Genomic DNA, 56180 nt, shown 5'->3' with positions numbered 1-56180 from the left:
GGATTCAGCGGTTAGCTCTACCATGATGTATATCGAATGGAAGGGAATTCCACACTTTTGAAAACGGATAATTATTGTCATGAAAAAAACGTACAAAATCGTTGCAATTATTATAGGGCTGTTCTTATCATCATTTTTGTTGGCCGGCGCCGGTGTGAGTAATGACTATTTGTATTCCGCGCCAGAAAATCTTTCAAAATTCATTGTGTCAATCTGGTTCTCTATTTCGATAATTTTGACTGTTTACAAGTTGTTGTACTACCTGTTCGAGCAACAGCGTTAAGCTATAAATTCTATGAATACACCATAGATATGAAGTGTCTATGGTGTATATCATGTTAAAGTGACTGCTTTACCCGCCGACGCAATACTACCTTCCCTGTGCGCGATGATAACTCTAATGATGTTAAGTTCCCCACTAGCTAAATTCACCATAGTTTCACTCTCCTGACGATCTGAAGGGGTAATGAAAACGTAAAGAAAGGGAAAACCCGCCAAATCGCCAGAACTCAGCCTGGCCGTCAGAGTCTGAGGAGGACCACTACTCAGGTTACAGGTTCGAGGTCGCAATGGCAGCAGATATCCAGCAGCAGATTATTTCGCTTATCGCCAAATTCAACGCCCCGGGGTTTCTTAAGAAGGGCGTGATCATCACCGCTGAAACGGCGATCAATCAGGCGCTCAACCTGTCTTTCAGCGACTCCAACGCCCTGATGCGGCGCTATTTTGACGCCTTCGAGATCGACAGCAGCAATTACAACCACCAACTGTATTTCCCTCAGCCGGCGGACAGCAGCCGCTGGTTTTCTCCTTCGTTCGGCGATGAACGCAGCCGGCCGCTGTACGTTTCCATGCTGGTGCGTTCGGCGCGCGCCAAACGCTGGCTGTATGACATTCATTTTCTGATTGAACAACTCAGGTAAGTAACGGGGCACGGCGTTTGCCGGGGGCGGGCAACCGTCACAAATCAACCAAAATCAGGATCGTCTTATAAAAATATCAGTAAGGTAACGTTCACTTAAGCTAAAGGAAACGGCTGATGAACATAGCGATTACAGCAAGCGTGGGTTTGAAAGGACTGAATAAACCTGACGATGTCAGGGCGGTGCGTCGACAACTGAACGCGCATTTTGCTCGAGTGCGAGGGTTGTCGCAAATCGCGATAGGCATGATTGCCGATGAGGAGCTTTATCGGGCGATACGCGTCTTTCAATTTTCCATGGAAATCAAGTCACCTGACAGTGTGATTTCACCAAACGGAAGAACATTGAGAACGCTGAATATTGCACCTCAGGTTTACAGGTTGGAAGGCCGAAGGATCCTCGGTACTCAAGAGGGGACATTAGGCAATGTACAAAAAAGAAATTTGATTAATATCAATGCCGTTGGCTATAACGGGAATACTCAGTGGGCTTATAATGTTGCCAAAAATGAGTTCCCTGTTAATTCGAATAAATGTAATAAGTTTGTCTACGATGTGATCAAGGAATCTGGCCTTGATGCATATGTTACAATTGCCGGAGTCAGACGACCTCCGCTGGCTGCAGAATGGGCGAACAAAAACACTCATATCTCTAACTGGCGCGTATTGTCAGATGATGAACAACCGGCCAAAGGCGACGTTGCAGCCTATCCGCTCTCCGGGGGGGCAAGTTATTCAGGCCACACCGGGTTCGTTGTCGTTATCAACGGTACGTTGACCAACATAAGTGCTCACAGTGATGCGATTTATCCCATCCTGGGGCAGTTCGAAAATGAAGTTACTACGCGTTATAGAAGATATATCGGAGCATAATGATGCTAAGGAAATACGTTCTCGGACTGTGCCTCGCTTTATTTCCTCTGTTCGCCAGCGCCAGCCGCACGATGGTTATCGAAGCACAGCCAGGGGAAATCGAGGGGGTGGCGTACCGGGTTGATGGCCGGTCTCTGAACTTTGATCAACTGGGTGAGGCGCTAAATCTATGGATGCAGGCCAAGCCTGGCGATAAGAATGAAATTCGCATCGCGGTGTTGGCGAGTGGCAAGATACCGCTGTCGACGTTGTATAACCTCAATGGATTGGTGAAACAGATCGGTTTCAATGGCCCCCGTTTCTTCTATACGGCGGATGAAGGTTCAAACAAACTGTCCGAGATTCAGATTAACCATCGGCCGCTGGTCATGAAGGGAGAATTGGAAAAACAGCTTGCCGTTGAACAACCCTAATTGAATTGGACCGTCGGCCAGGCGGTCCGAATTCTCGTTATCCCTCTAACGATACTGCTGCAGCACTTCGGCGAATTTCGCCAGCCATTGCGGGTGTGCGGGCCAGGCCGGCGCGGTCACCAGGTTGCCGTCGACGTGCGCCTGATCGATGCCGATGTCGGCATAGTGCCCGCCGCTCAGCCGCACCTCCGGCGCACAGGCCGGGTAGGCGCTGCAGGTCCGGCCTTTCAACACCCCGGCGGCGGCCAGCAGCTGCGGGCCGTGACAAACGGCGGCAATGGGTTTGCGCGCGGCGTCGAATGCCTGCACCAGCTTGATCACTTCCGCATTCAACCGCAGATATTCGGGCGCTCGGCCGCCGGGGATCAGCAGGGCGTCATAATCCGCTTCCTTCACCGAGAAGAAATCGGCGTTGAGAGTAAAGCGGTGGCCGGGCTTCTCGCTGTAGGTCTGGGCGCCGTCAAAATCATGGATCGCTGTCATGATAAAGTCGCCCTTGGCCTTGTCGGGGCAGACCGCGTCAACCTGGTGGCCAATCATCTGCAGCGCCTGAAACGGCACCATGGTTTCGTAATCTTCGGCGTAATCGCCGACCAGCATCAGGATCTTCTTCTTGCTCATCATGCCGCTCCCGCGTGAATAAAGATGCCTAAGGTATAGCCCAGCGACGGGGGGAATGCGAACCGCAAATCGCGTTCTATACTCGTGATACTGCGGCATTTTCACCCGCCGCCCATTTTAGGGAGGATCCCCCGATGCTTAATTTGGCGACCTTGCTTGAAGAGAGCGCGCGTTCCTGGCCAGACCGCTCCGCGCTGGTGCAGGACGACATTCCGCTCAGCTACCGGGCGTTGAATGAGCTGGCCAACCGGGTGGCGAATTTGTTGACCGCGCGCGGCGTTCGGCCCGGTGAAAGGGTGGCGCTGGCCTGCCCGAATCGGCCGGAGTTTCCGGCCATCTATTACGGCATTCTCAAAGTCGGCGCCACCGTGGTGCCGCTGAACACCCTGCTGAAAAGCGCCGAGTTTGCATATTACCTGGCGGATTCCGCTGCGGTGGCCTTCTTTTGCCATGAGGGCAACGAAGGGTTGCCGCTGGCGGCCGAAGCGCGGCGCGCTTTTGACGACGCAGAAAATTGTCGCGATTTTCTGATTATCGGCGATCGGTTGCCGCTGGAGGGAGAGCGGTTCAGCCGGGCGGTCGCCGAGCAGCCCACCTCGTTTTGCTCGGCGGTCACGGCGGAGACCGACACCGCAGTGGTGCTTTACACCAGCGGCACCACCGGGCGCGCCAAGGGCGCGGAGCTGAGCCATTCCAATCTGACGCTCAATGCGTTGGGTTCGGTGCGGCTGTTCGAGGGATCGGAAACGGATCCCGATCGCCATTTGGTGACGCTGCCGCTGTTCCATACCTTCGGCTCCACCGTGCAGATGAACGCCGGCTTCGCCTGCGCCGCCACGCTGGTGTTGATGGAGCGCTTTGACGCCGCCCAGGCCATAGCGCTGATGCAAAAACACCGCGTCACCTTCTTCGCCGGCGTGCCGACCATGTATTGGGCGCTGCTGAACGCGCTGGACGACAAGGTGGATCTGGCGCGCTTGCGCAGCACGCTGCGCATGGCGGTATCCGGCGGCGCCAGCCTGCCGGTGAAGATCCTGGAAGATTTCTCCCGCCGCTTCGGCATCAACATCCTCGAAGGGTACGGGTTGTCGGAAACCAGCCCGGTGGCCACCTTCAACCATCCTCGCCGCCAGAACAAAGCCGGCTCGATAGGTCAGCCGATTTGGGGCGTGGAGGTGCGCCTGCTGGACGTGACCGGCCGGCCGATCGACGGCGTAGACCAGGTGGGCGAGTTGGCGGTGCGCGGCTACAACATCATGAAGGGCTATCTGAACCGGCCGGAGGCAACGGCGGAAGCGCTGGATAACCAGGGGTGGTTCAGAACCGGCGATCTGGGGCGCCGCGACGCCGACGGCTTCTATTTTATCGTCGACCGCGCCAAGGACATGATCATTCGCGGCGGTTTTAACGTCTACCCGCGTGAAATTGAAGAGGTGTTGATGCGGCATCCGGCGGTGTCGCTGGTGGCGGTGATCGGCGTCGAGCATCCGGCGCTGGGCGAAGAGATCAAGGCGGTGGTGGTGCTGAAGGCGGCGGACGACGTCATTGCGGAAGATGAGCTGATCGCCTGGTGCAAGGAGCGGCTGGCGGCCTATAAATACCCGCGCATTCTGGAGTTTGTCGAACGCTTGCCGATGACCAGCACCGGGAAGGTGTTGAAACGCTGCCTGCGCTAGCGGGAAAGGGCGGAGAAATCCCGGCCTGCAAAGGCAAGCCGGGAAGCCGGGCATCAGCCCGGGTAGATGCCGCGTTCTTTACGCGCGGTCAGGATGCGCTCACAGGCCACGATGTAAGCGGCGGTGCGCAGGCTGCACTCTTTCTCTTTGGCCTTGTTCCAGACGTGGACCATCGCGTCGGTCATGATCTTGTCCATACGCTCGTTGATCTCGGACTCGCTCCAGAAGTAGCTGGCCATATCCTGCACCCACTCGAAGTAACTGACCGTTACGCCGCCGGCGTTGCAGATGACGTCCGGTACTACGGTGATGTTGCGTGAACGCAACATGTCATCGGCATCCGGGTAGGTTGGGCCGTTAGCGCCTTCCAGCACCAGCTTGGCGCTGAGGATCTCGGCGCGCTGACGGGTGATCTGACCTTCCAGCGCCGCCGGGATCAGGATATCCATGTCAACCGACCAGAAAGCTTCGCTTTCGATCTCGCTGGCGCCAGGGAAACCGGCGATCTGCTTGTTCTTGGTCTGCCATTCGGTCAGCGCGTTGAGGTCGATGCCGTTAACGTTGAACAGGGTGGCGGAGTGGTCCTGGATCGCCACCACGCGCGCGCCGACGCCGACGAACAGGCGGGCCGCTTCGCTGCCCACGTTACCGAAGCCCTGAACCGCAACCTTGGCGCCTTCAATCTGCACGCCCAACCGCTTGGCCACTTCGCTGCCGGTGACGAATACGCCGCGGCCGGTGGCTTTTTCACGGCCGAGAGAACCGCCGAGGTGGATAGGTTTGCCGGTCACCACGCCGGTGATGGTGGTGCCCTGGTTCATGGAGTAGGTATCCATCATCCAGGCCATCACTTTGGCGTTGGTGCCGACGTCCGGCGCAGGAATGTCTTTCTGCGGCCCGATGATAAAGCCGATTTCGCTGGTGTAGCGGCGGGTCAGTCGCTCCAGTTCGCCTTCAGACAGTTTGAAAGGATCGACGCGGATGCCGCCTTTGGCGCCGCCGTACGGCAGGTTGACCGCCGCACACTTGATGGTCATCCAGGCGGACAGCGCCATGACTTCATCGAGGTCGACGTCCGGGTGGAAGCGGATGCCGCCTTTGCCCGGGCCGCGGGACAGGTTGTGCTGAACGCGGAAGCCTTCAAAATGGCGGATGCTGCCGTCATCCATCTGCAGCGGGATATCAACAATCAAAGCGCGCTTAGGATGACGCAGGGTGTCGATCCAGCGCGACAGGTCGCCGAGGTACGGGGCGACGCGGTCGATTTGTTGCAGATATGTGGCCCAGGCCGTTGTGCTGCTTTCTGAAGCGTAGGATAGCTTTTCCATAACCAACCTTTTTTATATAGAGGTATTTATTTTGTTTAACCGTGGATTACCGAGTGCATAACACTTTGCGACGCTAAATTTACCATTAATCATGCCGCTTGATAGCCCCCAGCTCATCGGGCCAGAAGGCCGTGCGGGGCGGGCTGCAGGGCGGAAAATGAATAGTTAATTACTTTTTATCGACAGCGTCGGATGACATGCATATTTTATGCATAAAATATGCATAAAACCCGTTTTAATCTATTTTTCAGAAGCTTGAATGTGATCAAAAAGTTTCATTTTATTTAAGCGTCATGTTGACAATGCCGTTTCGCGCCGCCAGAGTTAAATTCATGTTAAAACGGCACCGGCGTCGTTTTTTTATCGCACAAGGGAAATTGCAACTTACTGATAGTTAGGTACTTACCCGCCACGCTCATGCTTTGCATGCCAAACGTGGGCGACATCGCAGTTTGAACAGCCGTTTTGTGGTTCGCAAAAATTATCACCTCTCTGTAACAACAGGGTGGGCATCGTTTGGTCTGAATTTCTTTTTTGCCGGTAGAACGCCCGAGGGCGTTTCACTCCTGCTGCCACCCACGCCCCGCAAGGGGCGGTGGCTTAATCGCCTTAACGACGGACAGGTAACACCATGACAAAAAATCACCAGCATCGGCCGAACTCAGGTTCAGCCGAGGGGCACGACTGCGCCCAAACATTGCAGCGCGGCCTGAGCTCACGCCATATCCAGCTGATTTCCATCGGCGGCGCCATCGGCACCGGGCTGTTTATGGGCTCCGGCAAAACCATCGCGCTGTCCGGCACCTCGATTGTGCTCACTTACCTGATCGTCGGCTTCTTCATGTTTATGGTGATGCGGGCGATGGGGGAGCTGCTGCTGACCCGGCTCGACTATCGCTCATTCGCCGACTTCGTTTCCGAATATCTGGGCCCGAAGGCCAGTTTCTTCCTCGGCTGGTCTTACTGGCTGAGCTGGGTGGTGACCTGCATCGCAGACGTGGTGGTGTGCGGCGGCTACGTGCAATATTGGCTGCCCGAGGTATCGCCCTGGCTGCCGGCGCTGCTGACGCTCGGGCTGCTGTGCCTGTTCAATATGCTGTCGGTCAAGATGTTCGGCGAAGCGGAGTTCTGGTTCGCGATGATCAAGGTGGTGGCGATTGTCGCGCTGATCGCCACCGGGGTCTGGATGGTGTGCAGCGGCTGGCGTTCGCCGCACGGCGTGACCGCTTCGGTGCGCAACGTCACCGATCCCGCCATCTTCATGCCGCACGGCATACTCGGCTTCTTCGCCGGCTTCCAGATAGCCATCTTCTCCTGCACCGGCATCGAGTTGCTGGGCACGCTGTCGGCGGAAACCAAAAACCCGCACAAGGTACTGCCCAAGGCGATTAACGTGATCCCGGCGCGCATTATCATCTTTTACGTGTTCTCGATGCTGACCATCATCGCCGTCACCTCATGGAGCCATATCTCTCCCGACAGCAGCCCGTTCGTGATGCTGTTCGACCAGGCGGGCTTGCCGGCGGCCGCGGCGGTGATCAACTTCGTGGTGCTGACCTCGGCGATGTCTTCGGCCAACAGCGGGGTGTATTCCAGCACCCGCATGCTGTACAGCCTGTCGATGGAAAAACACGCCCACGGGCAGTTCCGCATCCTGTCGCGCACCACCGCCATACCGATCCGCAGCCTGCTGTTCTCCTGTTTCTGCATGGTGGCCGGCACCTTGCTGCTGATCCTGATGCCGAACGTGATGACGCTGTTCACCATCGTTTCTACCGTGGCGGCGATCCTGGTGGTTTACAGTTGGGGCATGATCCTGGCGGCTTACCTGGTCTACCGCAAAAAGCGCCCGGATCTGCATGCCGACTCTCATTTCAAGATGCCGGGCGGGGTGGTGATGGCCTGGCTGACGCTGGCGTTCTTCGCCTTCACGCTGGTGCTGATGGTGTTTGATCGCGATACGCTGATTGCCCTGTGCAGCATGCCGCTGTGGTTTATCGCCCTGGGGCTGATCTGGCGCTTCCGGGTGCGCGACAGCCTGGCGCGCGAAGGCTACGTGTTCAGCACCGAGGCGGAATAATGCCTGGGAGCGCGGCCCAGGCCGCGCTCCGCTCGGCAAGCGCGCGCAACTGAGGTATGCTAAGCGCCTGAGCAGCAGAGTAAACAGCGCCACACGGAGATACAGCAGCGTGCCGAACACCCCCTCACAACTCGAACTCTTGCGGTCGGTCGCCGACGGCATCGCAGCCCTGTTTTTCCCCAACGTCGAGGTGGTGATCCACGATCTGGCCACCAACAAGGTCGCCTATCTGGCCAACAATCTGTCGAAGCGCAAGCCGGGCGATGACGCCGGGCTGGATGACTTTGAACTGGGCGCCGACGCGAAAGTGACCGGTCCCTATGAGAAGCTCAACTGGGACGGCAAGAAAATGCGCTCGGTGAGCATCGCCGCCCGCGATGGGCAGGGCAACCCCAGCTATCTGCTGTGCATCAACCTGAGCACCGGCACCTTTGAAGACGCCAGAAACGCGCTGGACATGTTCCTGTCGGTCACGCGCCTGCAGCCGCAGCCGCAGCAGCTGTTCAAGGACGACTGGCAGGAGAAGATCAACACCTTCCTGCACGAGTGGCTGCGCCGCGAGAGCGCCGCGCTGGGTGCGCTGACGCGCGAGCAAAAGAAGCTGTTGGTCAGAGACCTGTATCATGAAGGGGCGTTCAAGGCCAAAAGCGCGGCGGATTACATCGCCAACGTGCTGTCGATGGGGCGCGCGACGGTGTACAAGTATCTGCGCGAGCTGAAGCAGGACTAAAACTCGCTCACCGGCCCGGCTAAAAAAACATGGCGTTTTGCCGCGGCGCTTTGATATGGTTGTATTGTGCAACCATGTGAAGGAATAACCCATGCCCGACGCCTACCTGTTACCCATCCGTGACGCCAGCCGCCGCCTGGTGCGAGAGCTCGGCTTTATGGGCAATACGCTCGCCGGCACCGATTTGCCGCCCTCGGCGGTGCACGCGTTGATAGAGATCGGTGAAGGGCGCGCCAATCATGCCGCCGCGCTGTGCGGCGCACTTAATCTGGAGAAGTCCAGCGTCAGCCGCATGCTGAATAAATTGCGCAAGGCGGGGCTGTTGGACGTGCAGCCTAGCGAGCGCGATGGGCGTGAAAAGCTGCTGGCACTCAGCGAACAGGGGCGGGAGACGCTGGCCGCCATCAACCATTTTGCCGATCGGCAGGTACGCGGCGCATTGAACACACGGCATGGCGACGGCGCCGCCATCGTCAGCGGTCTACAGGCCTACGTGGCGGCCCTGCGAGCCAGCCGGACGGGAGAGGCACAGGTTAGGGCGGCGGTGGAGATCGTCAGCGGTTATCGCCCCGGCTGGGTGGCCAGAACGCTGGAAATGCATATGCAGTATTACTCGCGCAGCGTGGGGTTTGGCGTGTTTTTCGAGGCCAAGGTAGGGGCGATGCTCGCCGATCTCGCCGGCCGTTTGTCTCATCCGCAAAATCAGGCATGGTCGGCGATCGGCGACGGCCGCATTCTCGGCTCGATCTCGGTTGACGGTGAAAGCCTGGGCAACAATCGCGCCCATCTGCGCGCCTTTATTCTCGATGACGCACTGCGCGGCAGCGGCATCGGCCGGCAGCTGCTCGGCAAAGCGGTCGAGTTTTGCGACCAACGGCGCTTTGATGAAATCCACCTGTGGACCTTCAAAGGGCTGGACGCCGCGCGGCATCTCTATGAAAGCGCCGGGTTCAAGCTGGCGGACGAACAGCCGGGCACCGCCTGGGGGCGGCAAATGGTGGAACAGCTATTTGTTCGCCGCCGCCTTAGCCCTGCGGCGTAGCGGCTTGCGGCCGATGTTGCTCGCCCCAGTCGCACATCATGTCGATCACCGGGATCAGCGAGCGCCCGCGCTCGGACAGGCTGTATTCCACCTTGGGCGGGATCTGCGGATACTCCTTTCTGATCACCAGCCGGTCTTTCTCCAGCTCTTTCAGGGTTGAACTCAGCGTTTTGTAAGAGATGGTGCCGATACAGCGCTGCAGCTCGTTGAACCGCAGCACCGGCTTATACAGCGCCAGCCAGTACAGGATGATCATCTTGTATTTGCCGTTGATCACCGACAGCGTGTAGCCGTAGCCGGTCTCCTCCAGGTTAATGCCCGTCGGGCTGCAAACGTCTTCAGCGTTCATTTTACACTTTCCTTAAGGTAAGTATGTATAGTGAGTGTGCGTATTTTACATCTTGAAAGCATAACATATGATGCGTCGGTGAACTCATTGAAAGGAGATGCCCGAATGAAAACGCTGGTAGTTGTCGCTCACCCGGATATCGAGAACTCGGTTATCAACCGGCGCTGGCTGAACGAGCTGCGAAAGTATCCCGAGCTTTATACCGTGCATGAGCTTTATCGCGCTTATCCCGATTGGCGGATTGACGTGGCCAGGGAGCAGCGGCTGATAGAACAGCACGACAACATCGTGCTGCAGTTCCCGATCTTTTGGTTCAGCAGCCCGCCGCTGTTGAAGAAATGGCTGGATGACGTGTTCACCCATGGCTGGGCCTACGGGGCAAACAGCGGGTATAAAATGCAAAACAGAAATGTCGCGCTGGCGGTGACGGCCGGCGTTCGCGCAGAGGACTATGCCCGGGAGGGGCGCTATAAATATCCCCTGGAAGAGATATTTCGGCCGTTTGAGCTTACCGCGCACTACGTGCGGGCCAAATACGCCTCGTTTTTCGCGTTTTACGGCACGGAATCCGTCACTGACGGCGCGGTTGAGGGGGTGAACCGGCAGGAGCTTGAACGCAGCGCGGTGGATTACAGAACCTTCCTGGCCGCACTGAACTAGCGGTCTCTTATAGCCGCACTCCCCGCGAACCGGGAGTGCGGCTAATTTACGCCAGATGCGCGCTGAAGCCGCTGCGCTCCGGCGCGATTTCGTCCTTCAGCGTGAGCTGGGGGATCTGATAGTCGCCCGCATTTTGCCGCCGGAAAGGGATAGGCGCGGCATGCCACAGGGCATCAAGCCGCTGCCCCAGCGCCGTGCAAAGGGCGCCGAAGCGAGCCTCGTCAACCCGGCCGGTGCGATAAGTGACAAACGGCGGCAGCACGTCGAACCCCGGGTAATGCAAAATGCCATGCTGGATCGGGAACAGGATATCGTCGATCGGGCCGTTGATGCCGCGTGCGGCGTAGTGTGATTCCCAACCGCCGGTGCTGACGACCAGCATCGCCCGTTTCCCCGCCAGGGTACCTTCGCCATAGCGATCGCCCCAGCGCGCATCGGAATGCTCGCCCACGCCATAGGCAAAGCCGTAAGCATAAACGCGCTCGACCCAGCCTTTCAGGATTGCCGGCATGGAAAACCACCACAGCGGAAACTGCAGGATAACCGCATCGGCCCACAGCAACTTTTGCTGCTCGCGTTCGATGTCCTCACTCTGCAGCCCGGCGGCATAGGCGCGCTGCGAATCCATGGCAGGATCGAAGCGCCCGCTGTGCGGGCCGTCACGGCTGTCGTCGCCATCGAGCACCGCTTTCCAGCGCATGGCGTACAGGTCGGAAACCTGCACCTGATGGCCGGCCTGCTGCAGGTGGGCGACGGCAAAGTTTTTCAGTGAGCCATTCAGCGACTGCGGCTCGGGATGGGCATAGACGATCAAAACATTCATGGTAAACCTCCGTTGCAAGATAACTGCAGGGTAGGCAGCCATAAGGTATATTGGAAATGAATTTCCAATATTCCAGGTATTATCATGAGTAATTTGAGACGGCTGGATCTGAATCTGCTGGTGACGCTGGACGCCTTGCTGGCCGAGCATAACGTTACCCGGGCGGCGCAACGGCTTAACTTTTCCCAGCCTTCGGTCAGCGTTCACCTGGCCAAGCTGCGGGAAATCTTCGGCGATCCCTTGCTGCTGCCGGGCCCGCGCGGCATGCGGCCGACGGCCAGGGCGGAACAGCTGCGCGAACCGCTGCGCCAGGCGCTGGCGGCGCTTGAATTGGCGGTGGCGCCGAGCACGCCGTTCGATCCCGCAGCGGCCAATAATACCTGGCGCGTCGCCGCCTTCGACTACGGGGAGTCGACCATCGTGCTGCCGGCGCTGAACGGGTTGAGAACGGCGGCGCCGGGCACCCGGCTGGCGGTAATCGAAACTGCGCCGGCGCGTATCGCCCAGCAGGCGGAGCGGGGCGAGATCGACCTGGCGTTTCACACCCGGGAAGGCGCGCCGCCTAACCTGCGGCAGCGCACCTTGTTCAGCGAGCGCTACGTGCTGGTGGGGCGCGCAGGCCATCCGAAACTGCAAAAAACGCTGACGCCGGCTCAGTTCTGCCAGCTTGAGCAGGTGATGGTGTCGCCGGACGGCGGCGGTTTTTTCGGCATTACCGACCGGGCGCTGGAAGAACTGGGGCTGACGCGGCGCGTGGTGCTCTCCGTGCCGCACTTCCTGTTCGTGATTGCGGTGCTGATGAATACCGAGCTGGTGGCCATGCTGCCGGAGCGGCTGCTGCGTCATCAGCCGGCGCTGGAGGTGGTTGAACCGCCGGTGGCGGTGCCGGGTTTTGAGATGACCATGCTGTGGCATGAGCGCTCTCATCGCGATCCCGCCCACCAGTGGCTGCGGGAACACATTGTGCGATCGCTGTAAAAAACTATTTTCGCCGCCTTCAGAGAAGAATAAGCTCGATAAGTTCAACGCGCCGCGGGGATTTAAATAAAACCGACGGCGCCTTGACGTTTTCTTTACGGTTAATCTTGCGTTCATATGAGAACATAATATTTCGGTAATGGATAACCATGCCATTGCTGATTGTATTTGATTGATTTTTTTTGCGTAAAAACCATATTTAAATAAGTGATTTATAAAAAGTCACCGGCAGGGAAAGAATACTGGCAGTCAATGCGTGGGCAATATAATAAAACATTGAAGTCACCAAGGGTTTATTATGCCAGCGCGAAACAATAAGAAAAACACCTTAAAACTGAATGGGGTTATGCTCAGCGGAATATTGGCCGGCCTATCGCTGAATAGCCATGCCGCCATCACCGACGATCCCGCTGGGAAAAACACCAAAGACGGCACCGCTCAGGAAGAACAGCTCACCGTTTACGGCCGGCCCATCGTACAGAAGCCCGGATCCGCTACGGTGATCGGCAGCGAAGACATGCAAAAACACGGCGGCAATGACTTCGGCACCCTCATGCGTTACCAGCCGCTGATTGGCGCCACCGGCTCCAGCAGCGGATCGGGGGCGGGGAAAAGCGGCTTCGATCGCGCCGGCTACACCGGCTATAACATTCGCGGCCTGGAAAGCAACCGCGTCGGCATCGAGGTCGACGGCATTTCGCTGCCGAATGCCACCGGCCGCAGCTATGTGGGCCGCGCCGGGCTGGATACCTTCGGCATCGGCCGCGATTATATAGACCCTTATATGTATGGCCAGGTTGGCATAGAGTCCGGCGCCACCCCGGTCGATCGGGCCAACGGCGCGATCGGCGGGGCGGTTTCCTTCCAGCCGAAGTCGGCGGATCGGTACCTGACGCCGGAAAAATCGACCTATTTCGGCTACCAGAGCGACTATGACTCCGCCAACCGCAGCTGGCACAACGGCATTACCGCGGCGGCGGGCGATCAAAACCTGCGCGGGGTGCTGGTGGTCAGCCGCCGCGATGGGCAGCAGACCCGCAACAACAGCGACAGCCGCGCCGCCTATCCGATGAACTGGCACTCGACCGCCATCATGGCCTCCGGCCTCTGGCAGGCGACCGATGAACACCTGCTGACCGGTACGGTCGATCTCTACGACAAGACCAGCCACAGCCGCTTTGATTCCTGGAACTCGGCCGGCAGCGCCATCCTGGGCACCGCCCGGCAAACCAGCGACACCCGCCGCTGGAGCCTGAGCCTGAAGGACGAGTGGACGCCGTACAGCGATCTGGTCGACCGGGTGGAAACCCGGCTCTATTACCAGAAATCAGAGGCGCATGACGATACCTATATGCCGCAAAGCAGCAGCAGTTGGCTCAGCGTGCTGTCGGACTATAACGTCAGCACCTACGGATTTGAGACCAGGATGCTGAAGAGCCTGGGGCGCCACGACCTGAGCTGGGGACTTAACGCCAAGCAGTCCCGGACCGAACGGCCTTTCACGCAGGATCCGCTGCAAAGCGCGTATAACGAGATCATGCAGCCCGAGGCCGACAGCCGCAGCTACGCGCTGGGCGGTTTCCTGCAGGATCAGATCAACTTCTATCTCGATGGCCATGCTGCGGCCCTGACGCCGGGCGTGCGGGTTGTGCACCAGAACACCCAGGCGCGCAATCTCTCAAGCCTGTCTTCGGCCGATGGCGTACTGAGCACCTCGGAAGTCAGCCAGCTGTACGGCAGCGCCAACAGCGATACGCAGGTTCTGCCGGCGCTGAGCCTGATGTACAACCTGACGCCGAAGCTGATGACCTATCTGCAATACCAACGCGGGGCGCAGTTCCCGGACGCCAGCCAGCTGTACGGCTCGTGGAACCTGTCTTCCAGCTACGCCGGCACGCAGCAGTATGCGCTGATCGGCAATACCCATCTGAAAACCGAGACCAGCAACAACGTGGAATGGGGGGTGAAAGGAGAGGCGATCGCCGGGGTCAGCATCCATACCGCGCTGTTCTACAACAGCTACAAAAATTTCATCGCCAACACCCGCTATACCCGTGCGGCCAATCCGCAGCAGTTCGCCAACGTGCCGAGCAATATCTACACCATCTATCAGGCGGAAAACCGCGACAAAGCCTATATCTGGGGCGGAGAAATCAGCAGCAAGGTCAACTTCGGCACCTGGTTCCCGCAGGTCAACGGTCTGAGCGCCACGCTGGCGTTCGGTTACAGCGAAGGGAAAGCCAAATCCAGCTATCTCGGCGACAAATATGTCGATCTGGACAGCGTAGCGCCGATGAAAGCGGTGATTGGGCTGGCCTGGGACGACCCGGCGCAGCGCTATGGCGCGGCGATTACCTCAACCTTCCAGAAGGGCAAGAAAGCCAGCGCCACCAGTCGCCAAAGCTACAGCAACAGCGGCGGCAGCCTGGCTGATCCCAGCGCCGAGTATATGCGCGTGCCGGGCTATGGGCTGGTCGATCTGAGCGCCTATTGGCAAGTGGCGCGCCATGTGAAGCTGAGCGGCGGGGTATATAACCTGACCGATCGCAAATATTGGGATTATCTGAGCAGCCGCCAGCTTACCGAGGTCACCCAGCAGGATGCCTATAATAAGCAATTGGCCACGCAGCCGGGCCGCAGCTTCCAGTTGGGAGTTAACGTCGATTTCTGATAAACCGCCCGGCATGCGGAATGCCGGGTTTTTATCTCTGCGGAATAGGGGGAAAGCGGGGTATTACATGAACAGAAAGCGATCGGCCAGCTGGATGGAACGTTCAATTCGCGGCGGCAGCGCATCGTCATAATCTGCGCTTTCGGCAGCCTGCGGGGCAACCTCGTCGGCCTTCTCGATCAGCAGGTCGCTGAGCAGGGCCCAAAAACGATGGATACTTTGCATATTCCCTCCGGTCATTAATTACTCTGAGGCTGATAGTAATCGCCGCCGGCCCGGATGGGAAAAACTTAAAAAACATATCTTAAGATCCTAATCGCATATCGGCCGGCTCAGCTGAGATAGCGCTGGAACCAATCCAGCGTGCGTTGCCAGGCCAAATCGGCCGCCGCCCGGTCATAGCGCGGGGTGGAGTCGTTGTGAAAGCCGTGATTCACGCCGGGGTACATATAGGCCTGATACCTTTTGCCGCCCGCCTTGAGCGCCGCTTCGTAGGCCGGCCATCCCTCATTGATGCGGGCATCCAGTTCCGCATAGTGAAGCAGCAGCGGCGCCCTGATGCGCGGCACTTCGTCGGCCCGCGGTTGGCGGCCATAAAACGGCACCGCCGCCGCCAGCTCCGGATAGGCGACGGCGGCGGCATTGGCCACGCCGCCGCCATAGCAAAAGCCGGTGATGCCCACTTTGCCGGTGGTATGGGGATGCTGCATCAGGAACTCCACGGCGGCGAAAAAGTCATTCATCAGCCTGGCGGGATCCAGCCGCTGCTGCAGTTCGCGGCCTTGGTCGTCGTTGCCCGGATAGCCGCCGACCGAACTCAAACCGTCGGGCGCCAGGGCGATATAGCCCGCCTTGGCCACGCGCCGCGCGACGTCTTCGATATAAGGATTCAGGCCGCGATTTTCATGGACCACCACCACGGCCGCCACTTTACCGGCCGCCTTGGCCGGACGGACCCAATAACCGCGCACCGAACCATGGCCGTTAGGCGATGGGTAGGTAATATATTCCGCCTTAATATCCGGATCGGTAAATTCAACCTGCTGAGCCAGCGCGTAGTTTGGCCCGATCAGGCTGAGCAGCGCCATCGCCGTCAGGCCGCCGACGGCGTACTTGGCCGCCAGCTCGAGGAATTCACGCTTGGTGATTTTGCCATGCGCGTAGTAGTCGTAGTACTCGAGCAATTCCGGGTGAAAATCTTTTGCGGTAAGACGAGACATAGGGCCTTCTCCAGCGATTGGCGTTAGCCCTATAGATAGCCGATGGTGAAAATATGCGCAACCTTTGCTGGCCGGGCGAGAGCGAACCCTCGCCCGGTTTCGCTCAGAAGCTGACGTTCAGCTTGGCCCACAGGGTGCGGCCCGGTTCGTTAACCGAGGTATTGGCCGAATAGCCGAAGGCGCTGTTGCCCGCCAGATTCAGGTGCTCGCTGTAGGTTTTGTTCAGGATGTTGTCCAGACCGGTGCTCAGCTTGACGTTTTTGTTCACCTTATAAGCCAGGTTCGCGGACAGCACGCCGAAGCCCGGGCTGGCGGCAAAGTCTTTGCCCACCACGTTGCCCTCGTTGATCGCGACGCGATGCTGGCTGCTGACCAGCCGCCACAGGCCGGTGCCGCTCCAGTCGCCGCGCTCGTAGGTCAGCCCCAGGCGCGCCTCCAGCGGCGGGATCTGCGGCAGCGGCCGGCCATCGGCGGTATTTTTGCCCCAGGCATAGGCCAGGCTGGCGTCGGTTTTCCAGCGTTCGCTCAACTGATAACCCAGGCCCAGCTCCGCGCCCATGATATTGGCGTTCACGTTGTCGGCCTGGCTGATGCGCGCGTTGCGCGGATCGTATTTGAACAAAATAAAATCCTCGACTCGGCCGACATAGCCCGAGATCCAGCCATTAAGGCGCTTGCCGCTGTATTGCGCGCCGACGTCCAGCTGGGTGGTTTTCTCGCTCTTGACGCTGGAGAACGGATCCCGGCTGCCGTTCGGCCCAAAGGTGGGCGAGAACAGCTCCCAGTAGTCGGGGAAACGCTCGGTATAGCCGACGCCCGCGTACAGCATCAGCGGCAGCGCCGCCAGGGTATGTTCGACGCGCATAAACCCGCCGGGTAGGGTATCGGAACGCTCCGCGTCCTTGCCGTTGGTGAAGTTCTCCGCCAGGCTGCGATCGAGGCGCGCGCCGCCGATCACTTTGCTCCGTTCGCCGGCCGCCCAGCTCAGCTCGCCAAAGACGCCGTAGTTGTTGAACTGGGCGTCTTTTTGCCAGGCACCGCGGCTCATGCTGCGATGGGTATTGGTTTGGCTATCCACGCCGCTTTCCAGTTTTACCGCCTGCCATTGCCAGGTGCCCATCACGCGGCCGCCGACGGTGCGCCGATCCAGCTGCATCGTCATGCCGGAAGCCATGCCCATGCCATGATGGCCGCTCATGCCGCCATGCCCCGGAGAGCGCAGGCTGGTGTTGTCCATGATGTGATTGGCATGGTGGTAATAGACCTGCGCCTCCAGCTTGTCGAACACCTGCCCGAGGTTGGATTTCTCAACGCGCATGCCCAGGCTTTCGCGTTTGAACTGCGAGCCGTCCATGCTGCGGCCCGCATAACGCGCTTCACCGTTGCCGCGGCCCATGGTCACCTCCAGCAGGGTATCGTTGTCGGGCGTCCAGCCCAGCGCCAGATCGCCGTTCCATTTATCCCAGCGCGAGGGAACCCGGGCGTGATCGCCATCCCGGTAGTCGTCGGAGCGCGATTTATTGGCCATCAGCCGCAGGTAGCCTTGCTCGGCGCCGAGGCTGGCGTCGATATTTTCGTCCCAGCGGCCGTTGGAGCCGGTCAGCACGCTGGCGTTGGCCTTGACGCCGGGTTTATCGAAGCGCGGGCGTTCACGCTCGAAGCGCACCGTGCCGGCCGAAGATCCCGGCCCCCACAGCACCGTTTGCGGCCCTTTGGTGATGGTCAGCAGGTCGTAGCTTTCCGGCGAAATGTAGGAGGTGGGCGCATCCATCCTGGCGGGACAGGCGCCCAGCATCTCTGATCCGTCGGTGAGGATTTTCAACCGGGAGCCGAACATGCCGCGAAACACCGGATCGCCGTTGGTGCCGCCGTTGCGGATCTGGGCAAATCCCGGGACGGTTTTCAGGTAGTCGGCGCCGTCGCTGGCCGGCACCGGCTGCCGCGGGGTTTTCGGCGAGGTGACGATGGTCAGCGGGGAGTAGAGCGGCGCGCTGACGGTGATGACCTCGTCGTCATTGGTTTTGGCGGCGCCGTCGTGCCGAGGCGGTTGAGCGGCCTGGCCCTGGAAGGCCGCCAACAAAAATAGCGGCATGGCGGCGGCGATGGAGCGGCTTACGGCGTTCTTTTTATAATCTGCAGCGAGTGTGGACATCATCTTTCCTTAATGTAAAAACGGTTTCCGTCGGCGGCGGTAAATAATTCAGGCACGGGGCGGCCTGGCGATAAACGCCACCGTAAATACGGGGTCAATCCAATTCGCTGACTGGAATAACCTTAAGAATAGGGCGTGCGACGCTATTTTATTCAGGCGAATTAAATCGGCCCGGTTGAAACCTTCAACGGAAATAATAGGGCGACGGTACGGCTATTTTTAAATCAGCGGGAAAGACGCGGGCGGGGCGCGGGGCTGTAATTCGGTATGAATGACGTGGGCAAATAAAGGGAATATGGCGTATATCGGCGGCGGGCGGGAGGTGAGCGACCCGGACCAGAACAGCGGCGCGCCGCTCAAATCCAGCAGCGGCGCGTGGATCAGCAGCACGCAGTAGCCGCAGGCGCTGTCGTCCATCATCATCGCCATGGTGTGGCTGCCGGCGCCAGCGTGCGCCTGCGGCGGCACCGGCTGATGGTGCATCGGCATTTCCATGCCGCAATCCGCCATGACGGTCGTTTCAGCGCTGCCGACGCGGGCATGCTCCAGGGATCGCGAGACCACCGGAGCGATGAACAGCATCAGAATAGCAAAGATCCCTAACCAGGCGGGCGCCAGGCTTCGCGATGCATTGGTCTGAATTAACGACACATTTAACCTAAATACAGGGTTAACATAGGGTAGGTAATTGTACTGGTTTATGCTGCAAATGTTAAAACATTTTATGCCGGGTCAACGGCGTGTAGATTAATATATTTTTATGTTGTCTGAATAATGAGCCGATTAATTTTTCCGGCATAAAATATGCCCGGAAAAATAAGCGGGAGAGCGGCACATTGACGCTCTCCCGGCAGAGATTAGCGGTTTTGGCCCGCCATCAGCACGTATTTCACATGCACATATTCTTCGATGCCATAGTGGCCGCCTTCGCGACCATAGCCGGAATGCTTGATGCCGCCAAACGGCACCGAGGCGCTGCCGACCGAACCGGAGTTCAGTATCACCATTCCGGCCGCCAGCCGTTTCGACAGGCGGAACGCCCGGCCGAGATCGCGTGTCCAGGCGTAGGCCACCAGGCCATATTCGCTATTGTTGGCATTGCGGATGGCCTCCTCCTCGTCGCTGAAGCGGTAAATCGCGAACACCGGCCCGAAAATCTCGGTGTTATGCACGGCAAACGTCTCGTCCAGACCGCAGAGTATGGTTGGCGGGTAGAACAGGCCACCTTTCTCGTGCGGCTTTCCGCCCAGCCGCACCGTGGCGCCTTTCCCGACCGCATCATCGACCAATGAAACGACTTTATCCAGCGCCGCCCGGTTGATGAGCGGGCCGACGACAAACTCCTGTTGCATCCCCTGATCAACGCGAATTTTGGCCACTGCGGCAGCCAGTTGATCGAGGAACCGTTCGTAAATGCCATCCTGAATGAAAATGCGATTAGGTGAAATGCACACCTGGCCCGAGTTGCGCAATTTGGCGCTGACCAGAGCGGCGACCGCTTCTTCGATCGGACTGTCGTCGAAAACAATAAACGGCGCGTTGCCGCCCAGCTCCAGGGTCATGGTTTTCAGCGTGGCGCCGCAGGCTTGCGCCAGCAGTTTGCCAACGCGGGTTGAGCCGGTAAATGAGATTTTGTGTATGCGCGGATCCTGGGTAAAGGCTTCGCCGATGGCGTTGGCATCGCCGGTCACCATCTCAAAAACCCCTGGCGGAATGCCCGCGCGCCGGGCGTATTCCAGCAGTTTGTAGGCGGTTAACGGGGTTTCCTCCGCCGGCTTGATGATCATGGTGCAACCAGCCGCCAGCGCGGTAGCGATTTTGCGCGTGATCATCATGAACGGAAAGTTCCACGGCGTGATGGCGGCCGTGGGGCCCACCGGTTCTTTCATCACCAGCACCGAAGCATCGGGATCGTGGGAGGGCAGAATATCTCCGTTCAGGCGCTTGGCTTCCTCGGCATACCATTCGATAAAGCCCAGTCCATACTCGATCTCCCCCAGGGCTTCGCTCAAGCATTTGCCGTTCTCTTTCACCATGATTTCGGCGAAAATTTGCCGGTCCGCACGGACCAGCTCGTACCAACCGCGCAACAGATCGCTGCGTTGTTTTGCGGTTTTAGCCGCCCAGGCCGGAAATGCGTCGCAGGTACGGGTAATGGCCGCCGCCACTTGTTCGTTATTCATAAACGAGGCTTGGCCGACGATGCTACCGTCGGCAGGGTTGATGACTTCAATCATTAGGCGTGATTCCTCAGCAGGTTGACGCCACCGATAATGCGGCGTTAGCTTTTTAGCCACAATCGATTAAAATCACCCGATTGTTGAGAAAAACTAAATGGTCAACGCTGATGCGCGATCTCCCGCCGTTAAATGCATTGCTAGCCTTTGAGTACGTGGCCAGAACGGGCAGCGTACGAGCCGCCGCCGAGGGCATGTCGGTGACGCCTGGCGCGGTAAGCCGGCAAATTCGCCTGCTGGAAGCGCATTTCGGCACCGCGCTTTTTCAGCGGCATGGGCGCGGCCTGGTGCTGACCCCGCCCGGCAGCGTCTATTTCCAGCAAATCAGTGAGCATTTCGCCGGCCTGCGCCGCGCCGGGCAACAGCTTTATCGCAATGCCGGCCGCGCGGTGATTCGGCTGCATTCCTTCACCACCTTTGCCACTCGCTGGCTTATCCCCAGGCTGTCTAACTTCCAGCTGGCCAATCCTGATATTGACGTGCGGTTGACGACGGCGTCCGAGTGGGACGACGGGGTAGACTGCGACGCGGCAATTCGACTGGGTGAGGGCGACTGGCCACCGAATCGCGCCGCGGCGTTAGTCAAAAACCTGTTGGTGCCGGTTTTCCGCCCTACGGAGGCGGGCGGGGCGAGGCTGGCGTTGGCGGATCTGGCGCAACAGACGCTGCTGATGGTGCGCGGTCGCCCGGATGACTGGCGACGGTGGTGCGAAGCCTACGGTGTGGACATGGCGACGTTGACCCGGCGGCGCGACATGGAAAGCTCGGCGTTAGCTTATCAGGCTGCGCTGGCAGGGCAAGGCATCGCACTGGCGCAGCGAGTGCTGGTCGAGGATGAGCTCAACGCCGGCACGCTGATGGCGATGGACGAAAATCAATGGGACTGTGGAAACCTGACCTATTATTTGGTGTGGAACCCGGCCAGCCCGAAAGCGGCAACCATCATGCGATTGGAAGCCTGGCTCACCGAACCACACAGGTGACGATGTCACTGATTAAATAAAGGGCGTTGCCCTTGGGCAACGCCCGCAGCGGCTTATTTTGCGCTGACGCGCCAGACGCTGTTGCCGACGTCGTCCGCCACCAACAGCGCGCCTGATTTGTCGATTGCCAGCCCGACCGGGGCGCCGCGCAGCTCTTTTTCATCGTCAGAGACAAAGCCCGTCACCACCGGCTTGGGGGTGCCGACCGGCTTGCCTTGCTCAAAAGCGACGTAGGCCACCCGATAACCGCTCAGCGGCGAACGATCCCAGCTGCCATGCTCACTGATAAAGGCGCCGCCACGATAGCCGGCCGGCAAGTTTTCGCCGGTATAGAACAGCAGGCCAAGCGGCGCCACGTGCGAGCTGATGGCATAGTCCGGCTTGATGGCTTTCTCCACCAGATCCGGGCGCTGCGGTTTCACGCGATGATCGATATGCTGCCCGAAATAGCTGTAAGGCCAGCCATAGAAGCCGCCGTCCTGCACCGAGGTGAGATAATCGGGCACCAGATCGGCGCCAATCTCGTCGCGTTCATTGACGATGGCCCACAGTTTGCCGGTCCGCGGCTCCCACTGCAGCCCGGTAGGGTTACGCAACCCGCTGGCGAAAATGCGGCTGGCGCCTGAGGCGGTATCGACTTCCAGCACCGCCGCGCGGCGATACTCAACCGCCAGACCGTTTTCGGTAATGTTGCTGTTGGAGCCGACGCCGACATACAACTTTTTACCGTCCGGACTGGCCAGCAATGCCTTGGTCCAATGGTGGTTGATGGTGCCCGGCAGGTCCGCCAGCACTTTGCCGGGATCGGTAATCTGCGTTTCCCCTGACTGATAGGGATATTGCATGATGTTGTCGGTATTGGCGACGTACAGCGTATTGCCGACCAGTTGCACGCCGAACGGAGAGTTAAGGTGTTGCAGGAAAGGGTGTTTTTCCCATTGCCCCTCGGCGGTTTGCCGCAGCAGGGTAATGCGATTGCCGCCTTTGCCGCCCTTGCCGGATTGGCCTTTGACCAGCCCGCCAATCAGCTGTTTGGGCGTAGTGACGGCCTCGGTGCCGGGCCCGTTGGACTCCACCACCAGGATGTCGCCGTTGGGCAGGGTCAGCAGCTGGCGCGGGTGCAGCAGGCCGTCCGCCACTTTTTCAATTTTCAGGTCTGCGGCGACCTTGGGCATTTGATCCGCCTGCCAGCCTACGCCTTTTGGAACCTGCATGGGCGGCATTAAAAAGTTCTGCGCCGCAGGCAACTCGGGATCCGGCCCTATCTGCCGCTCAGGATCGATAGCCGCTTTATTGTCGCAGCCGGCCAGCATCAAGGTGGCTGAGATGGCGATCGCCATGGTGGTTATTTTCATGTGGAATCTCCTTATTTTGCGCGCGCGCCGACGGCCAGCAGTATGTTGGCGATGCTCAGTAAAACGACAACGATTACCGACAGAACAACACCTTGCGGTACAACGGCGTAGGCGTCCCGGCTATGCACGAAGGCGTTGACGATGGCGAGCACGATAGCCAGCAAATTCAGCCAGAAATGGAGCTTTACCGGCGAGGATGGCGGCCGGGATGCGCCAACCCATACCTGAACCAGATTTATCAGGCGCGGGATAATGGCCAGGACCAGGCCGATAGCGATCAGCCAGCTGGCGGCCTGTACCCAGAGGATCTCCGCATTGCAGGCATAGATGATGTCGAAAATCATCGCCGCCGTAAAAAATCCATAAGGCAGCGGATTCAGCCATTCATAAACCGCTAGCGCGAATGCTGAGTGCCGTGCTGTTGCTTGCGTCGTCATTCAGGTATCTCCATGAAAATGATTTTTAAAGGATTGCAGCCTTTAAAGCATTGTTCACTTTCGCGGGTTTGAACAATTTGCGACGATTTTTTAGCACCGGATGTTAAACATTTAGCGTTTAAATTTAACTTACGCGGACATAAAATAACCTTATTCGCTATTCACATTGATTCGGCTGGGGAGTTGTCTAATGAAGACGGCGGGGGGCAGAGACTGGGTCAGGCTCCAGCGCGATGATGAAACCGGCATCGAAAGCGTACACGCGCATTTTCGCGGCCACGCTTACGATCCGCACGATCACGACGAGCTCCTGGTAGGCGTAACGCAGCAAGGCTTGCAACGCTTCAATTGCCATCGCGCGTTGCACACCAGCCGCCCCGGCCGAGCCATTCTCATCGAGCCCGGCGCGGTGCATGACGGCCACGCGCCCGAGGCCGAGGGCTTTACCTATGCGATGCTCTATCTGCCGCAGGCCTGGGTATCAGACCTCATGCAGCGCCGCGGCCTGGGCGATATCTCTGCGATCGAAGCGGCTTTTCGCAACACGCTCGCCGACGATCCCTTGCTGAGCACGGCGATACAGCAGGCTTTTTTTGCCGTTCATCACCGGGAGGGCCGCCTGGCGCGCGATCAGGGTCTGGACCACCTGATGACGCTTTTGGCGCGCCATATTCATCTGCGGCCGGCGTCTCAACGGAACGATTCCCTCGTTCAAATGAATCTGGTCAGGGATTACCTGCACGAGCGGATGGCCGATGATATCGGGCTGGAGGCGCTTTCGCGTTACTCGGGCATCGATCGATTCCGTCTCAGCCGGCAGTTCAAGCAGGCTTTTGGGCAATCGCCGCATGCTTATCTGGTGCGCCTGCGCCTGCGCGCCGCGCGTTTGCTGCTGGCTCAGGGGACTGAGCCCGCCGTGGCCGCGCTGCAGGTGGGGTTTGCCGACCAAAGCCACCTGGGGCGCTGGTTCCAACGCGCCTACCGGCTGTCACCGGCGGCCTATCAGCGCCAGTGCACAAACGTTCTATACCGATCGGCGCGCGATCTCCGAACATGCTGTTTTAAGTATGACGGAGAGTGATACAAGATGTTCGATACCAAAATTGCCTTTATCGTGCGTGATGATCTGCCGGCCTGGCAAAGATTGAACGTGGTGGCGTTTCTCGCCACCGGCATTGCGGCCGCAGCGCCTGAAATCATTGGCGAACGCTATGTGGATTCGCTGGGGCGCCAGTACGGCAGCATTTCCGGCCAGCCTATGCTGATCTTCGAGGCGGATCTGGCCAAGCTGCAGGGCGCGCATCGCAAGGGGCTGGAACGCGAGCTGACGCTCATTCCTTATGTGCACGCCATGTTTTCAACCGGGCATGATGAAGCCAATCGGCAGGTGTTCCTTGCCGAACGGCCGGACAATCTGGACCTGGTCGGCCTGGCAATCCATGGCCCCAAAAAGGCGGTAGATAAGGCCATCAAGGGAATGGCATTGCATCGGTAAGCGGGGATTGAGGTAGGCGGCTGCCATGAACAGAGCCGGGCGGCCGCCGAGATGCTGTGACGACGTCACGAAATTATGTTAAATAAAGGACGTTTAGCCGGTTCCTACGCAGCGCGATCAAAAAGCAGGGTGATTTCGTCGCATCAGGTAAAAACATGTCCGTTCATCACAATGTAAACACAGTGGCTATAGGCGGAAAAGCTATGCGATCGCGGCCGGCATCCAGACTTTTGATTATCGAACCTGCAGGAAAGGTTTTACTGTTCAGATTCACGCACGGTTCGGACGCGCTGGCGGGAAAATCATATTGGGCAACGCCCGGCGGCGGCGTTGAGCAAGGTGAATCCTATGAGCAAGCGGCTGTCCGAGAGCTGCAGGAAGAAACGGGGATGGTACGCCGTGACGTTGGCCAGCCCGTGGCGCAAAGAAATTTCGCGATGCGGTTACCGAACGGCGAATGGGTTGAAGCGCAGGAAAAGTTTTACGTTGTGCGAGTCAGTCATCGCGAGATCAACACTGAGGGTTGGAGCGATGAGGAAAAGAACGTGATCGCTGAGCATGACTGGTGGAGTGCCGATGGGTTGAGAACCACGGATGAAATGGTGTATCCGCAAAACATCGCTGAGATACTCGATTCGATTTAATCCGATTAAATCTCACCAGGGCGCTGAATGCCGGTGAACGGTGGGTAATCCGGATAAGGCATGAACAAAGCCCAGAACCTCAGATTTCACCTATTCCTATCTAGGTGCGCATAATGTATATTATGTTAAATTGAATCGAAAGGTACGCACCGGGCCGTTCCTCCAGGCTCTGCCTCTCCTCACCTTCAATCTCTTGCCAGTTTCTTCTGCAGAATTTGCTCAGGCGCATCCTTGCCCGTGGTCCTGGTTTAGACCTTTCTGATCTCACTCATCGATCGCCGTGCCCTGATGAAAACGCAGCTGCCAACGACCGCTGGCGATAGCAGCCAGATTGACGAACGCGCTGTGCGACGAACCACCTTGCCGTCGGCATCACGTTGAAAACTTTGATACCTCAACAACGCAACGCCCTCGGCAATCATCGCCAGCCTGAACTCCTCGGCGAAAATCTGCGGATGGTCAATTTCCATTTGCAGCACGGCAACGGTTTGTCGTTTGTCATAGCACTGTCCCGAACGGCCGGTTTCTGCATTCGTCGACGATATTCGCATCGCAACGCGTCGCCGGCAGATGGAGCCGAGCCTCCAGTGATTGCAGTACGGGCAAAATCCCGGTGGGATCGGTCAAAACGCCCTCCTTTTTTGATCGCGCTACGTGAAATCTGAAATGAATTGGCTATCATAATACTTGCAGATTTCGCCAAAACGCACCGTAAAACCCCCCTAAATCAGCCGATACATCAGCACTTCATCACTGTAGCCATCGGTATTCTTTAATGCCCGGGGTTCTTCGCCGTAGCAAGTAAAGCCGACGCGCTGATACAAGCTGATGGCCGACCGGTTTTCTTTTACTACCGAAAGCGTAATCTGTACTACCTGCGGGTCCAACCGCGCGAGCAATTCCGTGATAAGCCGTTCGCCTATCCCCAAACCTCGGTGTTTATCACTGACGTAAAGCCCCCAGATATAGCCTTTGTGTCGGGTTTTTGCCGTTTCCCCCTGATTAAAACCAACAGTGCCGACGAGCGAATCGTGCTGATAGGCACCGACAACCAGCCTGTTTTTGAGCCGGTTGGCAGTATCCTGACGGCTTCTGGCCAACTCTTCCTGGTAAAGCATGCCGAAAGCCTCAGGGGCGTTTTGCAACGCGCTCAGGCGAAACGCCAGAAAATCATCCGCGTCATCTTCATCTAATTGCCTAAATAATATGGAGTTATTCACTTATACGCACCACCTGGAATTTAACATAATGCAGTGACATTGTCACCTGCCATGGTGCTTGCCGCTCTGCGCCAGCGCGCCGTCACCTGCCCGGTTCCCTATTGGCCACTGTCATAAGGCTGTTTTTTGCTGGGTTCCCGCAAAGTATGGCGAATGATTGAAATGCTCGATCAGGATTTCGGTCAGCGCACGTATCCTGCGTGCAGGATACTGCCCTGGCGGACGGATGATATAGGCGCCCGCCGGCGGAGGTGAATGCCGCGCCATCAGTGGGATAAGCTTTCCCGCGGCGATATGTTCGTGGGTAAGGCAATCTGGCAGATAAGCGATGCCGAGCCCGGCGAGTGCCGCTGCCACCAGAGCTACCCCGTTGTCGGCTTTGAAGCGCCCCTGGGGATGAACGGTGATGGTCTTGCCGCCATCCGTAAGCTGCCAGGCCTCCGTGCCTTGCATCAGCGCCTGGTGGGCGATCAGTTCTTCAGGCTTTTCGGGTTGGCCATGGGTCTTGATATAGTCTGGGCTTGCGACCAGCCGGCCATAAATTGGACCAATGCGTCGCGCAATCAAATTGGAATCCGCTAGATAACCCACCCGTATCGCACAGTCGTAACCTTCCGCGATCAGGTCGACGAAACGGTCGCTGTAGCTGGTTTGAATGTGAAGCAACGGATGCCGGCGCGCCATTTCCGCTATCACGGGTGCGAAGTGCGTCGGACCAAAGGAAATCGGCACGGCGACCCGCAGGCGGCCACGCAGCTCGCCATCGGGAGAAATCGTCTCTTTGGCCACCTCGATCTCAACGCAGACCCTGGCGGCATAGTCCCGAAACGCAGCCCCGGCTTCTGTAAGAACCGTTCCCCGGGTAGAGCGCGTAAGCAACTGGGTACCCAGCTCCATTTCAAGCCGCGCTAGCCGGCGGCTGACGATCGACTTGGACACGCCGAGCCGAAGCGCCGCGGCAGAAATGCCGCCGGCATCGGCAATGTCGACGAATGTCTGCAGTTCTTCAATGTTCATTCAGCGTTCCCCATCGTGCAACACGACTTTCCACAGAATGGCACTACCCTATCAAATATGCGGGCAGCACAATACTGATTCCAGAAAACGTCGCCGCAGGTGCATGTTGCTGGAAACCCCATCCCACTAAAACAACAGAGGAAACCAACAATGACCTTTCGTAATGGCCTTGATTCGCTTCTCCGCCCCGAAGACTCTGTACTCGTATTGATTGACCACCAACCTTACCAACTGGCTAACCTGAACAGCCACGAGCCGCAGATGGTTGTCAATAATGCGACGGCGCTGGCGAAGACCGCCAAGACCTTTGGCGTTCCGACCATCCTGACTAGCGTGATTGCCGATCGCGGCGGGGTGATCTTTCCTCAGATCACGGAGGTGTTTCCCGAACAGCAGGTCATCGACCGAACCTTTATCAATACCTGGCAAGATCCGAAAGTGGTCGATGCGGTCAAGGCGACCGGCCGCAAACAGCTGATCATCGCGGGTCTGTGGACTGAGATATGCGTTGCGATGCCGGCGATACAGGCGCTTGGCGAAGGATGGGATGTGACCGTCGTTACCGACGCCTCGGGCGGAGTGTCCGTCGAGGCCCATGAAGTCGCTATCCAGCGCATGATCGCCGCCGGCGCGAACATAATGACCTGGCTGGCGGTCGCGTCCGAGTGGCAGCGAGACTGGGCCCGTACCGAGCATGCGGCTGCTCTGGCGGATATACTGAAATACCATGTGGGTGGCAGCGGCATCGCCTTGCTGTGGGAGCAACAGTTGCTCAACACCCCGGCGCCTGGCACCGGGCGCTGATGCCGGTAAGATAGGTCGACAAGCCTGGCATGCGCGCCCTGTTCAACAAGCGACAGCTCGCCATTCCAGGCTTGTTCCGAATGACGCGATGCCGAGCCAGGCGCGGTTGCTGATGTTCAAACGGGAGAAAACCATGAAAGCGGCGGTCTATGACGAATGCGGAGCACCCGAAGTTCTGAACTACAAAGAGGTTCCAGACCCTAAACTGAGCGCGTCGGATATATTGATCGACGTGGAGGCCATCTCCATAGAAGGCGGCGACCTTTTCAATCGGCGATTAACGCCGCCGCCAAAACCTGATTACATCGTCGGCTATGCCTCTGCCGGAACGGTTATTGCGGTGGGGGAACAAGTCACCTCACGCAAGGTCGGCGATCGTGTGACGGGGTTTGCAAGTGACGGTTCGCATGCCTCCCTGCGCGCCCTGCCCGTTGATCAAACCTGGCTGGTGCCAGACGGCGTCGCTTTAGCTGAAGCAGCCGCCGTGCCGATTTCATTCGGCACGGCCTATCACTGCCTCTTCGCGCGGGGCGCGCTTCAGGCCGGTGAAACCGTGCTGGTTCAGGCGGCCGCGGGCGGTGTCGGCTTGGCTGCGGTGCAGCTGGCGAAAAATGCCGGAGCCAGGGTTATCGCCGTCTCAAGCGGTGCTGATAGATTGTCAACGCTACAATCGCTGGGTGTTGATCACGTGATAGATCATCACCGCAGCGATGTCGCTGAAGCCGTGCTCGAATTAACCGCCGGCGAGGGCGCCAAGCTGGTTGTCGATCCGGTTGGTACAACGCTGCCCGCTTCTTTGAGGGCGCTCTCATCGGATGGCCGGCTGGTGTTCGTGGGCAATGCCGGAGGCGGGGATCTCACCCTCGACCTCTGGCCTGCACTGCAGGCAAATCAGGCGCTTTTCGGCGTTTTTATGGGCACAAAATTCACCGTTCCGCAAGTCAGCGCCACTGTGGATACCCTGCTTTCGCAAGTCGCCCAATCGAAGTTCAGGGTTTTCCTGGACAAGCAATTTCCGTTGGCTTCAGCGGCCGCGGCTCACGCCTACGCCGAATATGGCAGGCCATTCGGCCGGGTTATCTTGCTGCCGCGCCAGGGAGCCTTGGCTTAGCGGCGCTTCAGGGCCATTTTTGCCGGTGCCGCTGCGGTTTTGTTGCCCGAGTAGATAAAATAGAGGGCAATCCCCAGACAGGCGACGGCACCAAGGCGCGTCGGCGAGAACGGGATCGCTTCATTACCCAACCAGCCGAAATTATCGATAATCATGCTCATCGCCAGCTGGCCGAAAATCACCGCCACGGTCGCCACCGCCGCACCGATGCGCTGAACGGCCAGCACCATAATAACGATATAAGGCACGCCGCATAACGCGCCAAGCAGCTGCCACTTAGGCACGTCCACCAGCGTGACGGCCTGCTTGGGGGCAAAAAAGAAAATCAACAGGCCGGTAACCAAAGCGCCCAAGGCGAAGGTCAGAAAAGCGCTGCGAAACACGCCGACCTTATTCGCCAATTGCCCATTGATCGCCGCCTGAATGCTCAGAACCGCCCCGCCGATAAACGCCAACGTTATCATTAAAATAGTCATAAACTCACCTCAGCCTTTCGCCACCAGCATCAGAGCGGCAATAATAAAAACAAGCGCAATCATTCGCTTGCTGTCAATTTTCCGATAGCCGGCGCCAAACAACGCATAGTGATCGATAATCAGGCTTTTGAATACCTGGCCGGCCAAAATGCCAATCATCGTCATCGCGATGCCGATGTGGGGCACCGCCACGGTCAGAATAACCACGTAAACCGGCCCCAGCACGCCGCCCAGCAGCTGCCATCCCGGCTGTGCAAAGAACGACGGGCTGTTGCGTGGGCTGAAGAACAGCATCAACAGGAATGTCAGCGCGGCGCCGACGCCAAAAATGCTGAACGTCGCCCATAAGTCGCCAACCTCGCTGCCCAGCGGCCCTAATAACCCGGCCTCGACCGACAATCCCATCCCGCCGGCAACGACGAGCAATATCAATAAAAGTTGCATAGAAACAAGCCTCTCGTGAATTCGCCGTGATGATAAGGCAACGTGGAGTATTGAAAAACGGTATAATTCAGGAAACACCTTTGCAGGATCCGAGATAATGCATGATTCCAGCACCATTAATTTTCGCGCCCTGTCATTTTTTATCAGCGTCTTCGAAGCGCAAAGCTTCTCCGTGGTGGCGCGGCGGGAAGGCGTCTCCGCCTCGATGATTTCACGCGTTATTCTTCAGCTTGAAGACGCGCTGGGCCAGCAGCTGTTTTATCGAAATACCCGAGCGGTGATCCCGACTGAAGCCGGCCGCTTATTCGTCGAGTATGCCCGCGCCATGACCGAGCAGCTGAGTGAGGCGCGCAAAGAGCTGCTGGACAGGTCACTGGAGCCTGCGGGCACCGTCAGGATCAACGCGCCGGTTTTCTTTGGCCAGCGTCATATCGCCCCTTGGTTGCCGGCCCTCTCCCGCCGCTACCCACGCCTGGCGATTGAGCTGACGCAGACCGACGACTATATCGATCCGCACCGCGAAGCCTCGGACGTCATTTTCCGCATTGGCGCGCTGACCGATTCCTCTTTCCATGCCCGGGTTTTCGGTACGCAGCGTTATCATCTGGCGGCTTCTCCGGCCTATCTGCAACGGCACGGGGAGCCGGCCGCCCCGGCCGATTTGCATCATCACCGGTCGCTGGTCTACCGCGGCTCGTCAGGCCCGAACCGTTGGCTGTTCCGGGAGCCCGACGGCGCCTGGATCCACTCGCCGATTTCTGCGTTGCTTATCTCCAACAATGCGGAATCGTTATTGACCGCCGCGCTTGGCGGCATGGGGATGGTGCTGTTTCCCGACTGGCTGATCGGCGACAGCATCAAAAAGGGCGAGTTGGTCCGGTTGATGCCGCATTACCAGGCGGCAATCAACACCGAGCCGCTGCAGATCGCCGCCATATATCCTCATGCCCGTCATCCGCCGCTCAATGTCCGGGCGGTGATCGACTATTTTGTCGAGGTTTACGGCGCGCCGCTTTATTGGCAGTTCGACTGAGTCTGCGGCTGCGCGGGGCCCGATTAACGCATCCGGCCAACGATTGACCCGATTTCATCGAATTGTGCCCTGAGTTCATGTCACGGTTCGTCGCACATATCTCTTAGAGTAAGTGCCTCGACGCCGCCGCCAACGCCGGAGGCGGCATTTTACAACGACCTGGATTTTTCGGAGCAAAGATGAAATTAACGCAAATCCGCAATGCCACGCTTGTGCTGGAATATGCCGGAAAAAAATTCCTTATCGACCCTATGCTTGCAGAAAAAGAGGCCTGGGATGGCTTTGCCGGCAATGCGCGTTCGCATCTGCGCAACCCGATGGTCGCTTTGCCTGTGGCTATTGAAGAACTGCTGGCGGTCGATGCGGTTATCATTACCCATACTCATACAGATCACTGGGATGAGGCTGCGCAACAATCGATTCCCAAAGATATGCCTATCTATACCCAAAATGAAAGCGACGCGGCCCTGGTTCGTTCACAAGGTTTTCAGCATGTCCGGGTGCTTGATGGTGAAAACCGTTTCGTTGACGGCCTGGTCATTTTCAAAACCGACGGGCAGCACGGCAGCAACGAACTGTATGCCGACCCTCTATGGGGCGATTTGTTAGGGGATGCCTGTGGCCTGGTGTTCACGCATCCTGATGAAAAAACGCTTTATATTGCTGGTGATACCGTTTGGGTCAAGCCTTATGCAAGAAGCCTGCAACGTTTCCAGCCGGACATCGTAGTGTTAAATACGGGGTATGCCATCAACGATACTTACGGCCCAATCATTATGGGTAAAGAAGACACGCGGCGCACGCTGCAGATGTTGCCGGCCGCGATCGTCGTGGCTTCGCATATGGAATCGATAAACCATTGCCTGCTGACCCGCGCCGAACTGCGTGCATACAGCCTGGAACAGGGTATTGAAGATCGGGTTATTATTCCGGAAGATGGTGAAAGCATGATTTTCTGATAAACCGCCGCGGCCGGTTGTCAGCCGGTTTCATCAGGGCCGTAAAGCGGCAGAAAATAACGACGGCGAGGTTAAACATGTCCGCACTGAAAGTTGCTGTAATTGTTACCGATGGGTTCAGTCCATTTCATTTCTCAGTGCCCTGCATAGTGTTTGGTTCCGCCATGCCGGAGCCGGATTTGTTCCAGCTGGATATCTGCACCGAAAAACCGGGCGAGGTGATGTCCGATATAGGCTTGCCCCTTCACGTGGAACAGGGGCTGAAACAGCTTGATGCTGCAGACATCGTTATCGTGCCTTACTGGCGCCATCCTGATGAAAGGCCCTCTCAGGCGCTGCTCGATAAGCTAGTAAGCGCATGGCAACGCGGGGCCGAGGTGGTTGGCCTCTGTCTGGGCACCTACGTGCTGGCCTATTCCGGCTTGCTGGACCAGCATCGGGCCGCCACGCACTGGGAATTCGAAAGCGACTTCCTCGGGCGCTTTCCCGCGGTTCGTCTCGACAGAAACGCGCTGTATACCAATGATGAACGTCTTATTACTTCAGCCGGCACCGCGGCCGGGATCGACTGCTGTCTGAACGTCATTCGTGATCATTACGGCAGCGCAATCGCCAATAGGGTAGCGCGGAGGATGGTTATTCCCCCCTACCGTGAAGGTGGGCAAGCCCAGTTCATCGAGCGCCCCATTCCTGTTACAACCCGGGACAGCAACATGAATGCGTTGATGGACTATCTGCGACGCAATCTGGATAAGCCGCACGATCTCGACTCACTGGCCCGGTTTGTCAGCATGAGCAGGCGCACGCTGACGCGTCATTTTCTCAAGGCCACCGGCACCACGCCTGGAGAATGGCTGACCGCAGAGCGCCTTCAAAGAAGCCAGGAGTTGCTGGAAACCACGGCCAACAGCATTGAAAGCGTGTCCGAACTGGCCGGGTTTCAGTCGCCAATTTCGTTCCGGCAGAGTTTTAAGGCTAGATTCGGTGTCAGCCCACGCGAATGGCGCCGGGCGTTCCGTGGACCGACACCGCTCAATCAGGAAAGGATCTCCGACGCCGCTAAAGCTCATCACCGTCGGTGAGTTTCATTATCGGCTACTCTGCAACCGGCCGCAGCCCCCTTTTCATCGCCGGGCGCTATTCTACGGCAATCGGCGTTTCCACCAATTTCGGTGATTGGTCTCCTTGCAGCGCCTTGATTTTTTTCTGATACTCGCCCACCTGTTCGGCATCTTTAAGCAAGGTGTAGCTCAGGTCGAAATCGGTGCTTTGTCCCGGCTGCAGCTGTTTGATGCGCCCCTGTTCCCGTTCAATTTTCACCGGATACGCATAGTTGGTACCCGGTTCGATGCCGGTTACGTAGCCCTGGCGCTCGGTGTCGGTATTTTTCCACAGCGTCAGCAGCGGCAATTGCCGGGTATCAAAACCTATCGCCACCCCGCGGTCTCCGCGCCGGTTATGCAGCATGGCGAGCGTTTTGCCTTGCGCATCCGCGTAGGGTTCGATGTTAAACACCATTTCGTCAAAGCCTTTGGTCGGCCCTTGATAGGTCGCCCAATTCTTCAGCCCGGCCCTGGCATAGTCATTAAACGGTGAAATTTGTTTGATGGGCGCGCTGAAGACGGCTCCTTCTTCCAGCAACGGCTTGCCAAAATTGCTGTGGTAAATAATTTGATAGTCACGCGGGTAATCCGCACGGTTAGTCACACGATCATGAATCGAAAACGTCGGCGAGCCCGGGGTATAGCGCAGTTCGGTCCAGGTTTCCAAATTGCTCTTTTTGAAGGTGTTTTCTTTCAGCAGTCCGCGAATGCGGATTTCATGCGGGGCCGCGTCGGCGATGTCGACAACCACTTTGGAGGCCGGCGTATTGCCGGCGCGGCCGTGCAACGTATACAGCGTGCCGTTTTCGACGCCGGGATGCCCGGTCCATTCATAGCCACAGCGCACCATCATTTCATTAAAGCCGTCCAACCACCCCAATCCGTTGCGACTCTCCAGGTTGATATAAGCGGGATTGACCACCTCGGTGACCGGCGAATCCCAGCCCAGACGGGCGTCAAAACCCTCAACATGCAAAATATCCATCCCCCGGGTGGGGCTGAGGGTAATGGTCAGCCCCGAACTGGTTAAGGTGAGTACCTTGGTGCCCTCCTGTTTACCGCCGCGCAGCACCTGTTGTTGCAGGCTGAAACGAGGCCCGGCAATGTTCAGCTTTTGGCTATCGGTCTGCCAGTTGCCTTGTTCTATGCCTTTTTCAGTATCGGTCAATACAAAGGTCTGAGCGTTTACTGCGCATGAAATCAACGAGATAACTGCAGAGAGTGAAACCAACTTCTTCATGATGTCGTCCTTATCGTTAGCTGAAAGGTTTAAGCTATAACGATTAAAAAATAGAACTCTACGGCCCATGAAAAAGAGATGCCGCTCACTCTTCCGGCAACAATCAATTAACCTTTAGGAATAATGCGATGAAAATCTATTAAATATGAAAAAAATAGATTGCATGTGCAGAATTAAGTGATCTTCATCACCCAACATCTTGAGTTTGCTGTAAGGTTTCAGCTGGTGAGCCGAGGCATGGGGTTCCCTGATTGAAGGGACAATCTAAAGGATGCATTCTCAGGTTTGTGGCCAATGATACCCATGGCCAAAAAATCTATTAAGGGGATAAGCTGCGCAGTACCAATGCGGAAAGCAGCACCGCCGCCTCGCTGGCGGTATCCAGGTTGTATTGCAGCTGTACCGGGTTGATATAGGGCCGCATCGTCAGATAGATGGCGCCGGCGGTTTCATCCAGCGGGGTCTTGCGTTCGAACTCGCCCGATTCACGCCCTTCCCGCAGGATCTGCTCGATGACGCGCAGCAGCCGGGCTTCATGCTCCTGCGCCGAAGGCCATTGATCGCGTGCGGCCACGGCGGCGATGTCATAGAGCTTGCGGTCATGGAAGAATAAGTCGCTGCCGGTCTCTGAGAGCGTTCGGAACAGGCGCCTCAGCTTCTCTGTGGCGCTGGGCGCATCCGCGATCGCCGCGTTGACCACCGCCATGATCATCGCCAACCGGTTGCTGCAGATCACTTCGCCGATGGCCTGCTTGGACTCAAAGAATTTGTAGATATAAGCCTTGGAGAAACCGATAGCCTTGGCCAGGTCGGACACCGTGGTTTTTTCGTACCCGTAATGCCCGAAATAGGCCGTGGCGGCCTCCACGACCTGATCGCGAATGCCGTGATCCACGGGGCCGCGCGTGCTGAGTGCGTTGTTTTTTCTCGTCATGCCCCTAGCTTAACGCGGCATACTTTGATTGACAACGAGTGACCGATTTATAAATTAGTCAATCGTTGTGCCCGCCTTCACTCAGGGCGATTACCCGCTTACCATATGAACAAAGAGCACTGGATCAGCCTGCTTCTTTCCAGCCCACTCGCTCCAAAAGAAATACACGAGCTGCTCGCCGACAGCCATGAACTGACAAGAACATAGGCGCGCGCGGGGATCTTTTCCCGCCCTCACTTTTCGTTCACAACCCGAGGGATCGCGGGTTACACTACCCGCCTGATCGAACGCCTCAACCCGGGTTATCCTCATGCGATGAGAATGTCACGCCTCCGACAGCAGCGCCTTACCGCCTGCACCGCCATTCTCGCGGTGCTGCTGCTGTTTGTGGCGCCGACGGTGTCGAAATCGCTGATGCATCATCAGGGGATGGGCAGCGCAAACCCGGCCGAAGCGGCCAGCGCCGTAACGCCGGCGGACGATGCCCCCGCCATGTCGCATATGGCCCACTCACACCCCATGGCCATGCCGGATCCGCCCGCCGGGACCGGCCATCATGCGATGGGGATGGGCGAAGACATCGCCTGCGGTTATTGCGAACTGTTGATCCACGTGCCGCTGCTGCTGTGGCTTTTTGCGCCGCTGCTTTGGCTGATGACGCGCATCGCTCAGGCGCCCCGGCCGGTGCGGCTCCTGCCGCCTTCGATACGCCGTTTAGCCCTGCGCCAGCGCCCCAGAGCGCCGCCCGCCCCGCCGTTTTTCTTCGTTTCCTGATACTGGGTAAATCCGCCCGCTTGATTGCGAGGGGTCTGCCTGCGCACACCTTTTGAAAAACGAGAACGGCCATGTCTTCTTTCGCCACACCGGCCGCGCCGCAGCGCGGTGCGATGCTTAACCTCATCCGACGACTGCATTTTTATATCGGTCTGTTCGTCGCCCCTTTTATCTTGATTGCCGCCCTCACCGGCACGCTGTACGTTCTGACCCCGCAGCTCGAAAACGCGCTGTATCGGGACGCGCTGTTTACCCAGCCGCAGGGCCAGGCCAAACCGCTGGCCGGGCAGATCGCCGCCGCTCGCCGTCACGTCGGTCCCGAAGCGCGAATCTACGCCATCCGGCCTGCGCCGGAGGCGACGGATACCACGCGAGTGCAGTTCGTCGACCCCGCGCTCGGCGCCTCAGAGTCGCGGGCGATATTCGTGGATCCTTACACTCTGGCTATCCGGGGCGATATGGCGGTATACGGCACCTCCGGCGTATTGCCGCTGCGTACCTGGCTGGATAAGCTGCACAGCAGCCTGCTGCTGGGCGATCCGGGGCGCAATTACAGCGAGCTCGCCGCATCCTGGCTGTGGGTGGCCGCGCTGGGCGGCGTGGCGTTGTGGCTGGGCACGCGGCCTCGCCGCAAAGCCAGGCGCGTTAACGGCCGCTTCGCCGTCAGCCGGCATTGGCACATCACGCTCGGCATCGTGCTGCTGGCCGGGCTGCTTTTCTTCTCGGCGACGGGGTTAACCTGGTCGCAGTGGGCCGGCGGCAATATCGACGCCCTGCGCTCTGGCCTGGGCTGGCTGACGCCGCAGGTCAACACCAGCCTGCGTGACGATGCCGCCACGCCCGCCGATCCCCATGCGGAACATCGGGGGGCGGATATGGCCGGAATGGTGATGCCGGTCAACGCCGCGAACGGCGACTGGGAAAAGGCGCTGCAGGCCGCCCGCGCCGCCGGCATCGATGCCGCCAGGGTGGAATTGCGCCAGCCTAAAGGGGAAGGCAAGGCCTGGACGGTAAGCGAAGTGGATCGCAGCTGGCCCACCCAGGTTGACGCCGTGGCGCTGGCCCCCCGCCATTTTTCGGTTATCGATCAGGTCCGGTTCGATAAATTCCCTCTCATCGCCAAACTGACCCGCTGGGGGATTGACGCCCATATGGGCGTCTTGTTCGGCCTTGCCAACCAGCTGATGCTGGCCGCCTTTGGCCTTGGCCTGTGTGTGATGATCGGGTTGGGATACCGCATGTGGTGGCTACGCCGCCCTGCGGCGGGGGAAGCGAATCCGGTGCATACGCTGTTCGCCGCCTGGCTGGCGCTTTCGGGCGCGGGGCGTTGCGTTACGCTGCTGGTTGCGTTAACGCTGGGCTATGCTCTGCCGCTGATGGGCGGCAGCCTGCTGGCATTTATGTCGGCCGATGTTTTGCGCTGGCGCAGCGGGCGCGCCGCACCGTTATCCGCCCGGCAATCGGCGGCGCGCAAATTCCTGCTCGCCGTGGCGACCGTCGCCGTGATTATCGGCGGCATATTGGGCAAAGCCATCCTCGGCGGCATGGTTGATCAGTATCAGGTGCCGTTCGGCGACTGGAGCGCACAGATGTATGTGATGCAGAGCATGATGGTGCTGCTCTATACGTTGGTGTTTACCGGGCTGCTGTCGATACCCTTGTGGTATTTCTTCCTGGGAGAAAACCAAGCGCGGTAAGGCGGCGTTGTGGTATTGCGGATCCTTGCGCCGGCAGCTTGTCGCTGCCGGCGAGAGCCGGTCTTCAGCGGGCCAGCTCCACCCCGTCCAGTTCGGAGATCGCCAGGCAAATGACCTCGGTGACGGCATCCACCGTGTAGGCGGTGTTAGCCGGGATCATCAACATTTCATGAGACTGCAACGTTTGTTCGCCAATCTTGAGCTCACCGCTCAGAACCATCAGCTTGACCCAGCCCGGATGCAAGCGGGCTGATTGGTGGCTGCCCGCATCAAGTTTCAACAGCGCCGTATGTCCTTGCCCCTCACGTTTCAATATGTGGTAATGCACCCCAGCGTAAGGCATGTTCTCGTAGTGCAGTGACGCCAGCGTTCTTTTATGCATGATAGTTCCTCGTAACCTGTGAATGGGTGTTCCTCTCCCGGGGCGCGGCCAAGACGCAATATTGTCCTTACTGCCTGGCCGTCGCTGCCGAAAGCACATGCTCCGTCAACATCTTTGCAAACTGATTAAACTGGCCTCTGACGCACTGATGCGCTTGCCTGATTCAGAGCCTGCTAATAAATATATAGGACCTGCGCCATAGGCGCAAAAATCCCGTCGGCGAGATCCCTGCCCCATCCTGCCGCTGCGCGAAATCTGAGATAAATCGCCGCCAGAGATGCCGGCATTTTTTAATCAGGAGCCGGTATATCCAATACAAATATTACGTATATAACCCGGCTGTCGCGACGCGCCCGGGCCGACAAAACCGAATATTTATTTTCTATTTCTGTTATTTACGGAAAAAGTCCCCTCAAGAATAAAACAGATTAACTTCATGCTCGAACCGGCGGCGGGGAGGATTTTCGTGCCATGTTAAACAATTGTTATGTTTTAACGGGCGAACGAACGGTCAATAAATCAACAACCTATTGATTGCCATAGGAAAAATCTAAACAAATCAACACAAAATAAGCTATTGAGTCCCAGACTAAAAAGCCATATATTGGTCGCGTTTTTCACAGGGTAACTATTTTCTTAATTTTATTAATTCAATCAGGGCGTACTGATACCCCCGGTTGTAGGAGAGATATGATGACGGATAAAGTCCGTATTGACACTTTAGTTGCGAATTCATTAAATGGAAACAATGAAACCTATTTGGCAAGACAGGCCGAATTTGAGTCTAATGTCAGGAGTTATCCACGCAAACTGCCGTTGGCAATTGCGCAGGCTCAGGGCGTCTGGATCACTGATGTTGAGAATAATCAATATCTTGATTGCCTGGCTGGGGCGGGAACGCTGGCGCTTGGCCATAACCACCCTGACGTATTGCAAAGCATCCAAAATGTCATTACCAGCGGCTTGCCGTTACATACCCTTGATCTGACCACGCCGTTAAAAGATCAATTCTCCGATTACCTGCTCTCGCTGTTGCCAGGACAAGGCAAAGAGTATTGCCTGCAGTTCTGCGGCCCTTCCGGCGCCGATGCGGTTGAAGCCGCGCTGAAGCTCGCCAAAAAATACACCGGCCGTTCCGGCGTGATCAGCTTCTCCGGCGGCTACCACGGCATGACCCACGGCGCGCTGTCGGTCACCGGCAACCTATCGCCGAAAGAAGCGATCAACGGCATGATGCCGGAAGTGCAGTTTATGCCTTATCCGCACCTGTACCGCTGCCCGCTGGGCATCGGCGGCGAAGCGGGCGTCAAGGCATTGACCTACTACTTCGAAAACCTGATCAACGACGTCGAGAGCGGCGTGCGCAAACCTGCCGCGGTGATCCTGGAAGCGGTTCAGGGCGAAGGCGGCGTCAACCCGGCCCCGGCCGAGTGGCTGCAGCGCATTCGCAAAGTCACCCAGGAACACGGCATTTTGCTGATTATCGACGAAGTTCAGGCTGGTTTCGCCCGCACGGGCAAGCTGTTCGCCTTCGAGCACGCCGGCATTGAGCCAGACATCATCGTGATGTCCAAAGCGGTCGGCGGCGGCCTGCCGTTGGCGGTATTGGGCATCAAGAAGCAGTTCGACGCCTGGGAACCCGGCCACCACACCGGCACCTTCCGCGGCAACCAGCTGGCGATGGCCACCGGCCTGACCACGCTGAAGTACCTCAAGGAAAATCAGGTCGCCGATAAGGTCGCCGCCCAGGGCGAATGGCTGAAAGCCCGGCTGGCCGAGCTGCAGAAACGCTATCCGGTCATTGGCAACGTGCGCGGCCTGGGCCTGATGATCGGCATCGAGATCGTGAAGCCGAACGAAGCCCCGGACCACATGGGCAGCTACCCTGCCGACGGTGCGTTGTCCGCCTTGCTGCAGAAAAAATGCTTCGAAGCCGGTCTGATCCTCGAGCGCGGCGGCCGTAACGGCTGCGTGCTGCGTCTGCTGCCTTCGCTGCTGATCACCAACGACGAATTGGGTATTTTCCTGGATAAATTTGAACACGCCCTGTTAGCCGCAGGCATCAAACCGGTGTGATGGAGTAAGAGCTTAATGTCCAAGTTAAACCCTATTCTGGCGGCCTCGGCGCAAAGCACCGAGGCATACCAGCAGGCGATCGCCCAGAGCAGCCAGGCGGTGGTGCAGTGGCTGCAACAACCCGAAATGTATCAGGGGAAAACCGTTGCCGAACTGCGCGAACGCATCCAGCTGGATTTCAATCCGCAGGGCCTGGGCAACCAGGCGGCTATCGAACGCGCGATCGAGTACTTCCTGAAGGACAGCCTGTCGGTGCATCACCCGCAGTGCGTCGCGCACCTGCATTGCCCGAGCCTGGTCGTCAGCCAGGCCGCCGAAGTGCTGATCAACGCCACCAACCAGAGCATGGACTCCTGGGATCAAAGCCCCTCGGCCACCCTCATCGAGATGAAGCTGATCGAATGGCTGCGCACCCAGGTCGGTTATCAGCCTGGCGATGCCGGGGTGTTCACCAGCGGCGGAACCCAAAGCAACCTGATGGGCCTGATGCTGGCGCGCGACGCCTTCTTCGCGCGCCAGGGTCACTCTGTTCAGCAGGACGGTTTGGCGGGTGACCTGCGGAAGATTAAAGTGCTGTGCTCGGAAAACGCCCACTTCTCGGTGCAAAAGAACATGGCGCTGCTCGGCCTGGGGTATCAGTCCGTTACGCTGGTGAAAACCGATCAATTCGCGCGGATGGACCTGAACGATCTGGCCGAGAAAGTGGCGCAGGCGCAAGCCAATGGCGAACAGATCCTGGCGATCGTCGCCACCGCGGGCACCACCGACGCCGGCGCTATCGATCCGCTGCGCGCGATCGCCGCCCTGGCGGCGGAACACCAGATCTGGGTGCATGTGGATGCGGCCTGGGGCGGCGCGCTGCTGCTGTCTGAAAAATACCGCGACTACCTGGACGGCATTGAGCTGGTGGACTCCATTACGCTGGACTTCCACAAGCAATTCTTCCAGACCATCAGCTGCGGCGCCTTCCTGCTGAAAGAAGCCCGCCACTATGAGCTGATGCGCTATCAGGCGGCCTACCTGAACTCCGAGTTCGATGAAGCTCAGGGCGTACCGAACCTGGTCTCCAAATCGCTGCAGACCACCCGCCGCTTCGACGCCTTGAAGCTGTGGATGGGGCTGGAGGCGCTGGGCCAGAAGCAGTACGCCGAGATCATCGATCATGGCGTCACGCTGGCGCAACAGGTTGCGCGCTATATTGCCGATTGCCCGGCGCTGGAGCTGGTGATGCAGCCGCAGCTGGCCAGCGTGCTGTTCCGCTATCGTCCGCAGCGGCTGGACGTGTGCGGCAGTTCGGCGGTGGCGTTTGTCAACCAACGCATCGGCGATGCCCTGCTGGAATCCGGCCGCGCCAACGTCGGCGTGACCGAGTTCAACGGCGTCACCTGCCTGAAGATGACGTTGCTGAACCCGACGGTCACTCTGGAAGACATCAAGCTGCTGTTGGCGCTGGTCGAAACCACCGCCGAGCAGTTGCCGGCCGCGTAATCCCTCCGCGCTGCCCTGCTCTCTGGCTAAAAGCCGATACCCGCAGCGGGTATCGGCTTTTTTGTCGTAGCGGAAATATATCTATGCATAATAGATGACGGCAGGCACAGCATTTGCACTTATACCTTGCATCAGACGCCGCCCCAGGTTTTCTTTGGCTCAGGAGTCCGCGACATGGCTGAACCCGATCTTAACTTGCTGTTCGCTCTCGAGGCGTTGCTGACGGAGGCCAGCGTTGTCGGCGCTGCGCGGCGCCTCGGATTGAGCGCCTCGGCCATGAGCCGCACGCTCAGCCGCCTGCGCAATGTGACCGGCGATCCGCTGCTGGTGCGCGCCGGGCGCACTATGGTGCTGACTCCCTATGCCGAAGCGATACGCGAACGAACGCAAACCGCGGTGTTTGAAGCCCGCGGCGTGCTCCGCCCCGACGCCTCGGCATTGAGCCCGGCCGAGCTGGAACGCACGTTTATCCTGCGCACCAACGACGGCTTTGTGGAAGCCTTTGGCCCGGCGCTGATCGCCGCGGCGGCCAAAGCGGCGCCCCGGGTGCGGGTGCGTTTCGCCCCCAAACCGGAGAAAAGCTCAGCGCCGCTGCGCGCGGGCCAGGTCGATCTTGAAATCGGCGTGCTGGGCGATATGGGGCCGGAAATTCGCCTGCAGGCGTTGTTCAGAGACCGGTTCGTCGGCGTGGTCAGAAAGGGGCATCCGTTGATGGCGGAGGCGGAGATCGCCGCCGGGCGCTATGCCGGCTGCGGGCACGTTGTCGCTTCGCGCAGCGGCAGAATAACCGGGCCGGTGGACGAGGCGCTCGCTGAGCTGGGGTTGCAGCGCAACATCGCCGCCGTAGTGCCGAGCTTTCCCGCTGCGCTGGCCGTGGCTCAGGCTTCGGATCTGGTGGCGTTGGTGCCCGCCTCTTTCCTGCGCCATCAGCCGTCAGACCGGATCTGGGTATTTGAGCTGCCGGTAAAAACGCGGGGAATTACCGTTTCACAGATGTGGCATCCGCGCGTGGAGGCCGATCCCGCTCATCGCTGGCTGCGCCAGCTGGTGCTGGACGTTTGTCGCCCGCAGCACCGTTAATCGCCGTCACCTTGCCCGATGCCGGACAGCGCCCATTTCACAACGGAACATCGCTATGAATACCCTGACTACCGCCCCTCTTGCCCCCTTGCTGAAACGTCTGTTTGCCCAGGCGAAGGCAACCTCGCCGGCCTCCGGTTATCTGTCTACGCCGTTTGCAGAGGACGTTGAGCTGTCGATGCGGCTGGGCTGAAACGCCGGGGTTAAGGGTTGCCCGCCGTCAGCCGATCGGCGAACATAATGGAAATTCTGCCTGACGCGGTGCGACTTTCTATGCCACTCCCTCTCCAGCCCGTCTTTGACGGGCACAACGATCTGCTGCTTAAGCTGTGGCTGGAACATGCCGCCGACCCGGTCGACGCCTTTTATTCCCGGGTGGAAAACGGCCACCTGGATTTTCCGCGCATGCGGCGCGGCGGTTTCTTCGGCGGCCTGTTCGCGGTGTTCATTCCGCCGGCGAGCTATATCGCCCAGATCAGGAACCAGCCCGAGTCCGAGGTGCTGGCGGACTACGATCCCCTCGCCATCACCGAAGCGCAGATCGCCATCATGCATCGGCTGGCGCAGGCCTCCGAGGGGCGACTGCGCATTTGCCGCACGGTGAAGGACATCGAAAGCTGCCGGGTCAACCGGCAGATCGCCGCGGTGCTGCATATCGAGGGCGCCGGCGCGCTGGATCCCGCGCTTTCGCGCCTCGAGCATTTTCATGCGCTGGGCGTGCGCAGCATCGGGCCGTTCTGGAACCTGCCGAACGCCTTCGGCGAAGGCGTCAGTGGGCCGTTCCCCGGTTCACCCGACACCGGCGCCGGCATGACGCCGGCCGGCAAAGCGCTGATCCGCGCCTGCAACCAACGCCGCATCATGATCGACGTTTCGCACATGAACGAGAAAAGCTTCTGGCAAACTGCGGCGCTGAGCGATGCGCCGCTGGTCGCCACCCACTCCAATGCCCACGCGCTGTGCCCGCAGCCGCGCAATCTGACCGACGCGCAGTTGAACGCCATCGCCCGAAGCGCAGGGTTTGTCGGGGTTAACTTCGGCACCGCCTTCCTGCGCGCCGACGGCAAGCGTGACAGTGCAACGACCTCGTTGACAGAAATTGTTAAACACGTTGAGTATTTGATCGCTAAACTTGGTGAAGATCGCGTGGGCTTTGGCTCCGACTTCGACGGCGTCAACGTTCCGCAGACGCTGGGCGATGTCGGCGGGTTACCGCAGCTGATGCAGGCGCTGTCGCAGGCCGGATTCGACCGGCGGATGCTGGAAAAGCTGGCCTGGCGCAACTGGCTCGGCGTGCTGGCGGCCACCTGGGGCGAATAAACTTTTACCCTTTAAAGGTTGCGAACTCCATCACATTTCGTCAACATCGGCGCGCCGGATGCGATCGCGTCTCATTCGGCACGATATACCACGATTCACACAACAGGAGCACTGCTTATGACCACCTGGACTAAACCTGAGTTTGTTGACCTGCGCTTGGGCCTGGAAGTGACGCTGTACATTTCCAACCGTTAATCGCCCGTCCGCCCGCCTTTCGTGCGGGCGTTTCTTTCCTTACTTTTCCTGGTTTCTACATGCAGATAAAAGTTCTCGGCTCCGCTGCGGGCGGTGGTTTCCCCCAGTGGAATTGCAACTGCAAAAACTGTCAGGGCGTGCGCGACAACAGCATCAAAGCCTCGCGCCGGACGCAGTCCTCCATCGCCGTCAGCGACGACGGTAAAAACTGGGTGCTGTGCAACGTCTCACCGGACATTTGCCACCAGCTGCTCGCTTCGCCCGAATTGAATAACCCCGACGTGCTGCGCGGCACCGGCATCGGTTCGATCATCCTGACCGACAGCCAGATCGACCACAGCGCGGGCTTACTCAATTTGCGTGAGGGATGCCCGCACCAGGTCTGGTGCACCGCTGAAGTGCATGACGATCTCAGCAGCGGCTTCCCGCTGTTCACCATGCTGTCCCATTGGAACGGCGGCCTGGTCCATCATCCGGTCACGCCGCTGGCGCCCTTCCAGGTGGCGGTATGCCCGAGCCTGCGTTTTACCGCCATTCCGCTGTTGAGCAATGCGCCGCCTTACTCCCGCTATCGCCACCGGCCGCTGCCGGGCCATAACGTCGCGCTGTTCATTGAAGACGCCGCGCGCGGCAGCAACCTGTTGTATGCCCCGGGGCTGGGCGAGCCGGACGAGGCGCTGTTGCCCTGGCTGCAGCGCGCCGACTGCCTGCTGATCGACGGCACCCTGTGGCGCGATAACGAGCTGGCCAACGCCGGCGTCGGCCGCAATACCGGCAAAGACATGGGGCATCTGGCGCTGGCGGAAGAACAGGGGTTGGCGGCATTGCTCGGCACCCTGCCGGCCAAACGCAAAATCCTGATCCACATAAACAACACCAACCCGATCCTCGATGAAGACTCCGCGGAGCGTCAAAGCCTGACCGACGCCGGCATAGAAGTGAGTTGGGACGGGATGAACATCGAACTGTAGGTATTGACCATGACAACACAACCATCCCCCCTCTCCGCGCAGGCGTTCGAAGCGGCGCTGCGGGCCAAGGGCGCCTATTATCATATTCATCATCCGTATCACATCGCGATGCACAACGGCGAGTCGACGCCCGAGCAGATCCAGGGCTGGGTCGCCAACCGGTTTTATTACCAGACCAACATCCCGATCAAGGACGCGGCGATCATGGCCAACTGCCCGCAGCCGGAAACCCGCCGCAAATGGGTGCAGCGCATTCTGGATCACGACGGCTACGGCGGCAGCGAAGGCGGCATCGAAGCCTGGCTGCGCCTCGGCGAGGCGGTGGGCCTGAAACGCGAAACCCTGCTATCCGAGGAGCTGGTGCTGCCGGGCGTGCGTTTCGCGGTGGACGCCTACGTTAACTTTGCCCGCCGCGCCTGCTGGCAGGAGGCGGCCTGCAGCTCGCTGACCGAGCTGTTCGCTCCGCAGATCCACCAGTCGCGTCTCGACAGCTGGCCGCAGCACTACCCGTGGATCGATGCGGCGGGCTACGACTATTTCCGCAGCCGCCTCGGCCAGGCCAACCGCGACGTGGAACATGGGTTGGCGCTGGCGCTGGAGTATTGCGACAGCGTGGAAAAACAGCAGCGCATGCTCGAGATCCTGCAGTTCAAGCTGGATATTCTGTGGAGCATGCTGGACGCCATGAGCATGGCCTATACCCTGAACCGCCCCCCGTACCACAGCGTGACCGCCGCGCGGGTATGGCACAACCAGAGGCTGGTGTGATGACCCTCGATCCTGAACAAACCCCGGTCTTCCGTCGCGGCTATCGCCTGCAGTGGGAGCAGGTGCAAAACAGCCACGTGATCCTTTATCCGGAAGGCATGGCTAAACTGAACGAAAGCGCCGCCCTCATTTTGCAACAGGTGGACGGCAAGGCAACGTTGAATGACATCATCGGCCAGCTGAACGCCCGCTTCCCGGGGGCGGAAGGGCTGGCGGAGGACGTGCTGGAGTTTTTCCAACGCGCCTACGAGCAAAAATGGGTGATCTTCCGTGACTGAACCAAGCGCAACGCCGGCGGTGAATCCCCCGCTTTGGCTGCTGGCGGAGCTGACTTACCGCTGCCCGCTGCAGTGCCCCTACTGTTCCAACCCGCTCGACTTCGCCGCGCAGGAGCAAGAGCTGACCACCGAACAGTGGATTGAGGTGTTCCGCCAGGCGCGGGCGATGGGCAGCGTGCAGCTGGGCTTCTCCGGCGGCGAGCCGCTGGTGCGCAAGGATTTGCCGGAACTGATCGCCGCCGCCCGCGACCTCGGTTTTTACACCAATCTGATCACCTCCGGCATCGGCCTGACCGAGAAAAAGCTGCAGACCTTCGCCGACGCCGGGCTGGATCATATCCAGATCAGCTTCCAGGCCAGCGACGAAACGCTGAACGCCGCGCTGGCGGGCTCCGCCAAGGCGTTCCAGCAAAAGCTGGCGATGGCCAAAGCGGTCAAGGCGCTCGGTTATCCGATGGTGCTCAACTTCGTGCTGCACCGGCATAACATCGATCAGATCGACCGCATCATCGAGCTGGCCATTCAGCTGGACGCCGACGACGTCGAACTGGCGACCTGTCAGTTCTACGGCTGGGCGCACCTCAACCGCGAGGGGCTGTTGCCGACCCGCGAGCAAATCGCCCGGGCGGAAGAGGTGGTGAAGCGCTACCGCGAAAAAATGGCCGACGGCGGCAATCTGGCCAACCTGCTGTTCGTTACCCCCGACTACTATGAGGAACGGCCAAAAGGCTGCATGGGCGGCTGGGGCGCCATTTTCCTGAGCGTGACGCCGGAAGGCATGGCGCTGCCCTGCCACAGCGCCCGCCAACTGCCGGTGAAGTTCCCGTCGGTGCTGGAGCACGACCTGCAGCATATCTGGTATCACTCCTTCGGCTTTAACCGCTACCGCGGCTATGACTGGATGCCGGAGCCCTGCCGTTCCTGCTCAGAGAAAGAAAAAGACTACGGCGGCTGCCGCTGCCAGGCCTTTATGCTGACCGGAGACGCCGACAACGCCGATCCGGTGTGCTCCAAATCCGCGCATCACGGCACCATCCTGGCGGCGCGCGAGGCGGCAAACCGCACGCAGATCGGCATCGACCAGCTGCGTTTCCGCAACCGGGTCAACTCCCAACTGATTTTCAAGGGCTAAGGCATGTCGCGAAGCACCGCAACGCTGCGCCTCGATAACGGGCTGCGGGTCCGGCTGATCGGCGATCCGCAAGCCGGCCGTGCCGCGGCGCTGATGCGCATCGAGGTCGGCAGCCTGGACGAACCGCCCACCTGGCCGGGCCTGGCGCACCTGCTGGAGCACCTGCTGTTTCGCGGCAGCGAGGGCTTTGCCGCCGAGGAAGGCCTGATGCGCTGGGCGCCCGCCCACGGCGGGCGGCTGAACGCCACCACCCAGGCGACCCAGACCGCCTTCTTCTTTGAGGTGGACGCCGAATGGCTTGAGGCGGGCGTGGCGCGCTTGATCGATATGCTCGGCGCCCCGCTGCTGGCGGCCGAGGCGGCGGACCGGGAGGCCGAAGTGATCGACGCCGAATACCGCTTGCTGCGCGCGGATGCCGAAACCCGCTGTGAGGCCGCGCAGCGCCAGGCGTTTAGCGGCATTGACGGCCTGCATCGTTTCCATATCGGCAGCCGCGCCGCCTTTGGCGCCGATGCGGCGGCCCTGCGGCGCGCGCTGCGGCAGTTCCATCGGCAAGGCTACCGCGCCGCCGGCATGACGCTGTGGCTGCAGGGGCCGCAGCCGTTGCCGCAGCTGGCCGCCATCGCCCGGCGATTCGCCGGGGGCATCCTGGGCGGTCCGGTTACGCCCCGCGCGCCGCAGCCGCCGTTGACCGCCCGGGGAGATTATCGCCTTGGCCTGGCCGGCGCGCCGCAGCTGCGCCTGACCCTGGCGTTGAATCGCGCCCCCTGCCGCGGCGCGCTGCGGCTGCTGGAGAGCTTGCTGCTGGATGAAGCCCCCGGCGGTTTGTTGGCCTGGCTGCGTGCGCAGGAGCTTTGCGATGCGGTACGCCTGACGCATGAGCGCTGCGGCGATGAACGCTGGCTGCTGAGCTGGATCTTTACCGTCAATCGGGGCACCGCCGATGAGGCGGCGACCCTCGAGCGCGCGCTGTTCGGTTGGCTGCACCAGCTGGCGGGCCTCGGTGACGCGCCGCTGGCGCATTATCGCCAATTGGCGAATCGGGCTTTCGACCGCCTGGCGCCGCTAGAACAGCTGAGGGAACGGGCCTTTGGCCTGCCGCCGGTGGAACACACCGTCGGCTGGGCGCAGCAACTCTCGGCGCTGCTCACCGCCCCGCTGAGCCGTTTGACGGTGCGCCCAGAGCCTGGCGCCGCGTCCCGCGAGGTTCAGGGGCTGCCTTTGTCGCTCACGGCGTTGGAAACGGCGCCGCAGCCGCCGAACGACGTGCCCCGCTTCCATTTCTTCTCGCCGTCGGCCACGCCGCCGCAAGCGCCACAGCTGCCGCAGGAGCGCGCGCCGCTGCGCCATCGGCTAGCCGGAGCACCGCGGCCGGTATTGCTGCTGCGGCCGGTGCCGCAGGCGCCCTTCAGCGACGAGCAGGGTTATCGCCTGCAGGCGGCGCTGCGCACCACGGCGGCGACGCTGGCGCACCGGCACGGCCAACTGAGCATTGAGCGCTTCCAGGGCGTGTGGCAGCTGCAGCTCGCCGGAGATGATGCCCTGATGTGTCACGGCATGAGCGCCATCAATCGCGCGCTGTCGGCGCTTTCGCCCGCCGTGCTGCACGATGCCGCGCGAACCTTGCGGCGGGAGCGGCTGCGCGAACAGGGCGACATCGCCATTCGCCGGCTGCTGGCGCAGCTGCCGGCGGCCTTGAGCGCCACGCCGGCGGCGCTGAGCTGGCGCGCCACGCTGATCGGCGGCCATGCGCCCTTGCAGTCGTCGCTGTCCCGGCTACTGAGCGACTTCCCCTACCCGATCACCGCCGCGCCGCAGGCGATGCGCGGCCACGCCCCGGTCAGGCTGTCGGAAAGCGGCGACGAAAGCGCGCTGCTGTTATTTTTCCCGCTGCCGGAAATCACCGCGTCGGGGCGCCTGGCGCTGCGATTGTTGGCGCAGCTGTACGCGCCGCATTATTTCCAGCGGCTGCGCGTCGAACGGAATATCGGTTACGTGGTGCAATGCGCCTTCCACCGCTGTGCGGACATCGAAGGTATTTTCTTTGGGTTGCAGTCACCCCGGTTTACCCTCGAGCAACTGCATCGGTTCACCCTCGAGTTTCTGCAGGATATGACCGCGACGCTGGCCTCATTAAACACGACCCAGTGGGATCGGGCCAGACAGACCCTGATGCAGAGCCTGCGCCAACGCAGTGACGACCCCATGCGGCGGGCGCGTGAAACCGTGCTTGAAAACAGCGAGTTAGAAGCGGAATTAGCGCAATTTTCCCGCGAGGCGCTGCAGTTTTGGCAGCGCAGGATTTTCACTTCCCGCTAAAAGTCACAACAATTCTTTCCGGCAGCAACATATCCTTAACCACCTAACGAATCAAATGGTACAATCTGCGGCATTCATCGTTTGATTGCCGTTTGCCGCCTTTCTCATTTCCGGAAAGAAGGCCAAACGGCTATTACACTTGGTAAACCAAAAGCCAGAAACATTATTTTCGGAGAGTGCCAGAATATGTCTGATTCAACTACCCGGCCGGGTATAAAACGTAAGCTATGGTGTTGCCTGCTGGGGATCATCCTTGCGGCTACCGGCCTGTTCTTCGCCATCGCCGGCGGAAAACTGGTTTCGCTGGGCGGCAGCAGCTACTTCCTGATCGCCGGTATCGTCACCCTGCTGTCGGCCATTCAATTCTTCCGCGGCAAATCCTCCGCGGTGTGGCTCTACCTGCTGGTGTTTATCGGCACCCTGATTTGGTCGGTGCTCGACGCCGGCTTTGATTTCTGGCCGCTGGTATCGCGCCTGATGGTGCCGACCGGCCTGATGCTGCTGGCCTTCCTGACCTGGCCCGCGCTGCGCAAGCCGGAAGGCAAAGCGCCGCTGGCCAAGCCGTCTTACCTGCTGGCCGCCGTGCTGGCCGTCGGCATGGTCGGCACCTTCTACCAGATGTTCCAGCCGCACCCGACCGTCGCTTTCAGCGGCCAGCCGCTGCCGCTGATCCCGGTAGATAAAGCCAAACAGCAAAAAGACTGGGACAACTACGGCAATACCCCGGGCGGCAGCCGCTTCGTGGCGCTGGACCAGATCACCCGCGATAACGTGAAAGATCTGAAGGTGGCCTGGACCTTCCATACCGGCGACACCCCGCTCAGCCCGGACGGCAACGGCGCCGAAGACCAACAAACGCCGCTGCAGATCGGCAACCGCATCTTCCTGTGTACCCCGCACAACAACGTGATCGCCGTCGACGCCGACAGCGGCAAAGCGATCTGGAAGCGCGAAATCAACGCCAAATCCCAGGTCTGGAACCGCTGCCGCGGCCTGGCCTATTTCGACGTCAACAAGCCGCTGCCTGAGCCGACCGTGCCGGGTTCCACCCCTGCCGCGCCGGTGGCGCTGGCCGCAGGCGACAGCTGCCAGCGCCGCATTCTGATGAACACCATCGACGCGCGCCTGGTGGCTATCAACGCCGACAACGGCGAGTTCTGCCAGAACTTCGGCCGCCAGGGCGTGGTCGATCTGAAGGCCGGCCTGGGCGACGCCGCCGATCCGAAATATCAGCTGACCTCGGCGCCGACGCTGGCCGGCACCACCGTGGTGGTCGGTGGCCGCGTGGCCGATAACGTGCAAACCGACATGCCTGGCGGCGTGCTGCGCGGCTTCAACGTGATCACCGGCGAAATGCGCTGGGCGTTCGACCCGGGCAATCAGCAGCCGAATGCGGCGCTGAAGCCGGGCCAGACCTTTGTGCGCAGCACCCCGAACTCGTGGGCGCCGATGTCCTACGATCCGGCGATGAACACCGTATTCCTGCCGATGGGCAGCTCCTCCGTCGACCTGTGGGGCGCCAACCGCAACGCGCTGGATCATAAATACGGCGCTTCCATCCTGGCGCTCGACGCCACCACCGGTAAGGAAAAATGGGTTTACCAGACCGTGCATAACGATCTGTGGGACTTCGACCTGCCGATGCAGCCAAGCCTGATCGACTTCCCGATGAAGGACGGCACCACCAAGCCTGCGCTGGTGATCGGCGCCAAAACCGGCCAAATCTTCGTGCTGGATCGCCACACCGGCAAGCCGCTGACCGAAGTGAAAGAGCTGCCGGTGAAAACCCGCAACATTCCTAACGAACAGTATTCCTCCACCCAGCCGTTCTCGGTGGGCATGCCGTCGATTGGCGCGGACAAGCTGACCGAGTCCGACATGTGGGGCGCCACGCCGTTCGATCAGCTCATGTGCCGCATCAGCTTCAAATCGATGCGCTACGACGGGCTGTTCACCGCACCGGACACCGACGTTTCCCTCAGCTTCCCGGGCTCGCTCGGCGGCATGAACTGGGGCGGTCTTTCCACCGACCCGAACAACCATTACATCTTCGCCAATGACATGCGCCTCGGCCTGTGGGTGCAGATGATCCCGCAGAAAACCGACGCCAATACGCCGGCCAGCAACGGCGGCGAATCGGTCAATACCGGCATGGGCGCGGTGCCGCTGAAAGGCACGCCGTATGCGGTCAACAAAAACCGCTTCATGTCGCCGCTGGGCATTCCATGCCAGAAGCCGCCGTTCGGCACCCTCTCCGCCATCGATCTGAAAACCCAGAAGGTGGTGTGGCAGGTTCCGGCCGGCACGGTGCAGGATACCGGGCCGTTCGGCATCAAGATGCGCGCGCCGATGCCGGTCGGCATGCCGACGCTGGGCGGCACCCTGGCGACCCAGGGCGGCCTGGTGTTTATCGCCGGCACGCAGGACTATTACCTGCGCGCGTTTGACTCGTCAACCGGCAAGGAAGTGTGGAAAGCGCGTCTGCCGGTCGGCAGCGGCGGCACGCCGATGAGCTATGTCTCACCGACCACCGGCAAGCAGTATGTGCTGATCTCCGCCGGCGGCGCCCGCCAGTCGCCGGATCGCGGCGATTACGTCATCGCCTACGCGCTGGATAAATAACCTTAGCGCTACCATCGCCAAGCCCCCGTCGCCACCATGGGGGCTTAATGATATGGTCACCCCCACCCTGTGAGCGGTACGCTGACAGGGTGTTTTTCTTTCTGAAGGGGATCATAATGCAAAACGTTACGCTCATCGGTATCGACCCCGGCAAGCGCTCGTTTCATGTCCATGCTCAGGATAAAAGCCGGGCATGCTTTACTGCGTAAGAAGTTTTCCTGTACGCAGCTAGCTGGGTTGGCGGCGCGCTGCCAATAGCCGAATTCGTTCCAAGAAATCCTTTGTCGTTGTTCCCCATAGCTCCGGCACAACATCGTTCCCCCAGCGCGAAATAAACTCATCATCAAGCGTATCAGGGTATGCAGCTTCAAATTCAGCCACATCTGCAATCAGCGTATTGATCTGTGATGGAGGATTGTCCTTAAGATAGAAGTCCATGACACCTGAACCTGAAAGGGTCGTTGCTCCAGTGATTTCATAGCTATCCTGCCCGAAATAAATTTGTATCAGATGCTCGAGTGCGGAAAAGTTACCCATTATTTTCATGGTGCGATCTCAAAAAGTGGGGTAGGCAGTGAGGATGTAATAGGGTTTGCCGTGGAAGACTTCAAAGCGTATTACAACCCTAAGGTTCGACAACTCCGCCTGCAAGCCCCAGCCCGCCAAACAGGCGATTGCTTAAGGTTTCCCCCTCAGTGACGTTTTTGTCTGACATTGCCGCTGCCAGTTGAACCGGCGAAAATACAACCCTTAAACCTTCCTCTTTTGCCATATTATATCCATCCATTAGATTGGTTTAATAGCTCACATAAATAACATGGTAGGGATTTTATGATAAGTATGAAATTACGATTCTAAGACATCCCCGCCCAGGCGTTATAGGAGTGCACAGAAAGGCCAGCTCGGCATCGATCTGTGGCGCGGCAGCGCCAACGCGCCCGTGCCAATGAGCATGCCGGCGACTGAGGCACCATTTTCCCCTCCTCCGTTTCCTCTTCTCCAGCCCCGACGTTGCCTTTCCCGCTCATCATGTTTTTTCCAAGATTAGTTATTTAATTTTGTTAGTTCACAGACTTACCCCCATCAGAGATAGTGCAGTGACCGCCTCGCAATATAATAATGAAGGTAATTAACATAATGATATATAGCAAAAAACTGGCAATCATCGCGGCGCTGTTGGGCTTTTCGGCCGTGGTTGACGCCGCGCCGGGCGTCGATATCGTGGCGAACGAAACCCCCATCCATACGGTGAAAAACGCCGACGCCGTCGCCAAGATCCCCGCCGGATTCAAATTTGTCGAGCCCGGCACGCTGACGGTGGCGATCTCGCTGCTAGGCAGCGGGCCGCCGTTCGGGCTCTACGCCCGCGACAACAAAACGGTGATCGGCAGCGAATCGGACATTGCGCGGCTGGTGGCCGATGGCCTGGGGCTGAAGCTCAAACTGGTGCCGACCTCGTGGGAGGACTGGCCATTGGGGGTGAGTTCCGGTAAGTACGACGCGGCCATCTATAACATCACCGTGACCAACGAGCGCAAAACCAGGTTCGATTTCGCCACTTACCGCCAGGATACGCTGGGCTTCTACGTGAAAAGCGACAGCAAAATCACCGCGATAACTTCGGCGCCGGACATCGCCGGCAAGAAGATTATCGTCGACTCCGGCACCAACCAGGAGGCGGTGCTGCTGGCCTGGGATAAAGAAAACCGCGCCAAGGGCCTGGCGCCGCTGCAGCCGGTGTATGTTACCGACAAAGCGGCGTCCACGCTGGCCATTCAGTCCGGCCGCGCCGACGCCACCTTCGGGCCGAACGTTTCCGGCGCCTACCAGGCCAAGCTGACCGGCAAAACCCGCCTGGTGGGCATCGTGCCGGGCGGCTGGCCGAAAACCGCCAACATCGCCGTCACGCTGAAGAAAGGCAATGGGCTGGCGGCGGCGGTGCAGGCCTCGCTCAACGGCGCCATCGCCAACGGCAGCTACCTGCAGGTGCTGGAGCGCTGGGCCGAAAGCGACGAGAAAATTGCGCATTCGGAAATCAATCCGCCGGGGCTGGGGGACTGAGGCGAAAGAAAAGCCCCGCCTGGCGGGGCTGGTTGCGGCATAGCTAAGGGCTGGCGGCGGCGAACTGCGCCAAATTGGCCTGGGTGATGGTTTTATACGGCACCCACAGGTAAGGCTCGGTCGGCTGTTTGTCCAACAGCGCTTTGGTTACCTTAACCGCGCCGATCGCCTGTCCTTTGGCGTCCTGGAAGATGGTCAGCGCCATGCCGCCGTTTTTGATAAACTGCAGGCCGTCCGGCGTGCCGTCGATGCCGGCCACCAAAATGTTTTTATTCTTCGCCTGGTTGAGCGCCATGATGGCGCCGATGGCCATTTCGTCGTTGTTGGCGGCGATGGCGTCGATCGGGCTGCCGTTGAGCAGCCAGCCGGAGACCACATCCACCGCTTCGTTGCGTTGCCAGCGCGCGCTCTGTTTCTCCAGCACCTTCATGTCCTTATATTTGGCGATCACCGCCTCCACCGCCCGGGTGCGTTCGCGCGCCTCTTCGTTGGACAACGCGCCCATCAGGATCGCCACGTTGCCGCGGTAGTTCATGCGCTTCGCCAGCGCCTCCATCTGCATTTCTCCGCCCACCGCGGAGTCGGAGCCGACGTAGGCCATCTCCTGCTCCAGCTTCACCTCCGGCTTGCGGTTAACGAAGATCAGCGGAATGTCGGCCCGTTTGGCCGCCGCCATCATCGGCTGCACGCCCTGGGTATCCACCGGGTTGAGGATGATGGCGTCGACGCCGAGGTTGATGAAGTCTTCCACCTGCTGCACCTGCAGCGCCACGTCGCCTTTGGCGTCGACAAACTGGCCGTCCATTTGCTGCTGTTTCAGTTCGTCGGCCATTTGCGTACGCAGGATGGAGACGAAGTTAAGATCGAAATTAGCCAGCGCCACCCCGACGCGATAGCTCTTCGCCTCGGCGCCGAAGCTGATGGCGATACTCAACATTATCCACAGTAGGGTTTTGATTTTCATAACGATGTCCCGTTTGTTATCAC

Annotated in this window: 55 protein-coding genes and 3 pseudogenes; 36 read left to right on the top strand and 22 right to left on the bottom strand. The window is 59.2% G+C overall.

The genetic code is table 11. The annotated features are described in order from the left end of the window. Window positions 1–569 precede the first annotated feature (569 nt). The 3 genes from CKW09_RS12630 (at window position 570) to CKW09_RS12620 (ending at window position 2208) form a co-directional block, all read left to right on the top strand. The gene (locus CKW09_RS12630; RefSeq protein ID WP_061795268.1) at window positions 570–923 is read left to right on the top strand and encodes a DUF1493 family protein; all 354 of its coding nucleotides are present in this window, start codon (window positions 570–572) and stop codon (window positions 921–923) included. A 116-nt stretch (window positions 924–1039) separates the two neighbouring features. Next, window positions 1040–1795, top strand: a complete 756-nt coding sequence (locus tag CKW09_RS12625; RefSeq protein WP_095097589.1) for a CHAP domain-containing protein — start codon at window positions 1040–1042, stop codon at window positions 1793–1795. After that, a complete protein-coding gene (locus CKW09_RS12620; RefSeq protein WP_061795269.1) occupies window positions 1795–2208 on the top strand; it encodes a hypothetical protein in 414 nt (137 codons plus the stop codon). Before CKW09_RS12625 ends, CKW09_RS12620 begins: the two co-directional genes overlap by 1 nt. Before the next feature lie 45 nt (window positions 2209–2253). Here the strand turns inward: CKW09_RS12620 and CKW09_RS12615 are convergent, their stop codons facing one another. Further along, window positions 2254–2829: a DJ-1/PfpI family protein gene (locus CKW09_RS12615; RefSeq protein WP_061795270.1), complete on the bottom strand. Its 576-nt coding sequence runs from the start codon at window positions 2827–2829 to the stop codon at window positions 2254–2256. 134 nt (window positions 2830–2963) lie between these two features. On the opposite strand from CKW09_RS12615, the gene CKW09_RS12610 reads away from it, so the two are divergent. Continuing rightward, window positions 2964–4505, top strand: coding sequence for a long-chain-fatty-acid--CoA ligase (locus CKW09_RS12610; protein WP_095097583.1), 1542 nt, complete (start codon window positions 2964–2966; stop codon window positions 4503–4505). Between the two features lie 53 nt (window positions 4506–4558). Here CKW09_RS12610 and CKW09_RS12605 read toward each other — a convergent pair whose 3' ends face one another. Then, window positions 4559–5833 carry a Glu/Leu/Phe/Val family dehydrogenase gene (locus CKW09_RS12605; RefSeq protein WP_095097580.1) on the bottom strand — a complete coding sequence of 425 codons (1275 nt, stop codon included), beginning with the start codon at window positions 5831–5833 and terminating at the stop codon, window positions 4559–4561. 631 nt (window positions 5834–6464) lie between these two features. Between CKW09_RS12605 and CKW09_RS12600 the strand changes: the two genes are divergently transcribed. The 3 genes from CKW09_RS12600 to CKW09_RS12590 all read left to right on the top strand — a co-directional run bounded on the left by CKW09_RS12600 (window position 6465) and on the right by CKW09_RS12590 (window position 9685). After that, window positions 6465–7913, top strand: coding sequence for an amino acid permease (locus tag CKW09_RS12600; protein WP_061795273.1), 1449 nt, complete (start codon window positions 6465–6467; stop codon window positions 7911–7913). Window positions 7914–8022: 109 nt separating this feature from the next. Next, complete coding sequence (locus CKW09_RS12595; RefSeq protein WP_061795274.1) at window positions 8023–8643, top strand: helix-turn-helix transcriptional regulator; 621 nt, start codon at window positions 8023–8025, stop codon at window positions 8641–8643. 91 nt (window positions 8644–8734) lie between these two features. Continuing rightward, a complete protein-coding gene (locus CKW09_RS12590; protein ID WP_061795275.1) occupies window positions 8735–9685 on the top strand; it encodes a bifunctional helix-turn-helix transcriptional regulator/GNAT family N-acetyltransferase in 951 nt (316 codons plus the stop codon). Here CKW09_RS12590 and CKW09_RS12585 read toward each other — a convergent pair. Then, window positions 9669–10034 (bottom strand): winged helix-turn-helix transcriptional regulator, encoded by a 366-nt coding sequence (locus CKW09_RS12585; protein WP_061795276.1) that lies wholly within the window; start codon window positions 10032–10034, stop codon window positions 9669–9671. The genes CKW09_RS12590 and CKW09_RS12585 overlap by 17 nt on opposite strands. A gap of 105 nt (window positions 10035–10139) precedes the next feature. On the opposite strand from CKW09_RS12585, the gene CKW09_RS12580 reads away from it, so the two are divergent. Beyond that, window positions 10140–10694, top strand: coding sequence for an NAD(P)H-dependent oxidoreductase (locus tag CKW09_RS12580; RefSeq protein ID WP_095097578.1), 555 nt, complete (start codon window positions 10140–10142; stop codon window positions 10692–10694). A gap of 46 nt (window positions 10695–10740) precedes the next feature. Here the strand turns inward: CKW09_RS12580 and CKW09_RS12575 are convergent, their stop codons facing one another. Next, window positions 10741–11517: an NAD(P)H-dependent oxidoreductase gene (locus CKW09_RS12575; RefSeq protein WP_095097575.1), complete on the bottom strand. Its 777-nt coding sequence runs from the start codon at window positions 11515–11517 to the stop codon at window positions 10741–10743. Window positions 11518–11601: 84 nt separating this feature from the next. Here CKW09_RS12575 and CKW09_RS12570 point away from each other — a divergent pair, with 84 nt between their 5' ends. Further along, window positions 11602–12495 carry a LysR family transcriptional regulator gene (locus CKW09_RS12570; protein ID WP_061795279.1) on the top strand — a complete coding sequence of 298 codons (894 nt, stop codon included), beginning with the start codon at window positions 11602–11604 and terminating at the stop codon, window positions 12493–12495. 346 nt (window positions 12496–12841) lie between these two features. After that, a complete protein-coding gene (locus CKW09_RS12565) occupies window positions 12842–15166 on the top strand; it encodes a TonB-dependent receptor domain-containing protein (protein ID WP_095097571.1) in 2325 nt (774 codons plus the stop codon). Between the two features lie 63 nt (window positions 15167–15229). Here the strand turns inward: CKW09_RS12565 and CKW09_RS24730 are convergent, their stop codons facing one another. From CKW09_RS24730 to CKW09_RS12545, 5 genes are all read right to left on the bottom strand, one after another. After that, window positions 15230–15391: a hypothetical protein gene (locus tag CKW09_RS24730; protein ID WP_165283114.1), complete on the bottom strand. Its 162-nt coding sequence runs from the start codon at window positions 15389–15391 to the stop codon at window positions 15230–15232. A 107-nt stretch (window positions 15392–15498) separates the two neighbouring features. Further along, window positions 15499–16386 carry a YghX family hydrolase gene (gene yghX, locus CKW09_RS12560; RefSeq protein ID WP_061795281.1) on the bottom strand — a complete coding sequence of 296 codons (888 nt, stop codon included), beginning with the start codon at window positions 16384–16386 and terminating at the stop codon, window positions 15499–15501. Between the two features lie 103 nt (window positions 16387–16489). Then, window positions 16490–18541, bottom strand: a complete 2052-nt coding sequence (locus tag CKW09_RS12555; protein ID WP_095097568.1) for a TonB-dependent copper receptor — start codon at window positions 18539–18541, stop codon at window positions 16490–16492. A 216-nt stretch (window positions 18542–18757) separates the two neighbouring features. Next, window positions 18758–19189 carry a DUF2946 domain-containing protein gene (locus tag CKW09_RS12550; protein WP_095097566.1) on the bottom strand — a complete coding sequence of 144 codons (432 nt, stop codon included), beginning with the start codon at window positions 19187–19189 and terminating at the stop codon, window positions 18758–18760. Window positions 19190–19395: 206 nt separating this feature from the next. Then, on the bottom strand, window positions 19396–20775 hold the full coding sequence (locus CKW09_RS12545; protein ID WP_095097563.1) for an NAD-dependent succinate-semialdehyde dehydrogenase: 1380 nt from the start codon (window positions 20773–20775) through the stop codon (window positions 19396–19398). 110 nt (window positions 20776–20885) lie between these two features. Here CKW09_RS12545 and CKW09_RS12540 point away from each other — a divergent pair, with 110 nt between their 5' ends. Next, on the top strand, window positions 20886–21758 hold the full coding sequence (locus CKW09_RS12540; protein WP_061795283.1) for a LysR substrate-binding domain-containing protein: 873 nt from the start codon (window positions 20886–20888) through the stop codon (window positions 21756–21758). Window positions 21759–21811: 53 nt separating this feature from the next. On the opposite strand, the gene CKW09_RS12535 is transcribed toward CKW09_RS12540, so the two are convergent. Both CKW09_RS12535 and CKW09_RS12530 read right to left on the bottom strand, forming a co-directional pair. Further along, window positions 21812–23113 carry a PQQ-dependent sugar dehydrogenase gene (locus CKW09_RS12535; RefSeq protein ID WP_095097560.1) on the bottom strand — a complete coding sequence of 434 codons (1302 nt, stop codon included), beginning with the start codon at window positions 23111–23113 and terminating at the stop codon, window positions 21812–21814. A gap of 11 nt (window positions 23114–23124) precedes the next feature. Next, complete coding sequence (locus CKW09_RS12530; RefSeq protein ID WP_095097558.1) at window positions 23125–23550, bottom strand: DUF2231 domain-containing protein; 426 nt, start codon at window positions 23548–23550, stop codon at window positions 23125–23127. A 190-nt stretch (window positions 23551–23740) separates the two neighbouring features. Between CKW09_RS12530 and CKW09_RS12525 the strand changes: the two genes are divergently transcribed. From CKW09_RS12525 to CKW09_RS12515, 3 genes are all read left to right on the top strand, one after another. Continuing rightward, on the top strand, window positions 23741–24631 hold the full coding sequence (locus CKW09_RS12525) for an AraC family transcriptional regulator (protein WP_061795285.1): 891 nt from the start codon (window positions 23741–23743) through the stop codon (window positions 24629–24631). A 6-nt stretch (window positions 24632–24637) separates the two neighbouring features. Then, on the top strand, window positions 24638–25045 hold the full coding sequence (locus CKW09_RS12520; RefSeq protein ID WP_061795286.1) for a DUF2000 domain-containing protein: 408 nt from the start codon (window positions 24638–24640) through the stop codon (window positions 25043–25045). Window positions 25046–25248: 203 nt separating this feature from the next. Then, on the top strand, window positions 25249–25689 hold the full coding sequence (locus CKW09_RS12515; protein ID WP_095097555.1) for an NUDIX hydrolase: 441 nt from the start codon (window positions 25249–25251) through the stop codon (window positions 25687–25689). Window positions 25690–25937: 248 nt separating this feature from the next. Here the strand turns inward: CKW09_RS12515 and CKW09_RS12510 are convergent, their stop codons facing one another. From CKW09_RS12510 to CKW09_RS12500, 3 genes are all read right to left on the bottom strand, one after another. After that, window positions 25938–26240, bottom strand: a complete 303-nt coding sequence (locus tag CKW09_RS12510) for a hypothetical protein (RefSeq protein ID WP_231922036.1) — start codon at window positions 26238–26240, stop codon at window positions 25938–25940. A gap of 171 nt (window positions 26241–26411) precedes the next feature. Further along, window positions 26412–26909 carry a GNAT family N-acetyltransferase gene (locus CKW09_RS12505; RefSeq protein ID WP_083950337.1) on the bottom strand — a complete coding sequence of 166 codons (498 nt, stop codon included), beginning with the start codon at window positions 26907–26909 and terminating at the stop codon, window positions 26412–26414. A 111-nt stretch (window positions 26910–27020) separates the two neighbouring features. After that, the gene (locus CKW09_RS12500) at window positions 27021–27926 is read right to left on the bottom strand and encodes a LysR family transcriptional regulator (protein ID WP_095097552.1); all 906 of its coding nucleotides are present in this window, start codon (window positions 27924–27926) and stop codon (window positions 27021–27023) included. A 150-nt stretch (window positions 27927–28076) separates the two neighbouring features. Here CKW09_RS12500 and CKW09_RS12495 point away from each other — a divergent pair, with 150 nt between their 5' ends. Next, window positions 28077–28730 (top strand): hydrolase, encoded by a 654-nt coding sequence (locus tag CKW09_RS12495; protein WP_061795289.1) that lies wholly within the window; start codon window positions 28077–28079, stop codon window positions 28728–28730. Window positions 28731–28842: 112 nt separating this feature from the next. After that, window positions 28843–29841, top strand: a complete 999-nt coding sequence (locus tag CKW09_RS12490; protein ID WP_231922035.1) for a quinone oxidoreductase family protein — start codon at window positions 28843–28845, stop codon at window positions 29839–29841. Here the strand turns inward: CKW09_RS12490 and CKW09_RS12485 are convergent. Together CKW09_RS12485 and CKW09_RS12480 are read right to left on the bottom strand one after the other, a co-directional pair. Continuing rightward, entirely contained in the window at window positions 29838–30317 is a 480-nt protein-coding gene (locus tag CKW09_RS12485; RefSeq protein ID WP_095097549.1) for a DMT family transporter, read from the bottom strand. The two genes, CKW09_RS12490 and CKW09_RS12485, sit on opposite strands and share 4 nt — an antisense overlap. Window positions 30318–30326: 9 nt before the next feature. Further along, on the bottom strand, window positions 30327–30761 hold the full coding sequence (locus CKW09_RS12480; RefSeq protein WP_061795291.1) for a DMT family transporter: 435 nt from the start codon (window positions 30759–30761) through the stop codon (window positions 30327–30329). 97 nt (window positions 30762–30858) lie between these two features. On the opposite strand from CKW09_RS12480, the gene CKW09_RS12475 reads away from it, so the two are divergent. The 3 genes from CKW09_RS12475 (at window position 30859) to CKW09_RS12465 (ending at window position 33835) form a co-directional block, all read left to right on the top strand. After that, a complete protein-coding gene (locus CKW09_RS12475; RefSeq protein WP_095097547.1) occupies window positions 30859–31794 on the top strand; it encodes a LysR family transcriptional regulator in 936 nt (311 codons plus the stop codon). Window positions 31795–31973: 179 nt separating this feature from the next. Further along, window positions 31974–32753 carry an MBL fold metallo-hydrolase gene (locus tag CKW09_RS12470; protein WP_061795293.1) on the top strand — a complete coding sequence of 260 codons (780 nt, stop codon included), beginning with the start codon at window positions 31974–31976 and terminating at the stop codon, window positions 32751–32753. A 77-nt stretch (window positions 32754–32830) separates the two neighbouring features. Further along, on the top strand, window positions 32831–33835 hold the full coding sequence (locus tag CKW09_RS12465; protein WP_061795376.1) for a GlxA family transcriptional regulator: 1005 nt from the start codon (window positions 32831–32833) through the stop codon (window positions 33833–33835). 55 nt (window positions 33836–33890) lie between these two features. Here the strand turns inward: CKW09_RS12465 and CKW09_RS12460 are convergent, their stop codons facing one another. Beyond that, a complete protein-coding gene (locus CKW09_RS12460) occupies window positions 33891–35096 on the bottom strand; it encodes an aldose 1-epimerase family protein (protein ID WP_095097544.1) in 1206 nt (401 codons plus the stop codon). Between the two features lie 319 nt (window positions 35097–35415). Beyond that, window positions 35416–36030, bottom strand: coding sequence for a TetR/AcrR family transcriptional regulator (locus CKW09_RS12455; RefSeq protein WP_095097541.1), 615 nt, complete (start codon window positions 36028–36030; stop codon window positions 35416–35418). A gap of 72 nt (window positions 36031–36102) precedes the next feature. Here CKW09_RS12455 and CKW09_RS24875 point away from each other — a divergent pair. The 3 genes and pseudogenes from CKW09_RS24875 to CKW09_RS12440 form a co-directional block, all read left to right on the top strand. Then, window positions 36103–36237 (top strand): annotated as a pseudogene (locus CKW09_RS24875) (MmcQ/YjbR family DNA-binding protein); the annotation flags it as partial. A 114-nt stretch (window positions 36238–36351) separates the two neighbouring features. Continuing rightward, on the top strand, window positions 36352–36804 hold the full coding sequence (locus tag CKW09_RS12445; protein WP_061795296.1) for a DUF2946 family protein: 453 nt from the start codon (window positions 36352–36354) through the stop codon (window positions 36802–36804). 71 nt (window positions 36805–36875) lie between these two features. Beyond that, on the top strand, window positions 36876–38501 hold the full coding sequence (locus CKW09_RS12440) for a DUF2534 family protein (protein WP_061795297.1): 1626 nt from the start codon (window positions 36876–36878) through the stop codon (window positions 38499–38501). Between the two features lie 64 nt (window positions 38502–38565). Here CKW09_RS12440 and CKW09_RS12435 read toward each other — a convergent pair whose 3' ends face one another. Continuing rightward, on the bottom strand, window positions 38566–38883 hold the full coding sequence (locus tag CKW09_RS12435) for a cupin domain-containing protein (RefSeq protein ID WP_061795298.1): 318 nt from the start codon (window positions 38881–38883) through the stop codon (window positions 38566–38568). Window positions 38884–39576: 693 nt separating this feature from the next. On the opposite strand from CKW09_RS12435, the gene CKW09_RS12430 reads away from it, so the two are divergent. The 13 genes and pseudogenes from CKW09_RS12430 to CKW09_RS12375 all read left to right on the top strand — a co-directional run. Beyond that, window positions 39577–40959, top strand: coding sequence for a diaminobutyrate--2-oxoglutarate transaminase (locus CKW09_RS12430; protein WP_061795377.1), 1383 nt, complete (start codon window positions 39577–39579; stop codon window positions 40957–40959). A 15-nt stretch (window positions 40960–40974) separates the two neighbouring features. Further along, complete coding sequence (locus CKW09_RS12425) at window positions 40975–42447, top strand: pyridoxal phosphate-dependent decarboxylase family protein (RefSeq protein ID WP_061795299.1); 1473 nt, start codon at window positions 40975–40977, stop codon at window positions 42445–42447. Window positions 42448–42621: 174 nt separating this feature from the next. After that, window positions 42622–43527, top strand: coding sequence for a LysR family transcriptional regulator (locus tag CKW09_RS12420; RefSeq protein ID WP_095097538.1), 906 nt, complete (start codon window positions 42622–42624; stop codon window positions 43525–43527). Window positions 43528–43582: 55 nt separating this feature from the next. Next, a complete protein-coding gene (locus CKW09_RS24795) occupies window positions 43583–43720 on the top strand; it encodes a hypothetical protein (protein WP_197701090.1) in 138 nt (45 codons plus the stop codon). Between the two features lie 80 nt (window positions 43721–43800). Continuing rightward, complete coding sequence (locus CKW09_RS12415) at window positions 43801–44847, top strand: dipeptidase (protein ID WP_181907834.1); 1047 nt, start codon at window positions 43801–43803, stop codon at window positions 44845–44847. 117 nt (window positions 44848–44964) lie between these two features. Further along, window positions 44965–45042, top strand: coding sequence for a pyrroloquinoline quinone precursor peptide PqqA (gene pqqA / locus CKW09_RS12410; protein ID WP_004937827.1), 78 nt, complete (start codon window positions 44965–44967; stop codon window positions 45040–45042). Between the two features lie 59 nt (window positions 45043–45101). Then, the gene (pqqB, locus tag CKW09_RS12405; protein WP_061795302.1) at window positions 45102–46013 is read left to right on the top strand and encodes a pyrroloquinoline quinone biosynthesis protein PqqB; all 912 of its coding nucleotides are present in this window, start codon (window positions 45102–45104) and stop codon (window positions 46011–46013) included. A 9-nt stretch (window positions 46014–46022) separates the two neighbouring features. Next, the gene (gene pqqC, locus CKW09_RS12400; protein WP_095097532.1) at window positions 46023–46781 is read left to right on the top strand and encodes a pyrroloquinoline-quinone synthase PqqC; all 759 of its coding nucleotides are present in this window, start codon (window positions 46023–46025) and stop codon (window positions 46779–46781) included. Beyond that, window positions 46781–47059 carry a pyrroloquinoline quinone biosynthesis peptide chaperone PqqD gene (pqqD, locus tag CKW09_RS12395; RefSeq protein WP_061795304.1) on the top strand — a complete coding sequence of 93 codons (279 nt, stop codon included), beginning with the start codon at window positions 46781–46783 and terminating at the stop codon, window positions 47057–47059. The genes pqqC and pqqD overlap by 1 nt, the downstream gene beginning before the upstream one ends. Next, a complete protein-coding gene (gene pqqE, locus CKW09_RS12390; protein WP_095097529.1) occupies window positions 47052–48191 on the top strand; it encodes a pyrroloquinoline quinone biosynthesis protein PqqE in 1140 nt (379 codons plus the stop codon). Before pqqD ends, pqqE begins: the two co-directional genes overlap by 8 nt. A 3-nt stretch (window positions 48192–48194) precedes the next feature. Further along, window positions 48195–50510: a pyrroloquinoline quinone biosynthesis protein PqqF gene (pqqF, locus tag CKW09_RS12385; RefSeq protein WP_095097526.1), complete on the top strand. Its 2316-nt coding sequence runs from the start codon at window positions 48195–48197 to the stop codon at window positions 50508–50510. A gap of 186 nt (window positions 50511–50696) precedes the next feature. Further along, window positions 50697–53132: a glucose/quinate/shikimate family membrane-bound PQQ-dependent dehydrogenase gene (locus CKW09_RS12380; protein ID WP_061795307.1), complete on the top strand. Its 2436-nt coding sequence runs from the start codon at window positions 50697–50699 to the stop codon at window positions 53130–53132. Between the two features lie 116 nt (window positions 53133–53248). Then, a pseudogene (locus CKW09_RS12375) lies at window positions 53249–53384 on the top strand (IS110 family transposase); the annotation flags it as partial. On the opposite strand, the gene CKW09_RS12370 reads toward CKW09_RS12375, so the two are convergent. Both CKW09_RS12370 and CKW09_RS24725 read right to left on the bottom strand, forming a co-directional pair. Then, window positions 53361–53669: a contact-dependent growth inhibition system immunity protein gene (locus CKW09_RS12370; RefSeq protein ID WP_167387245.1), complete on the bottom strand. Its 309-nt coding sequence runs from the start codon at window positions 53667–53669 to the stop codon at window positions 53361–53363. The pseudogene CKW09_RS12375 and the gene CKW09_RS12370 sit on opposite strands and share 24 nt — an antisense overlap. Window positions 53670–53763: 94 nt before the next feature. After that, a pseudogene (locus CKW09_RS24725) lies at window positions 53764–53904 on the bottom strand (RNase A-like domain-containing protein); the annotation flags it as partial. Between the two features lie 365 nt (window positions 53905–54269). On the opposite strand from CKW09_RS24725, the gene CKW09_RS12365 reads away from it, so the two are divergent. After that, entirely contained in the window at window positions 54270–55193 is a 924-nt protein-coding gene (locus CKW09_RS12365) for an ABC transporter substrate-binding protein (protein WP_095097520.1), read from the top strand. Window positions 55194–55236: 43 nt separating this feature from the next. Here the strand turns inward: CKW09_RS12365 and CKW09_RS12360 are convergent, their stop codons facing one another. Continuing rightward, a complete protein-coding gene (locus CKW09_RS12360) occupies window positions 55237–56157 on the bottom strand; it encodes a substrate-binding domain-containing protein (protein WP_061795309.1) in 921 nt (306 codons plus the stop codon). Window positions 56158–56180: the final 23 nt, after the last annotated feature.

The sequence above is a fragment of the Serratia ficaria genome, assembly GCF_900187015.1.
Lineage (GTDB): Bacteria > Pseudomonadota > Gammaproteobacteria > Enterobacterales > Enterobacteriaceae > Serratia > Serratia ficaria.
This window is presented reverse-complemented; position numbering and strand designations above follow the sequence as displayed.

Excerpts from the sequence above, each read along its gene's own strand:
- CKW09_RS12370 (WP_167387245.1), bottom strand. The coding sequence starts at position 53,669 with ATGGGTAACTTTTCCGCACTCGAGCATCTGATACAAATTTATTTCGGG.
- CKW09_RS12470 (WP_061795293.1), top strand. The coding sequence starts at position 31,974 with ATGAAATTAACGCAAATCCGCAATGCCACGCTTGTGCTGGAATATGCC.
- CKW09_RS12465 (WP_061795376.1), top strand. The coding sequence starts at position 32,831 with ATGTCCGCACTGAAAGTTGCTGTAATTGTTACCGATGGGTTCAGTCCA.
- CKW09_RS12585 (WP_061795276.1), bottom strand. The coding sequence starts at position 10,034 with ATGAACGCTGAAGACGTTTGCAGCCCGACGGGCATTAACCTGGAGGAG.
- CKW09_RS12360 (WP_061795309.1), bottom strand. The coding sequence starts at position 56,157 with ATGAAAATCAAAACCCTACTGTGGATAATGTTGAGTATCGCCATCAGC.
- CKW09_RS12570 (WP_061795279.1), top strand. The coding sequence starts at position 11,602 with ATGAGTAATTTGAGACGGCTGGATCTGAATCTGCTGGTGACGCTGGAC.
- CKW09_RS12565 (WP_095097571.1), top strand. The coding sequence starts at position 12,842 with ATGCTCAGCGGAATATTGGCCGGCCTATCGCTGAATAGCCATGCCGCC.
- pqqD (WP_061795304.1), top strand. The coding sequence starts at position 46,781 with ATGACCCTCGATCCTGAACAAACCCCGGTCTTCCGTCGCGGCTATCGC.
- CKW09_RS12365 (WP_095097520.1), top strand. The coding sequence starts at position 54,270 with ATGATATATAGCAAAAAACTGGCAATCATCGCGGCGCTGTTGGGCTTT.
- CKW09_RS24795 (WP_197701090.1), top strand. The coding sequence starts at position 43,583 with ATGAATACCCTGACTACCGCCCCTCTTGCCCCCTTGCTGAAACGTCTG.
- CKW09_RS12445 (WP_061795296.1), top strand. The coding sequence starts at position 36,352 with ATGTCACGCCTCCGACAGCAGCGCCTTACCGCCTGCACCGCCATTCTC.
- pqqF (WP_095097526.1), top strand. The coding sequence starts at position 48,195 with ATGTCGCGAAGCACCGCAACGCTGCGCCTCGATAACGGGCTGCGGGTC.
- CKW09_RS12630 (WP_061795268.1), top strand. The coding sequence starts at position 570 with ATGGCAGCAGATATCCAGCAGCAGATTATTTCGCTTATCGCCAAATTC.
- CKW09_RS12475 (WP_095097547.1), top strand. The coding sequence starts at position 30,859 with ATGCATGATTCCAGCACCATTAATTTTCGCGCCCTGTCATTTTTTATC.
- CKW09_RS12610 (WP_095097583.1), top strand. The coding sequence starts at position 2,964 with ATGCTTAATTTGGCGACCTTGCTTGAAGAGAGCGCGCGTTCCTGGCCA.
- CKW09_RS12620 (WP_061795269.1), top strand. The coding sequence starts at position 1,795 with ATGATGCTAAGGAAATACGTTCTCGGACTGTGCCTCGCTTTATTTCCT.
- pqqA (WP_004937827.1), top strand. The coding sequence starts at position 44,965 with ATGACCACCTGGACTAAACCTGAGTTTGTTGACCTGCGCTTGGGCCTG.
- CKW09_RS12495 (WP_061795289.1), top strand. The coding sequence starts at position 28,077 with ATGACCTTTCGTAATGGCCTTGATTCGCTTCTCCGCCCCGAAGACTCT.
- CKW09_RS12535 (WP_095097560.1), bottom strand. The coding sequence starts at position 23,113 with ATGAAAATAACCACCATGGCGATCGCCATCTCAGCCACCTTGATGCTG.
- CKW09_RS12510 (WP_231922036.1), bottom strand. The coding sequence starts at position 26,240 with ATGCGAATATCGTCGACGAATGCAGAAACCGGCCGTTCGGGACAGTGC.
- CKW09_RS12530 (WP_095097558.1), bottom strand. The coding sequence starts at position 23,550 with ATGACGACGCAAGCAACAGCACGGCACTCAGCATTCGCGCTAGCGGTT.
- CKW09_RS24730 (WP_165283114.1), bottom strand. The coding sequence starts at position 15,391 with ATGCAAAGTATCCATCGTTTTTGGGCCCTGCTCAGCGACCTGCTGATC.
- CKW09_RS12615 (WP_061795270.1), bottom strand. The coding sequence starts at position 2,829 with ATGAGCAAGAAGAAGATCCTGATGCTGGTCGGCGATTACGCCGAAGAT.
- CKW09_RS12420 (WP_095097538.1), top strand. The coding sequence starts at position 42,622 with ATGGCTGAACCCGATCTTAACTTGCTGTTCGCTCTCGAGGCGTTGCTG.
- CKW09_RS12555 (WP_095097568.1), bottom strand. The coding sequence starts at position 18,541 with ATGATGTCCACACTCGCTGCAGATTATAAAAAGAACGCCGTAAGCCGC.
- CKW09_RS12580 (WP_095097578.1), top strand. The coding sequence starts at position 10,140 with ATGAAAACGCTGGTAGTTGTCGCTCACCCGGATATCGAGAACTCGGTT.
- CKW09_RS12430 (WP_061795377.1), top strand. The coding sequence starts at position 39,577 with ATGACGGATAAAGTCCGTATTGACACTTTAGTTGCGAATTCATTAAAT.
- CKW09_RS12545 (WP_095097563.1), bottom strand. The coding sequence starts at position 20,775 with ATGATTGAAGTCATCAACCCTGCCGACGGTAGCATCGTCGGCCAAGCC.
- yghX (WP_061795281.1), bottom strand. The coding sequence starts at position 16,386 with ATGTCTCGTCTTACCGCAAAAGATTTTCACCCGGAATTGCTCGAGTAC.
- CKW09_RS12590 (WP_061795275.1), top strand. The coding sequence starts at position 8,735 with ATGCCCGACGCCTACCTGTTACCCATCCGTGACGCCAGCCGCCGCCTG.
- CKW09_RS12480 (WP_061795291.1), bottom strand. The coding sequence starts at position 30,761 with ATGCAACTTTTATTGATATTGCTCGTCGTTGCCGGCGGGATGGGATTG.
- CKW09_RS12460 (WP_095097544.1), bottom strand. The coding sequence starts at position 35,096 with ATGAAGAAGTTGGTTTCACTCTCTGCAGTTATCTCGTTGATTTCATGC.
- CKW09_RS12485 (WP_095097549.1), bottom strand. The coding sequence starts at position 30,317 with ATGACTATTTTAATGATAACGTTGGCGTTTATCGGCGGGGCGGTTCTG.
- CKW09_RS12520 (WP_061795286.1), top strand. The coding sequence starts at position 24,638 with ATGTTCGATACCAAAATTGCCTTTATCGTGCGTGATGATCTGCCGGCC.
- CKW09_RS12575 (WP_095097575.1), bottom strand. The coding sequence starts at position 11,517 with ATGAATGTTTTGATCGTCTATGCCCATCCCGAGCCGCAGTCGCTGAAT.
- CKW09_RS12525 (WP_061795285.1), top strand. The coding sequence starts at position 23,741 with ATGAAGACGGCGGGGGGCAGAGACTGGGTCAGGCTCCAGCGCGATGAT.
- CKW09_RS12440 (WP_061795297.1), top strand. The coding sequence starts at position 36,876 with ATGTCTTCTTTCGCCACACCGGCCGCGCCGCAGCGCGGTGCGATGCTT.
- CKW09_RS12380 (WP_061795307.1), top strand. The coding sequence starts at position 50,697 with ATGTCTGATTCAACTACCCGGCCGGGTATAAAACGTAAGCTATGGTGT.
- CKW09_RS12415 (WP_181907834.1), top strand. The coding sequence starts at position 43,801 with ATGCCACTCCCTCTCCAGCCCGTCTTTGACGGGCACAACGATCTGCTG.
- CKW09_RS12540 (WP_061795283.1), top strand. The coding sequence starts at position 20,886 with ATGCGCGATCTCCCGCCGTTAAATGCATTGCTAGCCTTTGAGTACGTG.
- CKW09_RS12425 (WP_061795299.1), top strand. The coding sequence starts at position 40,975 with ATGTCCAAGTTAAACCCTATTCTGGCGGCCTCGGCGCAAAGCACCGAG.
- CKW09_RS12515 (WP_095097555.1), top strand. The coding sequence starts at position 25,249 with ATGCGATCGCGGCCGGCATCCAGACTTTTGATTATCGAACCTGCAGGA.
- CKW09_RS12600 (WP_061795273.1), top strand. The coding sequence starts at position 6,465 with ATGACAAAAAATCACCAGCATCGGCCGAACTCAGGTTCAGCCGAGGGG.
- CKW09_RS12455 (WP_095097541.1), bottom strand. The coding sequence starts at position 36,030 with ATGACGAGAAAAAACAACGCACTCAGCACGCGCGGCCCCGTGGATCAC.
- CKW09_RS12500 (WP_095097552.1), bottom strand. The coding sequence starts at position 27,926 with ATGAACATTGAAGAACTGCAGACATTCGTCGACATTGCCGATGCCGGC.
- CKW09_RS12435 (WP_061795298.1), bottom strand. The coding sequence starts at position 38,883 with ATGCATAAAAGAACGCTGGCGTCACTGCACTACGAGAACATGCCTTAC.
- CKW09_RS12625 (WP_095097589.1), top strand. The coding sequence starts at position 1,040 with ATGAACATAGCGATTACAGCAAGCGTGGGTTTGAAAGGACTGAATAAA.
- CKW09_RS12490 (WP_231922035.1), top strand. The coding sequence starts at position 28,843 with ATGTTCAAACGGGAGAAAACCATGAAAGCGGCGGTCTATGACGAATGC.
- pqqC (WP_095097532.1), top strand. The coding sequence starts at position 46,023 with ATGACAACACAACCATCCCCCCTCTCCGCGCAGGCGTTCGAAGCGGCG.
- pqqB (WP_061795302.1), top strand. The coding sequence starts at position 45,102 with ATGCAGATAAAAGTTCTCGGCTCCGCTGCGGGCGGTGGTTTCCCCCAG.
- CKW09_RS12605 (WP_095097580.1), bottom strand. The coding sequence starts at position 5,833 with ATGGAAAAGCTATCCTACGCTTCAGAAAGCAGCACAACGGCCTGGGCC.